This window comes from Aquipseudomonas alcaligenes NBRC 14159 (assembly GCF_000467105.1).
GTDB classification, from domain to species: domain Bacteria; phylum Pseudomonadota; class Gammaproteobacteria; order Pseudomonadales; family Pseudomonadaceae; genus Aquipseudomonas; species Aquipseudomonas alcaligenes.
Window position 1 is genome coordinate 112485 of record NZ_BATI01000003.1, and the last position, 55839, is coordinate 168323.

At 65.8% G+C, this 55839-nt stretch carries 54 protein-coding genes (2 of these 54 running past the window's edge); 20 read left to right on the plus strand and 34 right to left on the minus strand.

The window, feature by feature from the left end; translation table 11 throughout:
- A protein-coding gene (gene serA, locus PA6_RS01370; RefSeq protein WP_021699065.1) for a phosphoglycerate dehydrogenase crosses the window boundary here: on the minus strand, positions 1 to 8 show its start. Its footprint begins 1222 nt before the window's first position; the window shows 8 of its 1230 coding nt (coding positions 1-8); its start codon is at positions 6 to 8; its stop codon lies off the left edge, out of view.
- Positions 9 to 184: 176 nt separating this feature from the next.
- Here serA and PA6_RS01375 point away from each other — a divergent pair, with 176 nt between their 5' ends.
- The 3 genes from PA6_RS01375 to PA6_RS01385 all read left to right on the plus strand — a co-directional run bounded on the left by PA6_RS01375 (position 185) and on the right by PA6_RS01385 (position 3377).
- Complete coding sequence (locus PA6_RS01375) at positions 185 to 1579, plus strand: FAD-binding oxidoreductase (protein WP_021699066.1); 1395 nt, start codon at positions 185 to 187, stop codon at positions 1577 to 1579.
- A 138-nt stretch (positions 1580 to 1717) separates the two neighbouring features.
- A complete protein-coding gene (locus PA6_RS01380) occupies positions 1718 to 2383 on the plus strand; it encodes a fumarylacetoacetate hydrolase family protein (protein WP_021699067.1) in 666 nt (221 codons plus the stop codon).
- Positions 2384 to 2459: 76 nt separating this feature from the next.
- A complete protein-coding gene (locus PA6_RS01385) occupies positions 2460 to 3377 on the plus strand; it encodes an SdiA-regulated domain-containing protein (RefSeq protein ID WP_021699068.1) in 918 nt (305 codons plus the stop codon).
- Between the two features lie 147 nt (positions 3378 to 3524).
- Here the strand turns inward: PA6_RS01385 and PA6_RS01390 are convergent, their stop codons facing one another.
- From PA6_RS01390 to PA6_RS01420, 7 genes are all read right to left on the minus strand, one after another.
- On the minus strand, positions 3525 to 4559 hold the full coding sequence (locus PA6_RS01390) for a histone deacetylase family protein (RefSeq protein WP_021699069.1): 1035 nt from the start codon (positions 4557 to 4559) through the stop codon (positions 3525 to 3527).
- An 85-nt stretch (positions 4560 to 4644) separates the two neighbouring features.
- Positions 4645 to 5688, minus strand: a complete 1044-nt coding sequence (locus PA6_RS01395) for an ABC transporter substrate-binding protein (protein WP_021699070.1) — start codon at positions 5686 to 5688, stop codon at positions 4645 to 4647.
- A gap of 10 nt (positions 5689 to 5698) precedes the next feature.
- Entirely contained in the window at positions 5699 to 6487 is a 789-nt protein-coding gene (locus PA6_RS01400; protein ID WP_021699071.1) for an ABC transporter permease, read from the minus strand.
- Positions 6484 to 7392 carry an ABC transporter permease gene (locus PA6_RS01405; RefSeq protein ID WP_021699072.1) on the minus strand — a complete coding sequence of 303 codons (909 nt, stop codon included), beginning with the start codon at positions 7390 to 7392 and terminating at the stop codon, positions 6484 to 6486. Before PA6_RS01405 ends, PA6_RS01400 begins: the two co-directional genes overlap by 4 nt.
- Positions 7389 to 8441, minus strand: a complete 1053-nt coding sequence (locus PA6_RS01410; protein ID WP_021699073.1) for an ABC transporter ATP-binding protein — start codon at positions 8439 to 8441, stop codon at positions 7389 to 7391. The genes PA6_RS01405 and PA6_RS01410 overlap by 4 nt, the downstream gene beginning before the upstream one ends.
- Positions 8442 to 8727: 286 nt before the next feature.
- Positions 8728 to 9900: a 5-demethoxyubiquinol-8 5-hydroxylase UbiM gene (ubiM, locus tag PA6_RS01415; protein WP_021699074.1), complete on the minus strand. Its 1173-nt coding sequence runs from the start codon at positions 9898 to 9900 to the stop codon at positions 8728 to 8730.
- A gap of 76 nt (positions 9901 to 9976) precedes the next feature.
- A complete protein-coding gene (locus PA6_RS01420; RefSeq protein ID WP_043216125.1) occupies positions 9977 to 10987 on the minus strand; it encodes an AraC family transcriptional regulator in 1011 nt (336 codons plus the stop codon).
- Positions 10988 to 11107: 120 nt separating this feature from the next.
- Here PA6_RS01420 and PA6_RS01425 point away from each other — a divergent pair, with 120 nt between their 5' ends.
- Positions 11108 to 12031, plus strand: a complete 924-nt coding sequence (locus tag PA6_RS01425) for an SdiA-regulated domain-containing protein (protein ID WP_021699076.1) — start codon at positions 11108 to 11110, stop codon at positions 12029 to 12031.
- Positions 12032 to 12059: 28 nt separating this feature from the next.
- Here PA6_RS01425 and PA6_RS01430 read toward each other — a convergent pair whose 3' ends face one another.
- Complete coding sequence (locus PA6_RS01430; RefSeq protein ID WP_021699077.1) at positions 12060 to 12392, minus strand: YegP family protein; 333 nt, start codon at positions 12390 to 12392, stop codon at positions 12060 to 12062.
- Between the two features lie 120 nt (positions 12393 to 12512).
- The gene (gene rpiA / locus PA6_RS01435; protein WP_021699078.1) at positions 12513 to 13184 is read right to left on the minus strand and encodes a ribose-5-phosphate isomerase RpiA; all 672 of its coding nucleotides are present in this window, start codon (positions 13182 to 13184) and stop codon (positions 12513 to 12515) included.
- 141 nt (positions 13185 to 13325) lie between these two features.
- Between rpiA and ilvA the strand changes: the two genes are divergently transcribed.
- From ilvA to PA6_RS01455, 4 genes are read left to right on the plus strand one after another with little or no spacing between them, the layout of a single operon-like run.
- Positions 13326 to 14840 carry a threonine ammonia-lyase, biosynthetic gene (ilvA, locus tag PA6_RS01440; RefSeq protein ID WP_021699079.1) on the plus strand — a complete coding sequence of 505 codons (1515 nt, stop codon included), beginning with the start codon at positions 13326 to 13328 and terminating at the stop codon, positions 14838 to 14840.
- Positions 14841 to 14849: 9 nt separating this feature from the next.
- Entirely contained in the window at positions 14850 to 15293 is a 444-nt protein-coding gene (locus PA6_RS01445; protein WP_021699080.1) for a DUF2269 family protein, read from the plus strand.
- Positions 15294 to 15321: 28 nt separating this feature from the next.
- Positions 15322 to 15789 carry a DUF2269 family protein gene (locus PA6_RS01450; RefSeq protein WP_021699081.1) on the plus strand — a complete coding sequence of 156 codons (468 nt, stop codon included), beginning with the start codon at positions 15322 to 15324 and terminating at the stop codon, positions 15787 to 15789.
- Between the two features lie 38 nt (positions 15790 to 15827).
- Positions 15828 to 16478: a substrate-binding periplasmic protein gene (locus PA6_RS01455; protein ID WP_021699082.1), complete on the plus strand. Its 651-nt coding sequence runs from the start codon at positions 15828 to 15830 to the stop codon at positions 16476 to 16478.
- Between the two features lie 138 nt (positions 16479 to 16616).
- Here the strand turns inward: PA6_RS01455 and PA6_RS01460 are convergent, their stop codons facing one another.
- A complete protein-coding gene (locus tag PA6_RS01460; RefSeq protein ID WP_021699083.1) occupies positions 16617 to 17273 on the minus strand; it encodes a histidinol-phosphatase in 657 nt (218 codons plus the stop codon).
- A gap of 146 nt (positions 17274 to 17419) precedes the next feature.
- On the opposite strand from PA6_RS01460, the gene PA6_RS01465 reads away from it, so the two are divergent.
- From PA6_RS01465 to PA6_RS01475, 3 genes are read left to right on the plus strand one after another with little or no spacing between them, the layout of a single operon-like run.
- Positions 17420 to 17899 carry an RNA pyrophosphohydrolase gene (locus PA6_RS01465; RefSeq protein ID WP_021699084.1) on the plus strand — a complete coding sequence of 160 codons (480 nt, stop codon included), beginning with the start codon at positions 17420 to 17422 and terminating at the stop codon, positions 17897 to 17899.
- A gap of 19 nt (positions 17900 to 17918) precedes the next feature.
- Positions 17919 to 20198, plus strand: coding sequence for a phosphoenolpyruvate--protein phosphotransferase (gene ptsP / locus PA6_RS01470; RefSeq protein WP_043216127.1), 2280 nt, complete (start codon positions 17919 to 17921; stop codon positions 20196 to 20198).
- A gap of 28 nt (positions 20199 to 20226) precedes the next feature.
- Positions 20227 to 21633, plus strand: a complete 1407-nt coding sequence (locus PA6_RS01475; protein ID WP_021699086.1) for an FAD-binding oxidoreductase — start codon at positions 20227 to 20229, stop codon at positions 21631 to 21633.
- On the opposite strand, the gene PA6_RS01480 is transcribed toward PA6_RS01475, so the two are convergent.
- Entirely contained in the window at positions 21597 to 22634 is a 1038-nt protein-coding gene (locus PA6_RS01480; RefSeq protein WP_021699087.1) for an AraC family transcriptional regulator, read from the minus strand. The two genes, PA6_RS01475 and PA6_RS01480, sit on opposite strands and share 37 nt — an antisense overlap.
- Positions 22635 to 22738: 104 nt before the next feature.
- Between PA6_RS01480 and PA6_RS01485 the strand changes: the two genes are divergently transcribed.
- The gene (locus PA6_RS01485) at positions 22739 to 25117 is read left to right on the plus strand and encodes a penicillin acylase family protein (protein WP_021699088.1); all 2379 of its coding nucleotides are present in this window, start codon (positions 22739 to 22741) and stop codon (positions 25115 to 25117) included.
- An 81-nt stretch (positions 25118 to 25198) separates the two neighbouring features.
- Here PA6_RS01485 and PA6_RS22365 read toward each other — a convergent pair whose 3' ends face one another.
- The 9 genes from PA6_RS22365 to PA6_RS01530 all read right to left on the minus strand — a co-directional run bounded on the left by PA6_RS22365 (position 25199) and on the right by PA6_RS01530 (position 35329).
- A complete protein-coding gene (locus tag PA6_RS22365; RefSeq protein ID WP_021699089.1) occupies positions 25199 to 25990 on the minus strand; it encodes a hypothetical protein in 792 nt (263 codons plus the stop codon).
- Between the two features lie 163 nt (positions 25991 to 26153).
- Positions 26154 to 27032: an ABC transporter permease subunit gene (locus PA6_RS01495; protein WP_021699090.1), complete on the minus strand. Its 879-nt coding sequence runs from the start codon at positions 27030 to 27032 to the stop codon at positions 26154 to 26156.
- Entirely contained in the window at positions 27029 to 27937 is a 909-nt protein-coding gene (locus PA6_RS01500) for an ABC transporter permease subunit (RefSeq protein ID WP_021699091.1), read from the minus strand. The genes PA6_RS01495 and PA6_RS01500 overlap by 4 nt, the downstream gene beginning before the upstream one ends.
- The gene (gene potA / locus PA6_RS01505; protein ID WP_021699092.1) at positions 27934 to 29088 is read right to left on the minus strand and encodes a polyamine ABC transporter ATP-binding protein; all 1155 of its coding nucleotides are present in this window, start codon (positions 29086 to 29088) and stop codon (positions 27934 to 27936) included. The genes PA6_RS01500 and potA overlap by 4 nt, the downstream gene beginning before the upstream one ends.
- A gap of 56 nt (positions 29089 to 29144) precedes the next feature.
- Positions 29145 to 30239, minus strand: coding sequence for a polyamine ABC transporter substrate-binding protein (locus PA6_RS01510; RefSeq protein ID WP_021699093.1), 1095 nt, complete (start codon positions 30237 to 30239; stop codon positions 29145 to 29147).
- Positions 30240 to 30452: 213 nt separating this feature from the next.
- Entirely contained in the window at positions 30453 to 31553 is a 1101-nt protein-coding gene (locus PA6_RS01515) for a polyamine ABC transporter substrate-binding protein (RefSeq protein WP_021699094.1), read from the minus strand.
- Positions 31554 to 31672: 119 nt separating this feature from the next.
- On the minus strand, positions 31673 to 33046 hold the full coding sequence (locus PA6_RS01520; protein WP_021699095.1) for an aspartate aminotransferase family protein: 1374 nt from the start codon (positions 33044 to 33046) through the stop codon (positions 31673 to 31675).
- Positions 33047 to 33130: 84 nt separating this feature from the next.
- Complete coding sequence (locus tag PA6_RS01525) at positions 33131 to 34489, minus strand: glutamine synthetase family protein (protein ID WP_021699096.1); 1359 nt, start codon at positions 34487 to 34489, stop codon at positions 33131 to 33133.
- Positions 34490 to 34576: 87 nt separating this feature from the next.
- Entirely contained in the window at positions 34577 to 35329 is a 753-nt protein-coding gene (locus tag PA6_RS01530; protein WP_021699097.1) for a gamma-glutamyl-gamma-aminobutyrate hydrolase family protein, read from the minus strand.
- A gap of 276 nt (positions 35330 to 35605) precedes the next feature.
- Between PA6_RS01530 and PA6_RS01535 the strand changes: the two genes are divergently transcribed.
- The 5 genes from PA6_RS01535 (at position 35606) to aguA (ending at position 41365) form a co-directional block, all read left to right on the plus strand.
- The gene (locus PA6_RS01535) at positions 35606 to 36985 is read left to right on the plus strand and encodes a glutamine synthetase family protein (RefSeq protein ID WP_021699098.1); all 1380 of its coding nucleotides are present in this window, start codon (positions 35606 to 35608) and stop codon (positions 36983 to 36985) included.
- Positions 36986 to 37108: 123 nt separating this feature from the next.
- On the plus strand, positions 37109 to 38164 hold the full coding sequence (locus PA6_RS01540) for an extracellular solute-binding protein (RefSeq protein WP_021699099.1): 1056 nt from the start codon (positions 37109 to 37111) through the stop codon (positions 38162 to 38164).
- A gap of 164 nt (positions 38165 to 38328) precedes the next feature.
- Complete coding sequence (locus tag PA6_RS01545; RefSeq protein ID WP_021699100.1) at positions 38329 to 38970, plus strand: TetR/AcrR family transcriptional regulator; 642 nt, start codon at positions 38329 to 38331, stop codon at positions 38968 to 38970.
- 241 nt (positions 38971 to 39211) lie between these two features.
- Positions 39212 to 40090, plus strand: coding sequence for an N-carbamoylputrescine amidase (aguB, locus tag PA6_RS01550; protein WP_021699102.1), 879 nt, complete (start codon positions 39212 to 39214; stop codon positions 40088 to 40090).
- A 168-nt stretch (positions 40091 to 40258) separates the two neighbouring features.
- Positions 40259 to 41365, plus strand: coding sequence for an agmatine deiminase (gene aguA, locus PA6_RS01555; protein WP_021699103.1), 1107 nt, complete (start codon positions 40259 to 40261; stop codon positions 41363 to 41365).
- Between the two features lie 54 nt (positions 41366 to 41419).
- Here the strand turns inward: aguA and desA are convergent, their stop codons facing one another.
- Positions 41420 to 42604 (minus strand): delta-9 fatty acid desaturase DesA, encoded by a 1185-nt coding sequence (gene desA / locus PA6_RS01560; protein WP_021699104.1) that lies wholly within the window; start codon positions 42602 to 42604, stop codon positions 41420 to 41422.
- Between the two features lie 152 nt (positions 42605 to 42756).
- Here desA and dibA point away from each other — a divergent pair, with 152 nt between their 5' ends.
- Positions 42757 to 45045 (plus strand): phosphodiesterase DibA, encoded by a 2289-nt coding sequence (gene dibA, locus PA6_RS01565; protein WP_370453035.1) that lies wholly within the window; start codon positions 42757 to 42759, stop codon positions 45043 to 45045.
- Positions 45046 to 45057: 12 nt separating this feature from the next.
- On the opposite strand, the gene PA6_RS01570 is transcribed toward dibA, so the two are convergent.
- From PA6_RS01570 to PA6_RS01600, 7 genes are all read right to left on the minus strand, one after another.
- The gene (locus PA6_RS01570) at positions 45058 to 45273 is read right to left on the minus strand and encodes a TOBE domain-containing protein (protein WP_021699106.1); all 216 of its coding nucleotides are present in this window, start codon (positions 45271 to 45273) and stop codon (positions 45058 to 45060) included.
- Positions 45274 to 45376: 103 nt separating this feature from the next.
- Complete coding sequence (gene ssuB / locus PA6_RS01575; protein WP_021699107.1) at positions 45377 to 46177, minus strand: aliphatic sulfonates ABC transporter ATP-binding protein; 801 nt, start codon at positions 46175 to 46177, stop codon at positions 45377 to 45379.
- Positions 46174 to 46968 (minus strand): aliphatic sulfonate ABC transporter permease SsuC, encoded by a 795-nt coding sequence (gene ssuC, locus PA6_RS01580; protein ID WP_021699108.1) that lies wholly within the window; start codon positions 46966 to 46968, stop codon positions 46174 to 46176. Before ssuC ends, ssuB begins: the two co-directional genes overlap by 4 nt.
- A gap of 160 nt (positions 46969 to 47128) precedes the next feature.
- A complete protein-coding gene (gene ssuD, locus PA6_RS01585; RefSeq protein ID WP_021699109.1) occupies positions 47129 to 48277 on the minus strand; it encodes an FMNH2-dependent alkanesulfonate monooxygenase in 1149 nt (382 codons plus the stop codon).
- Between the two features lie 132 nt (positions 48278 to 48409).
- The gene (locus tag PA6_RS01590; RefSeq protein WP_021699110.1) at positions 48410 to 49390 is read right to left on the minus strand and encodes a sulfonate ABC transporter substrate-binding protein; all 981 of its coding nucleotides are present in this window, start codon (positions 49388 to 49390) and stop codon (positions 48410 to 48412) included.
- Between the two features lie 104 nt (positions 49391 to 49494).
- The gene (gene ssuE / locus PA6_RS01595; protein WP_021699111.1) at positions 49495 to 50088 is read right to left on the minus strand and encodes an NADPH-dependent FMN reductase; all 594 of its coding nucleotides are present in this window, start codon (positions 50086 to 50088) and stop codon (positions 49495 to 49497) included.
- Positions 50089 to 50097: 9 nt separating this feature from the next.
- Positions 50098 to 50736, minus strand: a complete 639-nt coding sequence (locus PA6_RS01600; RefSeq protein WP_021699112.1) for a peroxiredoxin — start codon at positions 50734 to 50736, stop codon at positions 50098 to 50100.
- A gap of 205 nt (positions 50737 to 50941) precedes the next feature.
- On the opposite strand from PA6_RS01600, the gene PA6_RS01605 reads away from it, so the two are divergent.
- Positions 50942 to 51937 (plus strand): sulfate ABC transporter substrate-binding protein, encoded by a 996-nt coding sequence (locus PA6_RS01605; RefSeq protein WP_021699113.1) that lies wholly within the window; start codon positions 50942 to 50944, stop codon positions 51935 to 51937.
- A 55-nt stretch (positions 51938 to 51992) separates the two neighbouring features.
- Here the strand turns inward: PA6_RS01605 and PA6_RS01610 are convergent, their stop codons facing one another.
- The gene (locus PA6_RS01610; RefSeq protein ID WP_021699114.1) at positions 51993 to 52193 is read right to left on the minus strand and encodes a hypothetical protein; all 201 of its coding nucleotides are present in this window, start codon (positions 52191 to 52193) and stop codon (positions 51993 to 51995) included.
- 33 nt (positions 52194 to 52226) lie between these two features.
- On the opposite strand from PA6_RS01610, the gene PA6_RS01615 reads away from it, so the two are divergent.
- Positions 52227 to 52847, plus strand: coding sequence for a LysE family transporter (locus PA6_RS01615; RefSeq protein ID WP_021699115.1), 621 nt, complete (start codon positions 52227 to 52229; stop codon positions 52845 to 52847).
- Between the two features lie 47 nt (positions 52848 to 52894).
- Here the strand turns inward: PA6_RS01615 and PA6_RS01620 are convergent, their stop codons facing one another.
- The 4 genes from PA6_RS01620 to PA6_RS01635 all read right to left on the minus strand — a co-directional run.
- On the minus strand, positions 52895 to 53614 hold the full coding sequence (locus PA6_RS01620) for an ABC transporter ATP-binding protein (protein WP_021699116.1): 720 nt from the start codon (positions 53612 to 53614) through the stop codon (positions 52895 to 52897).
- A gap of 1 nt (position 53615) precedes the next feature.
- Positions 53616 to 54446, minus strand: a complete 831-nt coding sequence (locus tag PA6_RS01625) for an ABC transporter permease (protein ID WP_021699117.1) — start codon at positions 54444 to 54446, stop codon at positions 53616 to 53618.
- Positions 54447 to 54452: 6 nt separating this feature from the next.
- Positions 54453 to 55442, minus strand: a complete 990-nt coding sequence (locus tag PA6_RS01630; RefSeq protein ID WP_021699118.1) for an aliphatic sulfonate ABC transporter substrate-binding protein — start codon at positions 55440 to 55442, stop codon at positions 54453 to 54455.
- A gap of 78 nt (positions 55443 to 55520) precedes the next feature.
- On the minus strand, positions 55521 to 55839 hold the 3' portion of the coding sequence (locus PA6_RS01635; RefSeq protein ID WP_021699119.1) for an OprD family porin. Its footprint extends 1007 nt past the window's final position; only the last 319 of its 1326 coding nucleotides appear in the window; the start codon falls outside the window, past its right edge; it ends in the stop codon at positions 55521 to 55523.

The following is a 55839-nucleotide window of genomic DNA, read 5'->3' on the forward strand; positions in this document are numbered from 1 at the left end:
TTGCTCATCGGAGTACCTGTGGTCCCACAAAAAGTGTCAGGAAATCGGCCATGGCCGACCCCGCGGATCGGCTCGGGGGCACGATTGACGGGGTGCGTATGCTACCATATGCACCCCGCGAAACGCCCACCCCTGACCGATGAAGCGTTCTCAGGGTGACCATGAATCGTTTGAGAGTTCCCAGATGACCAATCCTGCCCTGATCGACGAGCTGAAGACCCTGGTGGAGCCCGGCAAGGTGCTGACCGATGCCGATTCTCTCAACGCCTACGGCAAGGATTGGACCAAGCACTTCGCCCCGGCACCGACCGCCATCGTCTTCCCCAAGACCATCGAGCAGGTGCAGGCCATCGTGCGCTGGGCCAACCAGCACAAGATCGCCCTGGTGCCCTCCGGCGGCCGCACCGGCTTGTCCGCCGCTGCCGTGGCGGCCAACGGCGAGGTGGTGGTGGCCTTCGACTACATGAACCAGATCCTCGCCTTCAACGAGTACGACCGCACCGTGGTCTGCCAGCCGGGCGTGGTGACCAAGCAGCTGCAGCAATACGCCGAGGATCAGGGCCTGTACTACCCGGTGGACTTCGCCTCCTCGGGCTCCAGCCAGCTGGGCGGTAACATCGGCACCAATGCCGGCGGCATCAAGGTGATCCGCTACGGCATGACCCGCAACTGGGTGGCCGGCCTCAAGGTGGTCACCGGTACCGGCGAGCTACTGGAGCTGAACCGCGACCTGATCAAGAACGCCACCGGCTATGACATGCGCCAGCTGTTTATCGGCGCCGAAGGCACCCTGGGCTTCGTTGTGGAAGCCACCATGCGCCTGGAGCGCGCGCCGAAGAACCTCACCGCCATGGTCCTCGGCACCCCGGACTTCGACTCGATCATGCCGGTACTGCACGCCTTCCAGGGCAAGCTGGACCTGACCGCCTTCGAGTTCTTCTCCGACAAGGCCCTGGCCAAGATCCTGGCACGTGGCGACGTGCCGCCGGCCTTCGACACCGACTGCCCGTTCTACGCCCTGCTGGAGTTCGAGGCGAGCACCGAGGAAGTGGCCAACCAGGCCCTGGAGACCTTCGAGTACTGCGTCGAGCAGGGCTGGGTGCTGGACGGCGTGATGAGCCAGAGCCAGCAGCAGCTGGAGAACCTGTGGAAGCTGCGCGAGTACATCTCCGAGACCATCAGCCACTGGACCCCGTACAAGAACGACATCTCGGTCACCGTCGGCCAGGTGCCGGCCTTCCTGCATGACATCGACCGTATCGTCGGCGACAACTACCCGGACTTCGAGGTGATCTGGTTCGGCCATATCGGCGACGGCAACCTGCACTTGAACATCCTCAAGCCGGAGAACCTGTCCAAGGACGAGTTCTTCACCAAGTGCGCCATCGTCAATAAGTGGGTGTTCGAGACCGTGCAGAAGTACAACGGCTCGATCAGCGCCGAGCACGGCGTGGGCATGACCAAGCGCGACTACCTGCACTACAGCCGCTCAGAGGCCGAGATCGGCTACATGAAGGCAATCAAAGCGGTGTTCGACCCGAACGGCATCATGAATCCGGGCAAGATCTTCCCGCTCTGAGTCTTAGCTCCCCTCTCCCCTTGGGAGAGGGGCCGGGGTGAGGGATTCCCAGGCCATTCCGAGCCGCCTGCGGCACCCTCACCCCAACCCTCTCCCAGAGGGAGAGGGAGCCCGTATCCCATCCGAGGAGTGTGGCCCATGAGCTACCAGCACCAGTACATCGACGGCACGCCGATCCACTTCCCGCTGGGCAAGGTGGTCTGCGTCGGGCGCAACTATGCCGAGCACGCCGCCGAGCTGAACAACCCGATCCCGACCGAGCCGCTGCTGTTCATCAAGCCCGGCAGCTGCACCGTGCCGATGGATGATGGCTTCGTCATTCCGCAGGAACGCGGCGCCGTGCACTTCGAGGCAGAAATTGCCGTACTGATCGGCAAGCCGCTGTCGAAGAAGCCGAGCGAAGAGGAAGTGCGCGACGCCATCTCCGGCTACGCCCCGGCCCTGGACCTGACCCTGCGCGACGTGCAGGCCAAGCTCAAGGAGAAGGGCCTGCCCTGGGAACTGGCCAAGAGCTTCGACGGTGCCTATGTACTGGCCCCCTTCGTCGCCGCGGACGCGGTGGAAGACGTGCGCGACATCGGCATCCGCCTGAGCATCGACGGCCAGTTGCGCCAGGACGGCAACAGCCGCGACATGCTCAACCCGATCATCCCGCTGATCCAGCACATCGCCGGCCACTTCAGCCTGCAGCCGGGCGACGTGGTGTCCACCGGCACCCCGGCCGGAGTCGGCCCGCTGACCAGCGGCGAGCAGCTGGAAATCGAACTGGTCGGCCTCAGCCGCTTCAGCACTCGCGTGCTCTGAGCGCGCGGGCGCTCTTCACAGAACTTTCACTCGCCATCCGTAGTCTGAGAGGCTCGAATTCTCCGAGCGCTCTCAGATGTCCCTCGCCCGCCGCCGCAGCCTCACCCTCGCCCTGGTCATCACCGCCGCGTGCGTCACCGCCGTGGTGCGCTACATGCACTGGGACGACCGCACCCTGCTGTGGCTGAAGGAACAGAACCTGCCGCTGGCCGACCGCGCCGCCAGCATCTGGTTGCCGGGCTACCGCGCCAGCGTCGAGGGCAAACCGCTGGCCGGCCTGGAGGACGACGAAGCCTCGGACCTGGCCTACAACCCGCTCACTGGCACCCTGTTCACCGTTACCGGCAAGTTGCCGATGCTGGTCGAGCTGAGCCGCAGCGGCGAAGTGCTGCGGCGCATCGCCCTCAAGGGCTTCTCCAACCCCGAGGGCGTGGCCGTGCTGGAAAACGGCATGATCGCGCTGACCGACGAGCGCAAGCGCAACCTGTCGATCTTCGAGCTGGACTCGCAGACCCGCGAGCTCGACCTGGCCGACGCCAAGCCCTTCGACCTGGGCTTCCCGGACGCCGGCAACAAGGGTTTCGAGGGCATCGCCTGGGATCCGGCGCAGCAGCGTCTGCTGCTGGGCAAGGAGCGCGCGCCTACCGCCATGTTCAGCCTGGGCAGCGACGGCCAGCGCCTGCTCGACCAGGAGTTGCGCCCGCTGCCGAGCTACGGCCTGGGCATGCGCAACCTGTCGGCGCTCAGCGTCGACCCGCGAACCGGTCATATCCTCGCCCTCTCCGCCCAGTCGCGGCTGCTGCTGGAGCTGGACGAAAAGGGCGAGCCGGTCGGCTTCATCAGCCTGCTCGGCGGCCAGAGCGGCCTGGAAAGCCGCATCCCGCGCGCCGAAGGCGTGGCCATGGACGAGGAAGGCACCATCTATATGGTCAGCGAGCCGAACCTGTTCTACGTGTTCCGCAAGGATGAGCCCTTCACCGCACCGCAAGGCTGAGAACCTACTTATGCTTTGCTGCGCGTCGGCCAGGCTGTGTTGAAAGCCGGTTCGGAATGCTCATTTACCATTCGTAAACTCCGCTTCCTCACCGGCTTTCGCCTTGCCTGGCTCTAGCTCGCAAGAGCCTAAGCAGGTTCTAGGCGTTTAACGGGTAACGCTATCGAAGCCCTGCAGTACGTTGATCGCGTTGATACCGATCTCCTCCACCGCATAGCCACCTTCCATCACGAACAGGGTCTGCAGGCCCAGCGCGCCGATGACTTCGCCCATGCGCAGGTAGTCCGGGCTGTCCAGCTTGAACTGCGAGATCGGGTCTTCCTTGAAGGTGTCCACCCCCAGCGACACGATCAGCGCATCCGGCGCATAGGCGGCGATCTGCCGACAGGCGGCGGCCAGCGCCAGGCTCCAGGCCGACCAGTCGCTGCCGGCGGCCAGCGGGTAGTTGAAGTTGAAGCCGCGACCGACACCCTCGCCCTTCTCGTCGGCATAGCCGAGGAAGAACGGGTACTCGAAGCGCGGGTCGCCGTGAATCGAGGTGAACAGCACGTCGGCGCGGTCGTAGAAGATGTCCTGGGTGCCGTTGCCGTGGTGGTAGTCCACGTCGAGGATGGCCACGCGGCTGGCGCCCTGGTCGAGCATTGCCTGGGCGGCGATGGCGGCGTTGTTGAAGTAGCAGTAGCCGCCCATGTAGTCGGCCGCAGCATGGTGGCCCGGCGGCCGGCACAGCGAGAACACCCCGCGCGCGCCCTTGGCCAGCTCGGCCTGGCCGGTCAGCGCGACGTTCACCGAGCTGCTCACCGCCTGCCAGGTGCCGGCAGTGATGGGCACGCCGGCGTCGAAGCTGTAGTAGCCGAACTTGCCGTCGATGCAGTCCGGAATGGTCTGGCGCAGGCGACGGTTGGGCCAGGTGAACGGCAACATGTCGTAGTCGCGACCCATGGCCTGCCACTCGGTCCAGGCATCCTTGAGGAAATGCACGAAGCCCTCATCGTGCACCCGCAGGATCGGCGCCAGGCCGAACTCGCGCGGCGCCGCCACCTCACCCAGCTTCACCTTCTGCGCCCTTGCCAGGACCATGTCGGCGCGGCTGGGCTTCTCGAAGCAGGGCGTGAGCTGGCCGTCGATCAGCTCGTACTTGCCGTGGTGCAGGTGATGGTCGTCGCTGTAGATCGTCAGCATGAGAGGCTCCCCGGACTCGGGTCGGTCCGTGAAAGTTGCGAGTGGAATCCCCTCTCCCGTAAAACGGGAGAGGGGAGCCATGGGCTTACTTCTTGAGTTTCGTCCAGACCTTGGTGCGCAGCGCCAGGGCCTTGGGCGAGCAGAGCTTGAACGAGCGCAGGCGCTCGAGCTTGTCCTGCGGGGTGTTGATCGCCGGGTCCTCGAACAACGCCTTGTCCATGAACTGCTCGGCGCCGGCGATGGCGTTGTTGTACTTGGCAAAGTTGGAGGCGGCGGCGATGTTTTCCGGCTGCATCATCCAGTTGATGAACACGTGGGCTTCCTCGACGTTGCTCGCGCCTTTGGGAATCACGAAGTTGTCGATGAAGGTGGACACGCCCTCCTTCGGATACACATAGACCAGCGAGGCGCGCTGCTCCTTGGCGCGGTGGAAGGCGCCGTTCCACTGCTGGTGCATGGCCACCTCGCCGGCGGCCATGCGCTCGATGGTGCCGTCGCTGTTGTGCATGGCCAGCATGTCTTTCTGCTGGCTCAGCAGGTCCATGATCTTCTTCACGTCCTGCGGGTCCTCGGTGCAGCGGTCGATGCCGAGGTAGAAGGCCGCCGGCGGGAACAGGTCGTCCATCGAGTTGAGCGCCACCACCTTGCCCTTCAGCTCGGCGGGCGGGGCGAAGAACGGCCCCCAGCTCTCGTCGAGCTTGCCGCCCGGCACCTGGGCGCTGTCGTAGCTGTAGCCGGTGGTGCCCCACAGGTAGGGCACGCTGTAGTCGTGCGCCGGGTCGAAGTCGAGCTTCTGGAAGGTCGGCGCCAGGTTCTTCAGGTTCGGCAGCTTGCTCTTGTCGAACTTCTGCAGCAGGTCCTCCTGCACCATGATCTGGATGAAGCTGTCCGAGGGCACCACCACGTCGTAGTTGCCGCCACCGGCCTTGAGCTTGGCCAGCAGGGTCTCGTTGGAGTCGTAGGCATCCAGGGTGGCCTTGATGCCGGTGTCCTTCTCGAATTTCTGCAGCAGCTCCGGCGGGTAGTAATCCGACCAGTTGGCGAAGTTCAGCGTGCCGGCCGCCTGAACGGCGCCGGACAGGCCGAGGGCGAGAACAACGGAGAGCGCGAGCGGGGTACGACGGGTCATGGTCTGGCTCCTAGCGTTTGCGTTGGCCGAGGTAGTACGACAGGGTGACGAACAGAATCGAAAGAACGAGCATGATCGAGGAAATCGCGTTGATCTTCGGCGATATGCCCATACGGATGGAGCTGAAGATGTAGATCGGCAGGGTGGTCGAGCCGGCCCCGGCGACAAAGTAGGTGATGACGAAGTCGTCCATCGAAATGATGAAGGCCAGCATCGCCCCGGAGAGGATGCCCGGCAGCAGCAGCGGGAAGCTGATCCGCCAGAACACCCGCCAAGGCGAGGCATACAGGTCGGCAGCGGCCTCCAGCAGGCGCGGGTCCATGCCCTGCAGGCGCGCGCGGATCGGCAGGTAGGCGAACGGCGTGCAGAACACCACGTGCGCGATCAGGATGGTCAGCAGCGATAGCTTCAGGCCGATGAAGGCGAAGAACATCAGGATGGCCACGGCGCAGACGATGTCCGGCACCAGCAGCGGCAGGCCGAGCACGCCCTGCAATGCGCCCTGGCCACGGAAGCGCCGGCCGTGCATGCCGAGCGCCGCCAGGGTCGCCAGGGCGGTGGAAATCAGCGTCGCGCACACCGCGATGATCAGCGAGTTCTTCGCCGCGCGAAGGATCTCCGGGTCATTGGCCACCACCCCGTACCACTTGAAGCTGAAGCCCTGCCACAGGGTCGCCGACTGCCCGGCGTTGAAGCTCAGCGCCACCAGCACGATGATCGGGATATAGAGAAAGGCGAAGAACGCCCAGGCCACCGGGCGCACGCCGGTGAAACGCCACAGCGGGCCCTGCAGGTTCATCCGCGCACCTCCTGGCCACGCTGGCGCAGGCCATTGAACAGAAGGGCCAGCAGCACCAGGCTGAACAGCGAGAAAGCCAGCGCCGCGCCCAGCGGCCAGTTGTGCCCGGAGCCGAACTGCAGCTGGATCAGGTTGCCGATCATCAGCGCCTTACCGCCGCCCAGCAGCTCGGGGATGATGTAGTTGCCCAGCGCCGGGATGAACACCAGCGTGGCACCGGCCAGCATGCCCGGCAGCGCCAGCGGCAGGATCACTCTTTTCAGCGCCTGCCAGCGGTTGGCGCCGAGATCGAAGGCGGCCTCGACCAGGCGCCAGTCGAGCTTCTCCAGGCTGGTGTAGATCGGCAGCACCATGAACGGCAGAAAACTGTAGAGCAGGCCGATCATCACCGCCGTGTTGCTGTAGAGCAGGCCGAGGCTACCCTCGGGCACACCGAACACGCCCAGGCCGCTGTCCACCAGGCCGCCATTGCGCAGCAGCAGCATCCAGGCGTAGACCCGCACCAGCAGGTTGGTCCAGAACGGCACGGTGACCAGAAACAGCAGCAGGTTGCGCTTGCGCTCGCTCTGCAGCGCCAGGTACAGCGCAGTGGGAAAGCCGATCAGCAGGCAGCCGACGGTGGTCGTCACGGCCAGCCAGAAGGAGCGCTGGAAGATACCCAGGTAGTCGGTGTTGAACACCAGGCTGTCGTCGAAGTCGCGCTCGTAGAGGAAATTGACGTAAGCCTCGAGCGAGTACTGCCCCCACTTCACCCCGCCGTACTCGCCGGGCTGCAGGAAGGACACCAGCAGCATGATCGCCAGCGGCGCGACCAGGAACACCGCCAGCACCGCCATGCCCGGCGCAATCAGGCCCAGGCGGCGCAGCAGCTGGCGACGCTCGGCCAGTTGCCGAGGCGTGCTCATTCGCCCAGCACCCGAATGGCGGCGGCCGGCACGTCCAGGCGCACCTGCGCACCGCGCGGCAACGGCTGGCCGCTGCCAGCGCGATTCTGCTGGCGCACGCGGAAGCCCGACTGGCCGGCGACCTTGAGCAGGTAGAGGGTGTCGGTGCCGATGTACACCACCTCCTCCACCTCGCCGGCGAGGTTGCCGGCGTCAGTCAGGCTGACGCGCTCGGGCCGAATGGCCAGGGTGATGCGCCCGCTCTCCGGCATGCCGGCCAGGCTCAGCACCTGGCCATCGGCCAATCGTGCGCCACCGGCAAAGGGATCGGCCTCGAGGAAATTGGTCTCGCCGATAAAGTCGGCCACGGTGCGGTTCAGCGGGCGCTCGTAGATCTCGTTCGGCGTGCCGACCTGGAGGATGCGTCCCTTGCTCATCACCGCGATGCGGTCGCTCATGGTCAGCGCTTCTTCCTGGTCGTGGGTGACGAAGATGAAGGTGATGCCGGTTTCGGCCTGCAGGCGCTTGAGCTCGATCTGCATATCCTTGCGCAGCTTCATGTCCAGCGCCGACAGCGACTCGTCGAGCAGCAGCACCCGTGGCCGGCTGGCCAGCGCGCGGGCCAGAGCGATGCGCTGCTGCTGGCCGCCGGACAGCTGGTCGGCGCGGCGGTTGCCGACGTCCGGCAGCTTCACCAGCGCCAGCATCTTTTCCACCGTGGCGGCGATCTCGGTTTTCGGCTTGCCCTGCATCTCCAGACCAAAGCCGATGTTCTGCGCCACCGTCATGTGCGGGAACAGCGCATAGCTCTGGAACACAGTGTTGACCGGGCGGCGGAACGGCGGCAGGTCCTGCATCGGCTCGCCATAGAGGCGGATCACCCCGGCGCTGGGCTGCTCGAAACCGGCGATCAGCCGCAGCAGCGTGGTCTTGCCGCAGCCGGAGGGGCCCAGCAGGGTGAAGAATTCGTTGTCGCGGATCTCCAGGGAGACAGTGTCCAGCGCCAGGTGGCCGCTGCCGGCCGTCCCGTATTCCATGCTCAGGCTTTCGATCGAGATCGCGCTGCTCATCCGCAATTAGCTCCTAACCAATTGTTTTTATTGGCGATTAAGAGGCAGTAGAAGCCAAGGGCTCTGGCATCGATTCTAGGCAGCGCGGTGCTGGCGGCAGAACGATAGATGCGGTCAAAAGGGGATAGATGTGGCCAAGTTGACTCATCGCATGGATTGGCTCCCCGTCGTGAGGCTCAAGACCAGAGCACCAAACCGATGGCTGCACCTATCCAAATCTCCCGGTTTCGCCCTCCTGGGCGAAAACGACAGTAACGAAACGCTCGGAAATGGGCTTAGGAAAAACTCATCCCGGCGACGTCAGATGCCGCGCAATCCCCTTCTTCAAAGGCAGTAATCCCTGAGCCACCCGCAGCCCGGCCCCGCGTAGCAGCTTCAGCGGCAGACGATCATCGGTGTAAACATCCACCAGCAGATTGGTGGCCTGGTACAGCGGCCACGTGGCCAGGCGGTGCTGCCGCGCATAGCGAGCCAGCACCGCCGGCGCGGCGATATCCTCGCGCCGGGCCTTGGCTGCCAGTACGGCCGCACTGAGCCGCTGCACGCTGCCCAGGCCGAAGTTGAAGCCGTGGGCGGTGACCGGATGCATGCCGACGGCGGCATCGCCGATCAGCGCACAGCGCGGGCCGACCAGCTTCTCGGCGTAGGCGCCGACCAACGGGTAGGCATGGCGCTCGCTGGCGAGGCGCATGGCGCCCAGGCGGCGGTCGAAGCGACGCTCCATCTCGCGGGCGAAGGCATCTTCGTCCAGCGCGCGCAGGCGTTCGATCTCGCGCGGCGGCAGGGTCAGCACCACCGACGACTGCTCACCGTTGAGCGGCAGCAGCGCCAGGGTCTGGCCATAGCCGAACCACTCCCAGGCGGTCTGCCGATGGGGCTTCTCGTGGTCCATGCGGCACACCAGCATGGTCTTGCCAAAATCCTTGAGCCGCGCGCCGATGCCCAGCTGGCGACGGGTCTCGGAGAAACGGCTGTCGGCGGCGACCAGCAGGCGCGTGCGTAACAGTTCACCGCCGGCGAGCTCCAGCTCGACCTCGCGCTCACGGTGGCGGATGGCAGTCACTGCCACTTCGCAGCGCAACTGCACATCGACACAGGCCTGCACCGCCTCGTAGGCAGCGCGGCGGATGGCGCGATTGGCTACCAGATGACCGAGGCGTTCAGCGCCGGCCTGCTCGGCGCGAATCTGCAAGGCGAACAACGACGGACCATTGAGCACCTGGGCATCGCGCAACACGGCGACTTCCTCGGCCGGCAGGCGCTGCCACAGGCCGAGCTGCTCCAGCAGTGCCTGCGAGGCATGGGTCAGGGCGATCTCGCGACCATCGAAGGCGGGATCGGCCAACGCTGTCTCGGCCTGGCGCTCCAGCAGGACGATCGACAGCCCCTGCCCGGACAGGGCGCGGGCCAGGCACAGGCCGGCCGGGCCGGCACCGATGATGGCGACATCGTGGATCATGGCAGAGCGCTCCGCGCAAAAAGGACTGCGCACGAGTCTAGGGGCGGCTCCGCCGCCGACCCTTGTCCGAGGTCAATTAGCGGCGCAGTTCGCTCGGCGCCAGGCCGCTCCAGCGCTGGAAGGCATGGCGGAAACTGGCGGTCTCGCTGTAGCCGAGCTGCTCGGCGATCAGGTAGATCGGCAGATCGGTATTGAGCAGCAGCTGGCGCGCCTTGTCGTAGCGCACCTCGTCGAGCAGGTGCTGGAAGCTGGTATTGAGCTGCTGCAGGTGGCGGCGCAGGGTGCGCTCGGAACGGTGCAGGCGGGTGGCGACACGCTCCAGGCTGGAGCACTCGGCCAGGTCCACCGACAGCTGCTGGCGGATCAGGTCGCGCAGGTCATGGCGATTGTGCAGCTGCGCCTCCAGCTGCATGCACTGCTGCAGGCCATGCTGGTAACTGACCGGGTCGGCCAGCGGCAACGGGCGCTCCAGAAGGATCGGGTTGAAGCACAGGGCATTGCATTCGGCGTTGAACTCCACCGGGCAGCCGAGCTTCTCGCTGTAGCTGGCGGCATGCGCCGGTGCCGGATAGGCCAGCAGCAGGCGCCGCGGGCGCACGGACTCGCCGAGCAGGTCCTGCACCACGGTCAGCAGCGACGCCAGGCACAGCTCGGTATTGAACAGACTCAGCGCCGGGTCGTAGCGATAGCCGCTGGCGCTCAGCCGCACTTCGTCGACCACCGTCTGCAGCTCGAGACGGAAGTAGGTGCCGAGCAGGGCCGGATGGGCGATGGCCAGGCGCAGGGCCTCGCCCAGGTTGCGGCTGGCCAGCAGGGTGTAGCCGAGCATGCCGTAGGCCGACACGTGCATGCGTTTGCCCAGCAGCAGACCAAGGGCCGGATCGGCACTGGCCGCCAGGGCGTTGGCCAGCACGCGCAGCTCCTGGGCGTGGCTGATCAGGCGCGTCGGGCTCTCCAGCTCCGCAGCGGCAATGCCGCTGCCGACCAGCACGGCATCGGCCGCCACGCCCATGCGCTGAAGACTCTGCACGGCCAGGGCGACCGTGTGCAGGGTGGTCAATACTCGCTCTTCCGGTAACACTGACATGACTGCCGTTTCCACTGCGGTGGTGTTCGGTAACTCGGCCGGCGGCCCCGCTCAGCTTTCTTAAGCTTGAATTCAGCTGCAGCTGTTTTGATGCAGCCACCCAAATTCGGAACCTCGTCCATGCGCCGCCTGACCCATGCTCGCGTCCTGTTGCCCACCCTGGCACTGCTCATCCTCGTGGCCCTGTTGCTGGTTGCCCAGCAGTGGCGCCTGCTCGAACGCGGCTGGTTCATGGTGCAAGAATGGCGCCATGCCGCCGAATGGCGCGACAAGTCGATCTGGCTGCCGGAGTACCGCGCCACGCTGCAGGCGCTGCCGATCGAGGGGCTGAGCGACGATGTGTCGGCGCTGACCTACGATCCGGATCGCCGCAGCCTGTTTACCGTGACCAACAAGAACCCGGAGATCATCGAGCTGTCGCTCGACGGCAAGATCGTGCGCCGCGTGCCCCTGGTCGGCTTCGGCGACCCGGAGGCGATCGAATACATCAGCCCCGGCCTCTACGTGATCACCGACGAGCGCCAGCAGCGCCTGTTTCGCGTGCACCTGAGCGATGACACCCAGTTCGTCGATGCTGCCGAATCCGAGCAGCTGTCCCTGGGGATCGGCCTGAACGGCAACAAGGGTTTCGAGGGTCTGGCCTACGATGCCACCAACCATCGCCTGTTCGCCGCCAAGGAGCGCGACCCGGTGAGCATCTACGAGATCCACGGCTTCCCACACACCAACCCGGACAAGCCCTTCGCCGTGCATGTGGTGGAAGATCCCAAGCGTGATGCCCGCCTGTTCGTGCGCGACCTGTCGAGCCTGCAGTACGACGAAGGCAGCGGCCACCTGCTGGCGCTGTCGGACGAGTCACGCCTGGTGATCGAGCTCAACTCCGACGGCCGGCCGATCAGCACCCTGTCACTGCTGCGCGGCCAGCATGGCCTGGACAAGAGCGTGCCGCAGGCCGAGGGCGTGGCGATGGACAACCAGGGCCGCCTGTACCTGGTCAGCGAACCGAATCTGTTCTACCTGTTCGAGAAGCAGGCGGTGCAGTAGGCCAGGCGCCCTGCGCGAAGGCCGCGGGCTAGGCGTCGTCCTGCACGCTCGCGCCCGGCGCGCTGCTCTTCACCGAGTCGCAACCCGCCTTGGCGCCGGCCTCGCTGGCATACAGCTGGCTGGTGCCGATCACCTGGCCATTGCTGGCCTTGAGCACGAAGTGGTACTTGCCGCCGGAGGCCGCCTTGACCTCGAAAGCGCCCTCACGCTGGGCGTTCTTGCGCACCGACTCGATCCCGTCGAGAGCCGACTGCTTGGCCTTGTACTGCTCGCTGGAGAGGATGATCTCGCCATTGCCGGCGTGCAGGTTGAAGTGAAACTGCTCGTTGCTGGCTTTCTTCAGGTGGAACTTGCTGGCCATGGTCGGACTCCTGTCGTGTGGGCAGTCCGCTAAGCCTAGCCGTTGCGGGGCATTCGGCGAGCCATGCCGCGCAGCCACAAAAAACCCGGCCGCGGCCGGGTTTTCTGCAGGCGCCCGCACTCAGGCCTTGAGCGTCTTCACGCCTTCGGCGGTGCCGAGCAGCAGCAGGTCGGCCGGGCGGGCGGCGAACAGGCCGTTGGTGACCACGCCGACGATGGCGTTGATGTCGGCCTCCAGCTTCACCGGGTCGACAATGCTCATGTTGTGCACGTCGAGAATGATGTTGCCGTTATCAGTCACCACGCCCTCGCGGTACACCGGATCGCCGCCCAGCTTGACCAGCTGGCGCGCGACATGGCTGCGCGCCATGGGAATCACCTCTACCGGCAGCGGAAACGCTCCGAGCACCGGCACCAGCTTGCTGCCGTCGGCGATGCAGATGAAGGTCTTGGCCACCGCCGCGACGATCTTCTCGCGGGTCAGTGCCGCGCCGCCGCCCTTGATCAGGTTGAGGTGTTCGTCACTCTCGTCGGCGCCATCGACATAGAACTCCAGGCCATCCACGGCGTTCAGGTCATAGACCGGGATGCCATGCCCCTTGAGGCGCGCGGCGGTGGCCTCGGAGCTGGCCACGGCGCCGTCGAAGGCCATCTTGTGCTGGGCCAGGGCGTCGATGAAGCAGTTGGCGGTGGAGCCGGTACCGACGCCGATCACGCTCTTGCTGTCGAGGAAGGGAAGGATATGGTCGACGGCGGCCTGGGCCACGGCCTGCTTGAGCTGATCCTGGGTCATCGCGGGTTCTGCGCCTGGGAGGGAACGGGAGGCGCGAATTATAGCCGCATGCCGGGCAAAAACCCCGCACTCTCTGTGGTCGCACGGCGAAGCGCTGGGGTAGACTCCGAAGTCCCCGCAAAGCCCGCCAGTGAAGCCGTGATGCTCGAACAGTACGTCAAGAAGATCCTCACCTCGCGCGTCTACGACGTCGCGGTGGAAACCCCGCTGCAACCTGCCCGCCAGCTCACCGAGCGCCTGGGCAACCAGATTCTGCTCAAGCGCGAGGATCTGCAGCCGGTGTACTCGTTCAAGATTCGCGGTGCCTACAACAAGCTGGCCCAGCTGACACCCGAAGAGCTGGAACGCGGCGTGGTCACCGCCTCCGCCGGCAACCACGCCCAGGGCCTGGCCCTGGCCGCCAAGCACCTGGGCGTGAAGGCAACCATCGTCATGCCGCGCACCACCCCGGAGCTGAAGGTACAGGGCGTGCGCTCGCGCGGGGGCAAGGTGGTGCTGCACGGCGACGCCTTCCCCGAGGCCCTGGCCCATTCGCTCAAGCTGGTGGAGGAAAAGGGCTACACCTACATCCACCCCTACGACGACCCCCTGGTGATCGCCGGGCAGGGCACCGCGGCCATGGAAATCCTGCGCCAGCAGCCGGGCCAGCTGGACGCCATCTTCGTGCCGGTCGGCGGCGGCGGTCTGATCGCCGGCATCGCCGCCTACGTCAAGTATCTGCGCCCGGAGATCAAGGTCATCGGCGTCGAGCCGGACGACTCCAACTGCCTGCAGGCCGCCATGGCCGCTGGCGAGCGCGTGGTGCTGCCGCAGGTGGGGCTGTTCGCCGATGGCGTGGCGGTGGCGCAGATCGGCCAGCACACCTTCGACATCTGCAAGCACTATGTGGATGAGGTGATCACCGTCAGCACCGACGAGATCTGCGCGGCGATCAAGGACATCTACGACGACACCCGCTCGATCACCGAGCCGGCCGGCGCGCTGTCGGTCGCCGGGATCAAGAAGTACGTCGAGCGCGAAGGCCTGCAGGGCAAGGTGCTGGTGGGTATCGACTCGGGCGCCAACATCAACTTCGACCGCCTGCGCCACGTGGCCGAGCGCGCCGAACTGGGCGAGAAGCGCGAGGCGATCATCGCCGTGACCATCCCCGAGCGGCCAGGCAGCTTCAAGGCCTTCTGCGAGGCGATCGGCAAGCGCCAGATCACCGAGTTCAACTACCGCTACCACTCCGACCGCGAGGCGCACATCTTCGTCGGCGTGCAGACCCACCCGGAAAACGACCCGCGCCAGGCGCTGGTCGATGGCCTGCGCGAGCAGGGCTTCCCGGTGCTCGACCTGACCGACAACGAGCTGGCCAAGCTGCATATCCGCCACACCGTGGGCGGCCACTCGGCGGCGGTGGCCGACGAGGTGGTGTTCCGCTTCGAGTTCCCCGAGCGGCCCGGCGCGCTGTTCAACTTCCTCAACCGCCTGGGCGGACGCTGGAACATCACCATGTTCCACTACCGCAACCACGGCGCCGCCGACGGCCGTGTGCTGGCCGCCCTGCAGGTGCCGGCGGACGAGCGCAACCAGATTCCGGCGGCCTTCGACGCCATCGGCTATCCCTACTGGGACGAGACCGACAATCCGGCCTACAAGCTTTTCCTCGGTTAAGGAACGCTGATGGAACACTACCAACTGCTGAAATACGCCCACCTGATCCCCGCCGTGCTGCTGCTCGCCGGGGTTATCGCCCATGCCTTCATGCTGTGGAAAGCGCATCGCGCAGGCGATGCCGCCGTGATCACGCGCAAACTGCGCGTCACCCGCCTGTACAGCCTGCCGGCGCTCGGCGTGCTGGCGCTGTCGCTGCCGGTCAGTGGCTGGTGGCTGGTACACACGGTCGGCCTGCCGCTGGGCGCCAGCTGGCTGCTCTACAGCGCCAAGCTGTTCGGCGTGCTGATGCTGTTCGGCCTGCTGCTGCATAACCGCCTCGGCGCCTGGCAGCAGGCCGTCGCCGCGGGCGACGTGCCGGTCAAGCTGCTGCGCTTGGTGGTTGCCTATGCGGCCCTGGTGCTGGTCCTGCTGCTGGCCATCTTCGCCCTGATGGGGGCCAAGCCGGCCTGATGTTCCGCCCCTTGCGCGAGCGGCAGCGATGAGTCTCTACCTGCTGCTCAAGACCCTGCACATCCTCTCCGCCACCCTGCTGTTCGGTACCGGGCTGGGCTCGGCTTACTACGCCCTGCGCGCCTGGCGCAGTGGCCAGCTGCAGGTGATCGCCACCACCTTCCGCCACCTGGTCACCGCCGACTGGCTGTTCATCGCCACCACCGCGGTGTTCCAGCCATTCTCCGGCCTGGCCCTGGCCAAGCTGGCCGGCTGGCCTCTGAGCCAGGCGTGGCTGCTGTGGAGCGCCGGGCTGTTCGTCTTCGCCGGGCTGTGCTGGCTGCCGGTGCTGTGGCTGCAGATCCGCGTGCGCGATATGGCCTGCGAGGCGCTGGCCACTGGCGGCGAACTGCCCGAGCGGGCCAACCGCTATATGCGCATCTGGTTCGTGCTGGGCTGGCCGGCGTTCATCGCCTTCATCGTCATCTTCTGGCTGATGGTGGCCAAGCCGCTCTGACCCCTCGGCTATGCTGCTCTCTATGAGTGGCGGGGCCGATGAACAGACTCTGCTGCAGCGCACTGACCCTGAGCCTGAGCAGCGCCGCCCTGGCGGGCGAAGCGCCGGTGCAGATCTGCCTGGGTGAAGGCAACGAGTGGCCGCCCTACACCTACTGGGAACGGCAGGACGGCAAGATCGACCAGAGCCGCCTGACCGGCGCCGCCACGACCATGGTGCTGGATGCCCTGCAACAGCTCGGTCTGCAGCATCGCATTCAATACTTGCCTTGGGCACGGGTGCAGCAGGAACTGGCCGAGTTCGCCAGCAACAACCGCTGCGAGCTGACCTGGGATGCCAGCTACAAACCCGAACGGGCGGCCTACGCACACTACAGCGTGCCGCTCTACCAGACGCACCTGGGCCTGTTCTATTCCGCCCGCCGCTTCAACCAGCCGCCGAGCACGCCCGCCGCGCTGCCGGCCAAGCGCTTCTGCGGGGTCATCGGCTACAACTACGCGCCTTACGGCGTGGTCCAGGAACCGCAGCGCTTCCCCAGCATCCAGCAGGTGCTGGACATGCTGGAACGCCAGCGCTGCGAGTTCTTCCCCAGCGAGATCGAACCGCTGACCAGCGGCATCGCCCTGGGCATCTACCAGGGCCATGCGGAATTGCGCAGCCTGCGCCTGGACATCCGCAAGAACTTCTAACTGCTGGTCAGCAAGGGTTCGCCGCGGGGTGAGCAACTGGTCAACCAGCTCAACCAGATCTTCATCGCCAGCCAGGAAAGCGGCCAGCACGCCGAGCTACTGCAGCGCTTCATGCCCACGCCCTGATGGCGCGGCCGATCAGCCGCGCAGGCTGAGCACCGGCCAGCCGCGCTCGCCGGCGATGGCGCGCAGGGTGTCATCCGGATCGACCGCCACCGGATTGGCCACGGCTTCCAGCAGCGGCAGGTCGTTGCGCGAGTCGCTGTAGAAGTAGGCGCCGTCCAGACTCAGGCCCGTTTCGGCCAGCCACTCGTTCAGGCGCACGACCTTGCCCGCCTGGTAGCAGGGTATGCCCGCCACGTGGCCGGTGTAGCGGCCGTTATCCATGCCGCATTCGGTGGCCAGCAGGGTCTCGACGCCCAGGCGCGCGGCAATCGGCGCGGTGATGAAGCGGTTGGTGGCGGTGATGATCACCAGCTTGTCGCCGGCCTCGCGATGCTTGCGCAGCAGCGCCTCGCCCTTGGCCAGGATGATCGGTTCGATGACCTCGGCCATGAACTCGGCCTGCCAGCGCGCCAGCTCGGCAGCCTCGGTACGCGCCAGGATGGCCTGGGTGAAGCTCTGGTAGGCCACCACGTCGAGCTTGCCGGCGCAGTAGTCGGCGTAGAAGGCATCGTTGCGTGCACGGTATTCGACGGCATCGACGCGGCCGGTCTCGCAGAGGAATTCGCCCCAGCTGTGGTCGCTGTCGCCGGCCAGCAGGGTGTTGTCGAGATCGAAGAGGGCAAGGCGCACGTCTGGATACCTGGTTCATAGTGTCACGAAGGGGCGCCAGAATAGCCGCTTTCGACGCCTCTGCCCATTGCTGCGGGCCGCGCGTTTGCTGCGCCCGCGGCCTTTGTGGAACAATGCCGGAACATGCGTTTTCGAGGTGCTGCTCCGTGATCGATTCCGATGGTTTCCGCCCCAATGTCGGCATCATCCTGACCAATGATGTCGGCCAGGTCATGTGGGCACGACGGATCAACCAGGACGCCTGGCAGTTTCCCCAGGGCGGCATCAACCCCAATGAGTCGGCCGAACAGGCGCTGTACCGCGAACTGAACGAGGAAGTGGGGCTGGAAGAGCAGGATGTGAAGATTCTCGCCTGCACCCGTGGCTGGTTGCGTTATCGTCTGCCGCAGCGCCTGGTGCGCACCCACAGCCAGCCGCTGTGCATCGGGCAGAAGCAGAAATGGTTCCTCCTGCGCCTGACCGGCGACGAGAGCCGGGTGCGCATGGACCTGACCGGCAAGCCGGAGTTCGACGGCTGGCGCTGGGTCAGTTACTGGTACCCGCTGAACCAGGTAGTCACATTCAAGCGCGAGGTCTACCGTCGCGCCCTGAAGGAATTAGCCCCGCGCCTGCTGGCGCGCGACTGACGGAGTTCAAGTGCGAGCCATGCTCAACACCCTGCGCAAGATCGTTCAGGAAGTAAACGCCGCCAAGGACCTCAAGGCGGCGCTGACGATCATCGTGCAACGGGTGAAGGAAGCGATGGGCAGCCACGTCTGCTCGGTCTATCTGCTCGACCCGGACAGCAACCGCTTCGTGCTGATGGCCACCGACGGCCTCAACAAGCGCTCGATCGGCAAGGTCAGCATGGCGCCCAACGAAGGCCTGGTCGGCCTGGTGGGCACCCGCGAGGAGCCGCTCAACCTCGAGCACGCCTCCGAACACCCGCGCTACATGTACTTTCCCGAGACCGGCGAGGAACGCTACGCCTCCTTCCTCGGCGCGCCGATCATCCACCACCGCCGGGTGATGGGCGTACTGGTGGTGCAGCAGAAGGACCGCCGCCAGTTCGACGAGGGCGAGGAAGCCTTCCTGGTCACCATGAGCGCCCAGCTCGCCGGGGTAATCGCCCACGCCGAGGCCACCGGTTCGATCCGTGGCCTGGGCAAGCAGGGCAAGGGTATCCAGGAGGCCCGTTTCGTCGGCGTGCCCGGCTCTCCCGGCGCCGCCGTGGGTACCGCCGTGGTGGTACTGCCGCCGGCCGACCTCAACGTGGTGCCGGACAAGGCCATCGACGATATCCAGGCCGAGCTGGCGCTGTTCGGCAAGGCCCTGGAATGGGTCCGCGAGGACATGCAGGAGCTGTCCGCCAAGCTCGCCAGCCAGTTACGCAAGGAAGAGCTCGCGTTGTTCGAGGTCTACCTGATGATGCTCGACGACAACGCCCTGGGTAACGAGGTGCGCAAGGTCATCAAGACCGGCCAGTGGGCCCAGGGCGCCTTGCGCCAGGTGGTCACCGAGCACGTCTCGCGCTTCGAGCTGATGGACGACGCCTACCTGCGCGAGCGTGCCAGCGATGTGCGCGACCTCGGCCGGCGCCTGCTCGCCTACCTGCAGGAAGAACGCAAGCAGAGCCTGGTCTACCCGGACAACAGCATCCTGGTCAGCGAGGAGCTGTCGCCCGCCATGCTCGGCCAGGTGCCGGAGGGCAAGCTGGTTGGCCTGGTCTCGGTACAGGGCTCGGGCAACTCGCACGTGGCCATTCTCGCCCGCGCCATGGGCATTCCCACGGTCATGGGCGTAGTCGACCTGCCCTACTCCAAGGTCGACGGCATCCAGCTGATCGTCGACGGCTACCACGGCGAAGTCTTCACCAACCCCAGCGAGCTGCTGCGCAAGCAGTACGCCGAAGTGGTCGAGGAAGAACGCCAGCTGGCCCAGGGCCTCGATGCCCTGCGCGAACTACCGTGCGAGACGCTGGACGGCCAGCGCATGCCGCTGTGGGTCAACACCGGCCTGCTGGCCGATGTGAAACGCGCCCAGGAGCGCGGCGCCGAGGGCGTCGGCCTGTACCGCACGGAAGTGCCGTTCATGAACGGCGAACGCTTCCCCAGTGAAAAGGAACAGCTGGCCAACTACCGCGAGCAGCTGGCTGCCTTCCACCCGCTGCCGGTGACCATGCGCACCCTCGACATCGGCGGCGACAAGGCCCTGTCCTACTTCCCGATCAAGGAAGACAACCCGTTCCTCGGCTGGCGCGGCATCCGCATCACCCTCGACCACCCGGAAATCTTCCTGGTCCAGGTGCGCGCCATGCTCAAGGCCAGCGAAGGCCTGAACAACCTGCGCATCCTGCTGCCGATGATTTCCGGCATCCAGGAGATGGAAGAGGCGCTGCACCTGATCCACCGCGCCTGGGGCGAGGTGCGCGACGAAGGCGTGGACATTCCCATGCCGTCGGTGGGCGTGATGATCGAGATTCCCGCCGCCGTCTACCAGATCCGCGAGCTGGCCCGCCAGGTCGACTTCATCTCGGTCGGCTCGAATGACCTGACGCAATATCTATTGGCGGTGGACCGCAACAACCCGCGGGTCGCCGACCTCTACGACTTCCTCCACCCGGCCGTGCTGCATGCCCTCAAGCTGGTGGTCGAAGGCGCGCATGCCGAAGGCAAGCCGGTAAGCATCTGCGGCGAAATGGCCGGCGACCCGGCCGCCGCCGTACTGCTGCTGGCCATGGGCTTCGACAGCCTGTCGATGAACGCCACCAACTTGCCCAAGGTGAAGTGGCTGCTGCGCCAGATCAGCGCCAGCCGCGCCAGGGAGCTGCTCGGCCAGCTGATGACCATCGACAACCCGCAGGTCATCCACAGCACCCTGCACCTGGCCCTGCGCAACCTCGGCCTGGGCCGTGTGATCAACCCGGCGGCGACCATCCAGAGCTGATCCGCCGCGCCACGAACAAGGAAAGTTCATGCGCGCCCTGCTGCTTCTCCTGATCCTCCTGGGCCTGCCGGCGCTGGCCGCCGAGACGGTCAACGACGTCACCGGCCTCAACCCGATCCGGGTCGAGCGCGTTCTCGCCCCCACCGAACTGCAGCAGATAGTCGCCGCCGTGAAGAACCACCCCGGCCCGATCAGCATCGGCGGCGGGCGTTTCAGCATGGGCGGGCAGACCGCCACCGAGGGCGCCCTGCAGCTCGACATGCGCGACTTCGACCAGGTGCTGGCATTTTCCGCCGAGCGCCGCGAGATCCGCGTGCAGACCGGCATCACCTGGCGCGAGATTCTCGAGTACGTCGATCGCTACGACCTGTCGCCGCAGATCATGCAGTCCTATGCCAACTTCACGGTCGGCGGCTCGCTGTCGGTCAACGTGCATGGCCGCTACGTCGGCGAAGGCGCGCTGATCGGCTCGGTACGCAGCATCCGCCTGGTGCTGGCGGACGGCAGCCTGGTGGACGCCAGCCCGCAGCACAACAGCGAGCTGTTCCATGGTGCCATCGGCGGCTACGGCGGGCTCGGCGTGATAGTCGAGGCCACCCTGGGCCTGGCGGAGAACAGCCGCATCGCCCGCGAGTCGCAGGTGATGCCGCTGAGCCAGTACCGCGCCTGGTTCGACCGCGAGGTGCGCGGGCACAGCGACCTGGTGCTGCACAACGGCATCCTCTACCCGGACCGCTTCGACAAGGTGCGCGCCGTGTCCTACCGGCGCACCGATGCACCGCTAACCGAGACAGCCAGGCTGACGCCCGCCGACCGCAGCTACCACCTGCAAAAGGCCGGCATTCGCCTGACCAGCGCCTCGCGTACCGGGCGCATGCTGCGCGAGGCGGCGCTGGACCCGTTGCTGTTTCGCGGCACGCAGGTGCAGTGGCGCAACCACGAGGCCAGCCTCGATGTGCGCGAACTGGAGCCCATCGCGGGGCCGGATTTCAGCTTCGTGCTGCAGGAGTACTTCGTGCCGCCGGCGCAGCTGGAGCGCTTCGTCGGCGAACTGGCGCGGCTGACCGGCCAGCACCAGGCCAACCTGATCAACGTCTCCATCCGCCATGCCAAGGCCGACCCCGGCAGCCTGCTGGCCTGGGCCCCGCAGGAAGTCTTCGCCCTGGTGCTCTACTACCGCCAGGGCAGCTCAGTGGCGGAGCGCAAGCGCGCCGCGGCCTGGACCCGCGACCTGATCGACGCCGCACTGGCCTGCGGCGGGCGCTACTACCTGCCCTACCAGATCCACGCCAGCCGCGAGCAGTTCCTCGCCGCCTACCCGCGCGCGCCGGAGTTCTTCGCCCTCAAGCAGCGCGTGGACCCCACCTACAAGTTCCGCAACCGGCTGTGGGATACCTACTACCGGCCCTCCTCCAGCAACAACCTGGCCCGATAGGCATCCGGGGCAATGCCGTACCAGCGCTTGAATGCCCGGTAGAACGGCGACAGCTCGGCGAAGCCACAGGCACGGGCCACCTCGCGGATCGCCAGGCCACCCTGCAGCAGCTCATGGGCACGAGCCTGCTGGATCGCCTCGCGCACCTGGGTGAAATGGCTGCTCTGGGCGGCCAGGCCGCGCTGCAGCGCCGCCGCCGTCATGCCCAGCTCGTCGGCGCAGGCCCGCAGCGAACAGTCCGCCTGGCCCAGACGCACGCCGAGCAGGTAGCTCAGACGATTGAGCAGGTCGTTCTCCACCAGCTCGGCCAGCTGCGCCTGCGCATGCTGCCAGAGCAGCCGATGCAGGCCGGGATTGGCGTTACGCGACGGGCGCCTGAGCAATGCGGCGGGAAACCACAGAGCGTCGTGGGCGGCGGCGAAGTTCGGCAGCAGGCCGAACAAGCGGCGGTGCTCGCCGACCCGCGCCGGCCGGGCATGGCGGAAGTCGAGGCCAGTGATACGAAACTCGTCGTCGGTGACCAGGCGCAGCAGCTTGATGAACAGCAGCGCCAGGCACTCCATCTGCTGGCGCAGGGGGCCGAAGCCGCGATAGTTGAGATCCAGCACCAGGCAGGCACGCTCGCCCTCGACGCGTAGCTGGGCGACGAAGCCGCCGGCGAGGATGTGCTGGAAGCGCAGGAAGCTGTCCAGCGCCTGCTGCAGGTCGCAGCTGGCCAGCAGCAGGTAGCCGACCACATCGAGCAGGCGCGGCTTCATCACCTCGCCCAGGTGCAGGCCGATGTCGGGGTCGCCACACAGGGCGTCGGCGGCCTGCCAGAACAGGGGCGCCTCGTCATGGCTGAGACGGCCCTCGGTCGGTGGCGGCACCAGGCGGCGGTGCTGGTTGGCGCGTCGGTAGATACTCGCCGGATCATGGCCAAGCTCGGTCAGGGCCTCGTACAGCAGGCGCCGCAGGGTGGCGGAGTGGGTCAGCGGCGCGGTTCCGGCCAATGAGGACATGGGGCGCTCCTTGTTTGACCAGAGAATTCCAGCGAACGCATCTACGGTCAATGCCGCCGACCGCAGTGCTGCGCAGAATGGCCGCACAACAACAAGGAGGCGTCATGAAACGCAGTCTGACCATCCTCGCCGTGGTGGTTGCCACGACAGCCGCCGGCAGTGCCTGGTACATCGACAACAAACTGCCGGTGCGCGACGGCGCGCTACCCCTGGCCGGCCTGCAGGCGCCAGTGCAGGTGCGCTACGACGAGCGCGGCGTGCCGCATATCCAGGCCCAGAACGAGGCCGACCTGTACCGCGCGCTGGGCTTCGTCCACGCCCAGGACCGCCTGTTCCAGATGGAGCTGCTGCGCCGCCTGGCGCGTGGCGAGCTGGCCGAGGTGCTGGGGCCCAAGCTGGTCGATACCGACCGCCTGTTCCGCAGTCTGGGCATCCGCCAGCATGCCGACCGTTACGTACAGAACCTCGACCGCAACAGCCCCTCGGTGAAGGCGCTGCAGGCCTACCTGGACGGCATCAACCAGTTCCAGGCCAGCCGCCCGCTGCCGGTGGAGTTCGATCTGCTGGGCATCGAGAAACGCCCCTTCAGCCTCGAGGACACGGTGTCCGTGGCCGGCTACATGGCCTACAGCTTCGCCGCCGCCTTCCGCACCGAGCCGGTGCTGACCCAGGTACGCGACCAGCTCGGCGCGGACTACCTGAAGGTATTCGATCTCGACTGGCACCCTGGCGGCGCCGTTGCTCAGCGCCTTGGCCGCGACGACTGGCGAGCCCTCGACAGCCTGGCCCGCCTCAGCCTGCAGGCGCTGGAAGACGCCGGCCTGCCGCAATTCGAGGGCAGCAATGCCTGGGCGGTGGCCGGCAGCCGTACTGCCAGCGGCAAGCCGCTGCTGGCCGGCGATCCGCACATTCGTTTCGCCGCGCCGGCGGTGTGGTACGAGGCGCACCTGAGCTACCCCGGCTTCGAGCTGTACGGTCACCACCAGGCGCTCAACCCCTACGCCTCGCTCGGCCACAACCAGCAGTTCGCCTGGAGCCTGACCATGTTCCAGAACGACGATCTCGACCTGATCGCCGAGCAGGTCAATCCGGACAATCCCAACCAGGTGTCGATCAACGGTCAGTGGGTCGACCTGCAGAGCCGCGAGGAGACGATCAGGGTCAAGGGCGGCGAGGACGTCAGCATCACCCTGCGCCGCTCGCCGCACGGCCCGATCGTCAACGACGCCCTGGCCAATCCCGGCCAGACGCCCATCGCCATGTGGTGGGCCTTCCTCGAAACCGAGAACCCGATCCTCGACGCCTTCTACCAGCTCAACCGCGCCGACAGTCTGGCCAAGGCCCGCGCCGCCGTCGCGCAGATCCACGCTCCCGGCCTCAACGTGATCTATGCCAACGCCAGCGGCGACATCGGCTGGTGGGCCGCCGGCAAGCTGCCGCAGCGCCCGGCCGGGGTGAACCCGAGCTTCATCCTCGATGGCAGCAACGGCGAGGCGGACAAGCCCGGTTTCCTGCCGTTCGCCGCCAACCCGCAGGAGGAGAACCCGGCGCGCGGCTACATCGTCTCCGCCAACTACCAGCCCGACTCGCCGACCGGCGCGGCCATCCCCGGTTACTACAACCTGGCCGACCGTGGCGTGCGCCTGAACCAGCGCCTGGCCCAGGCGGACGTGAAGTGGGATACCCACAACAGCCAGGCGCTGCAGCTGGACGACGGCACCGGCTACGGCCCGCGCCTGCTGGCGCCGATCCTCGCCGACCTGCGCGCGGCGGCAGCCAGTGACGAGGAACGCGGCCTGGTCGAGCAGCTGGCGGCCTGGGACGGCGGCCATCCGCTGGAGTCCACCGCCGCCACCCTGTTTAACCAGCTCACCTACGAGCTGGCCAGGCAGGCCATGCATGACGAGCTGGGCGATGCCTTCTTCGACAGCCTGCTGCAGACCCGCGTGCTCGACACCGCCCTGCCCCGCCTGAGCGCCGATGCTGCCTCGCCCTGGTGGGACAGGCGCGGCAGCGAAGCCGTGGAGAGCCGCGCCGATACGGTCAAGGCCGCCTGGCAGGCCAGCCTCGCCCATCTGCGCCAGCGCTTCGGTACGGACAGCCGCCAGTGGGCCTGGGGCAAGGGCCATACGCTGACCCATGAACACCCGCTGGGCGCGCAGCAGCCGCTGCACCTGCTGTTCAACGTCGGCCCCTTCGCCGTGCCCGGCGGCCACGAAGTGCCGAACAACCTGTCGCATCGGGTCGGCCCGGCGCCCTGGTCAGTGGTCTACGGCCCCTCGACCCGGCGCCTGGTCGACCTGGCCGCCGCCGACCAGGCGCTGGGCATCAACCCGACAGGGCAAAGCGGTGTGCCGTTCGACGGACATTACGCGGACCAGGCCGAGGCTTATGTAGCCGGGCAGTACCTGCCGATGTATTTCGCCGAAGCGGATGTGCAGGCCCACACCCGCGGCACACTGGAACTGCACCCCGTCGACTGAGCGCCGCTGACGAAAAAGGCCGCCCGATGGCGGCCTTTTTCTTGGCGCAGCAACCGCCCCAGGCGGCCCGGGCCATTTCCCTTAGCGGTTACTGACGCATTGATACAGCTGGGCACGCGCGGCCAAGCCATCGGTCCAGTCGATATCTGCCACCGCATGCCCACCCATCTCGACGACGAAATGCTCAACGTCCAGCATGGTGTTCAGCGCCGCGTCGATGTTCGGCACGGTCAGGCCGAGCGCACCGGCGGGAATATTCGGTACCGAGAAATTCAACGCATTCACCGACTGCGGCTGATACTTCGACTGTTTGAGTGTCACGGCAACGGTTTGCGTCTCCGCAGGCCGGGGAATATCCGCACTCCAGAAGATCAGCATTCCGCCCTGATAGGCCTTGCCAGGGCCGACAATACTGACTGCGCCACCCGCCTTGCTCCACATGGCCACGCAATTGTCTCCGGGCGCCGAATCCTTCCTGCCCTGAAAGATTTTCCATTCACCCTGCTGGTAGCGCTGGTACTCCGGGTCCGCCTCCAGCTTCTGCAGTTTGGCTTCGGCTTCCTGCATCTGTTTCTGGAGTTCGGCGTTTCTGGCCGCCTGCTCGTTGATGGCAATGCTCATGGCGTCGTAACTGGGCGGTGCAGGGTCGGCAAAAATATTGCAGCCGTCACAGCGGTAGCCGGCATAGCCACCGCCGGAGCTGTCAGACCCGCCACCGGTGGCCACGCACAGCGGAACCGCGGCAACGCCATGGGTGCCACCGCCAACACCGATCTGCTGTTCTCCAGGCCCGGGGCCACCCGGGCACGGATAGTTCGCCAATGCCGGTTGCGCGATCAAGCCAAGCGCGGCCAGTAGAAGAAATCTCACCATGTTGTTCTGCTTCCATTCATTTTCAGGGGCTGCTGTGCAACAAGCTTATTGAATTGAAGCCCGGGCAACATGAATAACCCCGGCAGAAGGTGATAGCGCCCACATTTCGCAGCCATGAAAAAAGCCGCCCGAAGGCGGCCTTTTTCATGGCGCAGCAACCGCCTTACGCGGCCTGGGCCGGCTTCCAGTTGGAGCCGGACGCTTCCTGGGCCATGGCCTCCATGGCCTGCTGGATGGCGCGCTTGCGGCGCTCCTCGGCCTGGCGGGTGAAGTACCAGGCGAGGAAGGTGAACAGCGATACGCTCAGCAGGATCAGGCTGGCGATCGCGTTGATCTCCGGCTTCACGCCCAGGCGCACGGCGGAGAACACTTCCATCGGCAGGGTGGTCGAGCCCGGTCCGGAGACGAAGCTGGCCAGCACCAGGTCGTCCAGCGACAGGGCGAAGGACATCATGCCGCCAGCGGCCAGCGAAGGCGCGATCATCGGGATGGTGATCAGGAAGAACACCTTCCACGGCTTGGCGCCCAGGTCCATGGCCGCTTCCTCGATGGACAGGTCGAGCTCGCGCAGGCGCGCCGACACCACTACCGCCACGTAGGCCGAGCAGAAAGTGGTGTGGGCGATCCAGATGGTCACGATGCCACGCTCCTGCGGCCAGCCGATCAGCTGGGCCATGGCCACGAACAGCAGCAGCAGAGACAGACCGGTGATCACTTCCGGCATCACCAGCGGTGCGGTAACCAGGCCACCGAACAGGGTGCGGCCCTTGAAGCGGGTGACCCGGGTCAGCACGAAGGCGGCCAGGGTACCCAGTGCCACGGCCGCCACGGCGGTGTACAGGGCGATCTCCAGGGAACGCCCCACCGAGCCCATCAGCTGGCTGTTGTCGAGCAGGCCGGCGTACCACTTGATCGACCAGCCACCCCACACGGTCACCAGCTTGGAGGCGTTGAAGGAGTAGATCACCATGATCAGCATGGGCAGGTAGATGAAGGCCAGGCCTACCCAGAGCATGACGTTGGAGAAGCTGAGCTTTTTCATGCGCGACCCTCCATCTCTTTAGCTTGGTTGCGGTTGAACCAGATGATCGGGCCCATGAGGATCGCCAGCATGATCACCGCCAGGGCGGACGCCACCGGCCAGTCGCGGTTGTTGAAGAACTCCTGCCACAGCACCTTGCCGATCATCAGGGTCTCCGGGCCGCCGAGCAGTTCGGGAATCACGAACTCACCCACCGCCGGGATGAACACCAGCATGGAGCCGGCGATGATGCCGTTCTTCGACAGCGGCACGGTGATCTTCCAGAAGTTGTTGATGTTGCTCGAACCCAGGTCCGATGCCGCTTCCAGCAGGCTCATGTCGTGCTTCACCAGGTTGGCGTAGAGCGGCAGGATCATGAACGGCAGGTACGAGTAGACGATGCCGATGTACACCGCCAGGTTGGTGTTGAGGATCTGCAGCGGCTGGTCGATCAGCCCGATGCCCTGCAGGAAGCCGTTGAGCAGGCCGTTGTTGCTGAGGATGCCCATCCAGGCGTAGACGCGGATCAGGATCGCGGTCCAGGTCGGCATCATGATCAGCAGCAGCAGCACGGTCTGTGCTTCCTTGCTGGCGCGGGCAATGGCGTAGGCCATCGGGTAGCCGAGCAGCAGGCACAGCAGGGTGCTGATGAAGGCCATCTTCAGCGAGCCGAGGTAGGCCGAGATGTACAGCTCGTCCTCGCCCAGCAGCACGTAGTTGCCCAGGTTGAGCAGGATCGACAGCTGATTGTCGGCCCAGCTGTAGATTTCCGTGTACGGCGGAATGGCCACGTCGGCTTCGGCGAAGCTGATCTTCAGGACGATGAAGAACGGCAGCAGGAAGAACAGGAACAGCCAGAAGAAGGGCACACCGATCACGGCATGCCGCCCGGTGGGCAGGTAGCGTTTCAGTTTGCCGATCTTCATGATTGCAGTACCACGCCGCTGTCGTCTTCCCAGTAAACCACCACCGCGTCGTCCCAGGTCGGACGCTTGCCGCGGCGCTCGGCGTTGGCGATGAAGCACTGCACGATCTGCCCGGAGCTGAGCTTGACGTAGTACACCGAATGGCCACCGAGGTAGGCGATGTCGTGCACGGTGCCATTGCACCAGTTGTAGTTCGGATGCTCGTGATCGGCCGGCAGCTGCGTGGCCATCAGCAGCTTCTCCGGACGCAGGGCGTAGCTGACCGACTTGTTCTCGGCGCGGGTACTGACGCCGTGGCCGATGTAGATCGGCTTGTCCAGCTGCGGGCAGCTGATGATGGCGTGGTCGGCCTCGTCGGTGGTGATCACCCCGTCGAACAGGTTGACGCTGCCGATGAACTCGCAGACCAGGCGGCTGGCCGGGGTCTCGTAGATGTCGATCGGGCTGCCGGTCTGGGCAATCCAGCCGAGGTGCATGATGGCGATGCGCTGGGCCATGGTCATGGCCTCTTCCTGGTCATGGGTCACCATCACGCAGGTCACGCCGACGCGTTCGATGATCTCGACAAGCTCAAGCTGCATCTGCGAACGCAGCTTCTTGTCCAGAGCACCCATGGGCTCGTCGAGCAGCAGCAGCTTCGGACGCTTGGCCAACGAACGGGCCAGGGCCACACGCTGACGCTGGCCGCCGGACAGCTGGTGCGGCTTGCGCTTGGCGTACTGGGTCATGTGCACCAGCTTGAGCATCTCGGCCACGCGCTCGTCGATCTCGGCCTGCGGCAGCTTGTCCTGCTTGAGGCCGAAGGCGATGTTCTGCGCCACGGTCATGTGCGGGAACAGTGCGTAGGACTGGAACATCATGTTGATCGGCCGCTCGTAGGGCGGCATGTCGGTGATGTCCACGCCGTCGAGCAGGATGCGCCCGGAGGTGGGGCGCTCGAAGCCGGCGAGCATGCGCAGCAGGGTCGACTTGCCCGAACCGGAGCCACCGAGCAGGGCGAAGATCTCGCCCTTGTTGATGGTCAGCGAGACGTCATCGACCGCCACGGTCTCGTCGAATTTCTTGGTCACGCGGTCGATCTTGACCAGCACCTCTTTGGGTTGCTGGTTGCCCTCAAGGGCTTTCTTGTAGGCGCTGGAGGCAACGGCCATTTCCAAAACTCCCGGAAAGATAAATCGTGCCCGGCCGGCGAGGCCGGGCAGTGAACTCATTTACCCGACTTGACCTTGGTCCAGCTGCGGGTCATCAGACGCTGAATCTTCGGTGGCAACTCGGCCGAAACGTACAGTTTGTCCAATACGGCCTGGGATGGGTAGACCGAAGGATCGTTGCGCACTTCCTGGTCCATCAGCTCGCCTGCCTTGAGGTTGGGGTTGGCGTAGCCGACATAGTCGCTGACCTTGGCGATCACCGCCGGGTCGAGCAGGTAGTTGATGAAGGCATGGGCTTCCTTGGCATTCTTCGCGTCGGCCGGGATGGCCAGCATGTCGAACCACAGGTTGGCGCCTTCCTTGGGAATGCTGTAGGCGATCTGGATGCCTTTGCCCGCCTCTTCGGCACGGGCGGCGGCCTGGAATACGTCACCCGAGTAGCCGAAGGCCACGCAGATGTCACCGTTGGCCAGGTCAGAGACGTACTTCGAGCTGTGGAAGTAGGTCACGTGGGGACGCACCGCCAGCAGCTTCTCCTCGGCCTTCTTGTAGTCGTCCGGGTTGGTGCTGCGCGGGTCGAGGCCCAGGTAGTTGAGCACGGCGGGGAACATCTCGTCCGGCGAGTCCATGAAGGCGACACCGCAGCTGGCGAGCTTCTGCAGGTTCTGCGGCTCGAACAGCACGGCCCAGGAGTCGATGCTGTCGACGCCCAGCGCGGCCTTGACCTTCTCGACGTTGTAGCCGATGCCGTTGGTGCCCCACAGGTAGGGGACGGAGTACTCGTTGCCCGGGTCGTTCACGTCGAGCTGCTTGAGCAGCGCCGGGTCGATGTTCTGCCAGTTGGGCAGCAGGCTCTTGTCCAGCTTCTGGAAGGCGCCGGCCTTGATCTGCTTGCCGAGGAAATGGTTGGAGGGCACGACCACGTCGTAGCCGGAATGGCCGGCGAGCAGTTTGCCTTCGAGGGTCTCGTTGGAGTCGAACACATCGTAGACCGGCTTGATGCCGGTGGCCTTCTGGAAGTCATCCAGGGTGGTCTCGCCGATGTAGTCGGTCCAGTTGTAGATATGCACGCTGGGCGCAGCCTGCGCGACAGTGGTCAGCCCCAGGGCCACAGCGGCCGCAGTCAGGGTTTTGCGGAAGGAAATTCGCAAACGTCGGTCCTCTTTCTTGTTGATCTTGCAGGCCGCAGAGCGACCCGGACTGTTGGAAATTCGGTCTGTCCTATCCCTGACGTCCATGCCCGTCGCCCAGCCGCCCGCGCACGGAGCTGTGTGGGGCTCGTGTGTAACGGTAGTCGAAGGGGTCATGGAACCTCCTGCGGGGCTCCGGCGGGAGCACCCGCCGGAGGGTGTCGCTGCTGTCTGTTACTTGCCGGACTTGATGGTGGTCCAGCTGCGAGTCATGGTGCGCTGCACCTTGGCCGGCAGATCCGGGAAGGCATACAGCTTGGCCATGGTTTCCTGGCTCGGGTAGATGCCCGGGTCTTTGCGGATGGCTTCGTCAACCAGTGCGGTCGCGGCGGCGTTGCCGTTCGGGAACTGCACGAAGTTGGTGATCTCGGCCATCACTTCCGGCTTCATCAGGAAGTTCATGAAGGCGTAGGCCGCTTCCGGGTTGGCGGCATCTTTCGGCATGGCGATCATGTCGAAGAAGGTACCGGCGCCTTCCTTGGGAATGTTGTAGGCAACGGTCACGCCGCCCTTGGCCTCTTCGGCGCGGGACTTGGCCTGATAGATGTCACCCGAGTAGCCGACGGCCACGCAGAGGTTGCCGTTGGCCAGGTCGGAGATGTACTTGGAGCTGTGGAAGTAGGTCACCGACGGGCGAATCTTGAGGAACAGCGCTTCGGCTTCCTTGAGTTCCTTGGCGTCCTGGCTGACCGGGCTGTGGCCCAGGTAGTGCAGGGCGATCGGCAGAATCTCGGTCGGCGAATCGAGGAAGGACACGCCGCAGGACTTCAGCTTCTCGATGTTCTCCGGCTTGAACAGCAGGTCCCAGGAATCCACCGGGGCGTTCTCGCCCAGCACGGCCTTGACCTTCTCCGGGTTGTAGCCGATGCCGATGGAACCCCACATGTAGGGGAAGGCGTACTGGTTGCCCGGGTCGGAAACCTCGATGGTCTTCATCAGGTTGGCGTCGAGGTTCTTCCAGTTCGGCAGCTTGGACTTGTCCAGCGGCTGGTAGACGCCGGCCTTGATCTGCTTGGCCAGGAAGTTGTTGGACGGCACCACGATGTCGTAACCGGACTTGCCGGCCAGGAGCTTGGCTTCCAGGGTCTCGTTGGAGTCGAAGACGTCGTAGACGACCTTGATGCCGGTTTCCTTGGTGAACTTCTCGACGGTATCCGGGGCGATGTAGTCCGACCAGTTGTAGACGTGCAGTACCTTGTCTTCAGCCTGCGCCATGCCGGCCACGGTGCCCGCCAGGGTCACGGCGAGCAGTGTTTTACCGAAGGTCTTGATCATGCGGGTTAGCTCCATTGTCATTTGAAGTATCCGGGGCTGCGTCGCCTCAGCGACGCACCCTCCGGTGAGCCTGGCCAACGCTCGTGCAGTCTGGCAAGGTCGAGCCCGAGGCTCAAGCCTTATACCAGCACCGCGCGGGCGGTCAGATCGAGGCACTTGCGCGCCTTTTCCACCAGTTCATCGATTTCGTCTTTGCTGATCACCAGGGGCGGGGCAATGATCATGGTGTCGCCCACGGCGCGCATGATCAGGCCGCTCTCGAAGCAGTGGCCGCGGCAGATCATGCCGACGCCCATCTCGCTCGGGAAACGCTCGCGGGTCTGCTTGTTCTTCGCCAGTTCGATGGCGCCGAGCATGCCCACACCGCGGACCTCACCCACCAGCGGATGATCCGCCAGCTCACGCAAACGCTTCTGCAAATACGGTGCCGTTTCTTCGCGAACCTTCTCGAGGATCTTTTCTTCCTTGAGGATGCGCAGGTTGGCCAGGCCGACGGCGGCCGCCACCGGGTGCCCGGAGTAGGTGAAGCCGTGGTTGAAATCACCGCCGGCGTTGATCACCTGAAACACCTTGTCACTCACGATCAGGCCGCCCATGGGCACATAGCCCGAGGTCAGGCCCTTGGCGATGGTCATCAGGTCCGGCTTGTTACCGTAGAAATCGCTACCGAACCACTCGCCGGTACGACCGAAGCCGCAGATGACTTCGTCGGCGACGAACAGAATGTCGTACTTGGCGAGGATCTCGCGGATGCGCGGCCAGTAGGTTTCCGGCGGGATGATCACGCCACCGGCGCCCTGGATCGGCTCGGCGATGAAGGCGGCGACGTTGTCTTCACCCACTTCGAGAATCTTCTTCTCCAGCTGGTCGGCGGCCCACACACCGAATTCCTCGGGGCTCATGTCGCCGCCCTCGCCGAACCAGTACGGCTGCGGGATGTGCACGATGCCCGGGATCGGCAGGTCGCCCTGTTCGTGCATGTACTTCATGCCGCCCAGGCTGGCGCCGGCCACGGTGGAGCCGTGATAGCCGTTGTGTCGGCTGATGATCACCTTCTTGTTCGGCTGGCCCTTGCACGCCCAGTAGTGGCGGACCATGCGCAGCATGGTGTCGTTGCCTTCCGAGCCGGAGCCGGTGAAGAACACATGGTTCATGCCCTGCGGCGCCACTTCGGCGATCGCCTTGGCCAGTTCCAGCGCCGGTGGGTGGGCGGTCTGGAAGAAGGTGTTGTAGAACGGCAGTTCGCGCATCTGCGCCGCGGCGGCCTCGACCAGCTCTTCACGGCCGTAGCCGACGGCGACGCACCAGAGGCCGGCCATGCCGTCGAGGATCTTGTGGCCTTCGCTATCCCAGAGATAGACGCCGTCGGCTTTGGTGATGATGCGCGGGCCCTTTTCGTGCAGCTGCTGGTAGTCGCTGAACGGCGCGAGGTGGTGCTCACGGCTCATGGCCTGCCACTCGCGGGTTTTCGGGTTGGTCACTGCATTGGTCATAACAACACCTTTCTATACGCGAGCCGCCGGCGGCGACCCGATGAAATCCGTGGCAACGGGCGCGGCCTGCCGCGCCCGCCCCAATCACACCGACAGCAGCAGGAACTCACGCTCCCAGGAGCTGATCACGCGCTTGAAGTTCTCGTGCTCGGCGCGCTTGACCGCGACGTAGCCACGTACGAACTTCTCGCCCAGGTACTTCTCGGCGTCCTTGCAGGCTTCCATACGCTCCAGTGCGCTCTCGATGGTCACCGGCAGGCGCAGGTTGCGGCGCTCGTAGCCGCGCCCCTTGACCGGCGCGCTCGGCTTGAGGCCCTCGACCATGCCGATGTAGCCGCACAGCAAGGAGGCCGCCAGCACCAGGTAGGGGTTGGCGTCGGCACCGGCCAGGCGGTTTTCCACGCGGCGGTTCTGCGGCGACGCTTCCGGCACGCGCAGGCCCACGGTGCGGTTCTCCTCGCCCCACTCGACGTTCACCGGTGCCGAGGTATCCGGCAGGAAGCGGCGGAACGAGTTGACGTTCGGCGCGAACAGCGGCAGCACCTCGGGGATGTACTTCTGCAGGCCGCCGATGTGGTGCATGAACAGTTCGCTCATGGTGCCGTCGGCATTGGAGAACAGGTTCTTGCCGGTCTTGATGTCCACCACGCTCTGGTGAATGTGCATGGCGCTGCCCGGCTGATCGGTGATCGGCTTGGCCATAAAGGTGGCAGCGACATCGTGTTTCAGCGCGGCCTCGCGCATGGTGCGCTTGAACACGGTGATCTGGTCGGCCAGGTGCAGCGCGTCGCCGTGACGGAAGTTGATTTCCATCTGCGCCGGACCGTCTTCGTGAATCAGCGTGTCGAGGTCCAGGTCCTGCAGCTCGCACCAGTCGTAGACGTCCTCGAACAGCGGGTCGAATTCGTTGGCCGCGTCGATGGAGAAGGACTGACGACCGACTTCCGGGCGGCCGGAGCGGCCCATCGGCGCGACCAGCGGGAAGTCCGGGTCGCTGTTGCGCTTGGTCAGGTAGAACTCCATCTCCGGCGCGACGATCGGCTTCCAGCCCTTGTCGGCGTAGAGTTTGAGAATCTTCTTGAGCACGTTGCGCGGCGACAGCTCGATCGGGTTGCCCTGCTTGTCGAAGGTGTCGTGGATCACCATCGCAGTGGGCTCGATGGCCCAGGGCACGAGGAACACGGCGTTCTCGTCGGGGCGGCAGAACATGTCGATGTCCGCCTCGTCGAGCAGCTCGTAATAGATGTCGTCCTCGACATAGTCGCCGGTCACGGTCTGCAGCAGCACACTCTCGGGGAGGCGCATGCCCTTCTCGTCGAGAAACTTGTTGGTCGGCGAAATCTTGCCGCGCGCAATGCCGGTAAGATCGCTGATCAAGCATTCAACTTCGGTGATTTTGCGTTCTTTCAGCCAGCTGGTGAGCTGGTCTAGCTTGGTACTCATAGAGACCTCAGGGTTGTAGAGCGGCTACTGCGGACCGGTTAAAGCCTAGCGAAACCTCCGAGCTTCGCCGACCGGTTGCTCACCTACTCAGCGTTGCCCCGCCCTCTTCCTGCATGCCTCACCAAAGGCCTGGAAGATGGCGAGATAATTCGGGTTCGATCGCACCTGCCACTCCGGGTGCCACTGCACCCCGAGCGCGAAACTTGGCGCACCTTCGACGGAGAAGGCTTCGATCAACCCGTCAGGCGCCAGTGCTTCTACGCGAAGGCCCGGCGCCAGACGCTGAACGCCCTGGCCATGAATGGAATTGACTTGAATCTCGTCCGGCAAGCCGAGGCCGGCGAGCACCCCACCCGCCTGTACACGCACGGTGTGGCGGGGGGCATATTGCACTTCAACCGGCTGATCGGCCGGCTCGCGGTGGTCCATCATGCCGGCCACTTCCTGCACACGCTGGTGCAGGCTGCCGCCGAAGGCCACGTTCATTTCCTGGAAGCCGCGACAGATGCCCAGCACCGGAATCCCGGCGTCGATGGCCTTGCGGATCAGCGGCAGGGTGGTGGCGTCGCGGAAGATATCGTGATGTGTGCCGGGCATGCTGGCCGGGCCACTATAATGATGAGGTTCGACATTGGACGGCGAACCGGTGAACAGCAGGCCGTCGACGCTGGCCAGCAGGGTGTCGTGATCGATCAGCTCGCCCAGCGCCGGAATCACCAGGGGCAGCGCTTCGGCCCCCACCGCCACGGCGCGTACGTATTTGTCGCCGACTATGTGGTTGGGATGCAGACCGACCTGCTTGGTGCAGGCCGTGACGCCGATGATCGGCAGGCGCAACATGGGACACCCGTTCTTATGCTGTTGTCAGGTGAGGCCGAGATTAGCCTTGTTCAATTTATTACACAATAGGGCTGTAAAAAATCGAACACAGGCGGCTGAGCAGCAGGCTGCACAAGGCTGACCAGCGGGTCTGAAAACCTTGTAATGCCCCAAAACTGGCCATCGAGCCCCGTTTCAGGGCAAAATGGGACGCTATTGACAGCCCAGGGTGTTTGAGATTGACTCAGGGCTGCTTAAGCGAATGATTGAAATTTTTAACAATAAAGGTGTTGCATCATGTCGGTACCCCCGCGTGCCGTTCAGCTCAACGAGGCGAACGCGTTCCTTAAGGAACATCCGGAAGTCCAGTTCGTTGACCTTCTGATTGCTGATATGAATGGGGTGGTGCGCGGTAAGCGCATCGAACGTAACAGCCTGCACAAGGTGTACGAAAAAGGCATCAACCTGCCCGCCTCGCTGTTCGCCCTCGACATCAACGGCTCTACTGTAGAAAGCACCGGCCTCGGCCTGGACATCGGCGATGCTGATCGCATCTGCTTCCCCATTCCCAATACCCTGTGCAACGAGCCCTGGCAGAAGCGCCCCACCGCGCAGCTGCTGATGACCATGCACGAGCTGGACGGCCAACCCTTCTTCGCCGACCCGCGCGAAGTGTTGCGCCAGGTAGTGGCCAAGTTCGACGAGATGAACCTGCGCATCTGCGCAGCCTTCGAGTTGGAGTTCTACCTGATCGACCAGGAGAACGTGAACGGCCGTCCGCAGCCGCCGCGCTCGCCGCTGTCCGGCAAGCGTCCGATTTCCACCCAGGTGTATCTGATCGACGACCTCGACGAGTACGTCGACTGCCTGCAGGACATGCTGGAAGCGGCCAAGGAACAGGGCATCCCGGCCGACGCCATCGTCAAGGAAAGTGCCCCGGCGCAGTTCGAGGTGAACCTGCACCACACCGAGGACGCGATCAAGGCCTGCGACTACGCCCTGCTGCTCAAGCGCCTGATCAAGAACATCGCCTACGACCATGAGATGGACACCACCTTCATGGCCAAGCCCTACCCGGGCCAGGCGGGCAACGGCCTGCACGTGCACATCTCGCTGCTCGACAAGACCACCGGCAAGAACATCTTCACCAGCGATGATCCCCAGGAGAACGCCGCACTGCGCCACGCGATCGGCGGTGTCCTGGAGACCATGCCGGCGTCCATGGCCTTCCTCTGCCCCAACGTCAACTCGTACCGCCGCTTCGGCGCGCAGTTCTACGTGCCCAACGCGCCGAGCTGGGGCCTGGACAACCGCACCGTGGCCGTGCGCGTGCCGACCGGCAGTGCCGATGCCGTGCGCATCGAACACCGCGTGGCCGGGGCCGATGCCAACCCCTACCTGATGATGGCGGCGATCCTCGCCGGCATTCACCACGGTCTGACCAACCAGATCGATCCGGGCGAGCCGATCGAAGGCAACTCCTACGAGCAGCTGGAACAAAGCCTGCCGAACAACCTGCGCGATGCTCTGCGCGAGCTGGACGACAGCGAAGTGCTGAACAAGTACATCAGCCCGGACTACATCGACATCTTCGTCGCGTGCAAGGAAGCCGAACTGCAGGAGTTCGAGACCACCATCTCCGATCTCGAATACAACTGGTACCTGCATACCGTTTGATGCAACACCCCAACGCCGGCCGCAGTGCCGGCGTTGTTTTATCTGCCGCCAGCGCTTTGCCGACCGTCACCCCGGGTGCGCGGTGCGGCAAAGCCTTGCCCGACAATCACCGAGGAGGTCGTCATGTTTCGCATTCTTGCTCCGCTGCTGCTGACCCTCGCCCCGGGGCTCGCGGCTGCCGCCGACAGCATCCGGGTCTACAACTGGAACGACTACATCGCCCCGCAGGTGCTGGCGGACTTCACCAAGGCCACCGGCATCGCCGTGGAGTACCACACCTACGCCTCGGCCGAGGAGCTCGACAAGATCCTCGCCAGCGGCGAGAGCATCGACATCGCCGTGCCCTCGCAGAACGACCTGCCGCCGCTGATCAAGGCCGGGCTGGTACAGCCGCTGGACATGAGCCGCCTGCCCAACCGCAAGCACCTGGACAAGCAGCTGCTGAGCAAGCTGGCCGCCGTGGACCCGCAGAACCGCTATGCCGTGCCCTACCTGTGGGGCGCCGTGGGCCTGGCGATCAACACGCCGCAGGCCGAAGCGGCCTACGGCGGACCGCTGCCCTCCAGCTGGAGCCTGCTGTTCGATCCAGCGCAGAGCAGCAAGCTGGCCTCCTGCGGCGTCAGCGTGCTGGATGCCCCGGACGAGATGTTCTACAACCTGCTCAGCTACCAGGGCCGCAGCCTCACCAACAGCTCGCCAGGGCGCCTGCGTAAGGCCGGCGAAGCCCTGATGGGCCTGCGTCCGAACCTGCGCTATGTGGACAGCGAGCGCTACATCGACGACCTCAACCAGGGCCGGCTGTGCGTGGCCGTGGCCTGGGTCGGCGACGCCCTGGGCGCCAGCGATACCGGGCAGCCGGTGCAGTTCGTGGTACCGGAGGAAGGCTCCACGCTGTTCATCGACAACCTGGTGATCCCGTCCAGCGCGCGGCGTGCCGACCTGGCCCACCAGTTCATCGACTACCTGATGCAGCCGCAGGTGGCCGCACAGATCAGCAGCGAGACGCTCTACCCGAGCGCCAACCTCGGCGCGCAGCAGTTCCTCGAACCCAAGCTGCGCGAGCAGCTGGGGCGCAATCTGGACAGCGCCAAGAATCGCCTGTTCGCCCTGATGCCGCTGTCGGACAAGCTGAAGAGCGCACGCGACGAAACCTGGACCCGTTTCCGCGACGGCAGCTGAACCTCGAGGCGCTGGAGCACCTGCGCCACGACAAGCGGCAGGTGCGCCGCCACCAGCCGTGACCCGTCCGTACCAGGCCGGTAGACCCACCCCCTCCCGACGAACGGCTTGCCACCCCTGCCCGTCTGGCGTCCAATAGCGCCTCGCACGGACAGGAGATGAGCATGCCCCGCCCCGCCACCGCCCGCAAACCCCGCGCCAGCAGCCAGGCGCGCATCGAGCTGATCCTGGCGGCGGCGCGCGAACTGCTCAGCAGCCAGGGCTTCGCCGGCCTGACCATCTATGCGGTGGCCGAGCGCGCCGAGATTCCACCGTCCTCGGTGTACCACTTCTTCGCCAGCGTGCCGGCGCTGCTCGAAGCGCTCACCGCCGATATCCACGCCGCCTTCCGCGACTGCCTGCTGCAACCGGTGGAACATGCCGAACTGCGCAGCTGGCGCGATCTGTCGCGGGTCATCGAACAACGCATGCTGGCGATCTACGCCGGTGACAGCGCCGCACGCCAGCTGATCCTGGCCCAGCACGGGCTGTCCGAAGTGACCCAGGCCGACCGCCAGCACGACCTGGAACTGGGTCGCCTGATGCAGGCGCTGTTCGACCGGCACTTCCCGCTGCCACAGCTGCCGGCCGATATCGACGTGTTCACCCTGGCCATGGAACTGGGTGACCGGGTCTATGCCCGCTCGGTGCAGCTGCACGGCGAAATCACCCCGCGCCTGGCCGAGGAAGGCATGCGCGTGTTCGATGCCTACCTCGGCCTGTACCTGCCCGCCGCCCTGCCCAGGCGCGAACAGCCGCTGAGCTGACCGATTTCTATCGGCGCCCATCGCCTCGGCAGGACCTCCTCGCCGAGGCCCTGCCACGCCAGGACGCCTCAGCAACAAAGCCCATAAAATAGATAATTATCAAGCATCGCGTACGCGAGAAGCCTAATCCGATAAAAATCAGCTTTTAAAGCCGATATTTATCGGATATAAATCGAGCATTCGCCGCTCCAGCGGCACCGCCAAGGGTCCGATGACCTGCCCTGCTCCTGCGAGGTGTTCCATGTCGCGTATCGTTACCGTCGCCGCCACCCAGATGGCCTGCTCCTGGGATAGCGCCGCCAATATCGCCAAGGCCGAGAAGCTGGTGCGCGCCGCGGCCGCCCAGGGCGCGCAGATCATCCTGATCCAGGAGCTGTTCGAGACCCCCTACTTCTGCCAGAAGCCCAACCCGGACTACCTGCAGCTGGCCACCCCGACCGCCGAGAACCCGGCCATCGCGCACTTCCAGAAAGTCGCCCGCGAACTGCAGGTGGTGCTGCCGATCAGCTTCTACGAGCGTGCCGGCCGTGCCCGCTTCAACAGCATCGCCATCCTCGACGCCGACGGCAGCAACCTCGGCGTGTACCGCAAAAGCCATATACCGGACGGCCCCGGCTACCACGAGAAGTACTACTTCAACCCGGGCGATACCGGCTTCAAGGTCTGGGATACCCGCTACGCGAAGATCGGCGTGGGCATCTGCTGGGACCAGTGGTTCCCCGAGGCCGCGCGCAGCATGGCGCTGCTCGGTGCCGAGCTGCTGTTCTACCCGACCGCCATCGGCAGCGAGCCGCACGACCCGAGCATCAGCTCGCGCGACCACTGGCAGCGCGTGCAGCAGGGCCACGCTGGCGCCAACCTGATGCCGCTGATCGCCGCCAACCGCATCGGTCGCGAGGAACAGGACGGCTACGCCATCACCTTCTACGGCTCCTCCTTCATCGCCGATCCATTCGGCCAGAAGGTCGCGGAACTGAATGAGACTGAAGAAGGCGTGCTGGTACACAGCTTCGACCTCGACCGCCTCGAGCAGGTGCGTAGCGCCTGGGGCGTGTTCCGCGACCGCCGGCCGAACCTGTACGATCCGCTGAAGACCCTGGACGGCTCGCTGGAATCCTGATGGCTCCCCTCTCCCACATGTGGGAGAGGGGCTGGGGGAGAGGGCAAGGCAACCACCCTCTCCCTAACCCTCTCCCGTAAACGGGAGAGGGGACGCCATACCGAACACCGAATGGCCATCCGAGCCTGCGTAGCACCTGACAACCCTTGTAAAGGACAGGAACACGACATGACCACCCTCAACAGCACCCCGCGCGCCGACGGCTTCCGCATGCCCGCCGAATGGGAACCGCACAGCCAGACCTGGATGGTCTGGCCCGAGCGCCCGGACAACTGGCGCCTGGGCGGCAAGCCGGCGCAGGCGGCGTTCACCGCCGTGGCCAAGGCGATAGCCGAGTTCGAGCCGGTGACGATCTGCGTCTCCGCCGGGCAGTACGAAAACGCCCGCGCGCGCCTCGACGGCAGCAACATCCGCCTGGTGGAAATCAGCACCGACGACGCCTGGGTGCGTGACACCGGTCCGACCTTCGTCACCAACGCCAGCGGCGAGGTGCGCGGCGTGGACTGGACCTTCAATGCCTGGGGCGGCTTCGATGGCGGTCTGTACTGGCCGTGGCACCGCGACGACCAGGTAGCCAGCAAGATCCTCGAGATCGAGCGCTGCGACCGCTACCGCACCGAGGGCTTCGTGCTGGAAGGCGGCTCCATCCATGTCGATGGCGAAGGCACCCTGATCACCACCGAGGAATGCCTGCTCAACAAAAACCGCAATCCGCACCTAAGCCGCGAGCAGATCGAGGCGATGCTGCGCGAACACCTAGCCATCGATACCGTGATCTGGCTGCCGGACGGCCTGTTCAACGACGAGACCGACGGCCACGTCGACAACTTCTGCTGCTACGTGCGCCCGGGCGAGGTGCTGCTGGCCTGGACCGACGACGTCAATGACCCCAACTACCCACGCTGCCAGGCGGCCATGCGCGTGTTGGAGAGCGCCCGCGACGCCAAGGGCCGCCAGTTGGTGGTGCACAAGATGCCGATCCCCGGCCCGATCCATGCCAGCGAGGAAGAATGCGCCGGCGTCGATGCCGCCGAAGGCACGCAGGAACGCGACCCGTCGATCCGTCTGGCCGGCTCCTACGTCAACTTCCTGATCGTCAACGGCGGCATCGTCGCGCCGAGCTTCGACGACGCCAAGGACGAAGAAGCCCGCGTCATCCTCCAGCGCGTATTCCCCGAGCACCGCGTGGTGATGGTGCCTGGCCGCGAGATCCTCCTCGGCGGCGGCAATATCCACTGCATCACCCAGCAGCAGCCGGCACCGCAGCACGGCTGATGGTCGTCCATAAAAAAGCCCGCCAGGTGGCGGGCTTTTTCACAGCACGGCGACTCAGGCCGTGGCCGGGCGCAGCGAGTAGGTCTTGAGCTGCTCGGCGAAGTCACGCAGCGACTGGATGCCACTGGCCTCGGCCTCGTGCACCCACTGCTTGATCGCTTCGAGCATGTCGTGGCCGTTGCTGCTGGTCTTGACCCAGATCTGCTGCAGGGCGATGCGCTTCTCGTAGATCACCTTGAGCGCCTGGCTCTGCTCCAGCATGGCGGCGATGCGCGCCTGGTGGCGCTCGTCGAGCAGGCTGGTCTCGCGCGACAGCAGGCGCTTGGCGCGGTGGAACAGGTGGCGGGCCGAAGCATCGGCCTTGGCCAGCTCCTGCTGCACCAGCGGCTTGATCACCAGCTTGCGGTACTGCGCCATGATCTGGAAACGGTTGTTGAGAATGGCCATGGCGGTGTCCATGTCCAGGCTGCGCTTGCCCTCGACGCGGTGGGCAATCGGTGCCACGCGCTGCACCTTGGCCATGCCGAGGAAGCTGAACAACTGAATCCAGGCCCAGCCCAGGTCGAACTCCCACTTCTTCACCGACAGCTTGGCGCTGTTCGGGTAGGTGTGGTGGTTGTTGTGCAGCTCCTCGCCGCCGATCAGGATGCCCCAGGGCACCAGGTTGGTGGCGGCGTCGCGGCACTCGAAGTTGCGGTAGCCGATGGCATGGCCGAGACCGTTGATCACGCCCGCCGCCCACACCGGGATCCACATCATCTGGATCGCCCACACGGTCATGCCGAGCACGCCGAACAGGGCCAGGTCGATGATCGCCATCAGGGTCACGCCGCCGATCGGGAAACGGCTGTAGAGGTTGCGCTCGATCCAGTCATCCGGGCAGTTCTTGCCGTAGATGCGCAGGGTTTCTTCGTTGCGCGCCTCTTCCTGGTACAGCTCGGCGCCCTTGCGCAGCACGGTACTCAGGCCCTTGATCACCGGGCTGTGCGGGTCATCGACGGTTTCGCACTTGGCGTGGTGCTTGCGGTGGATGGCGGTCCACTCGCGGGTGTTCTGGCCGGTGGTCAGCCACAGCCAGAAGCGGAAGAAGTGTTTGAGTGCCGGATGCAGCTCCAGCGCGCGGTGCGCGGAGTAGCGGTGCAGGTAGACGGTGACGCTGACGATGGTGATATGGGTCATCACCAGGGTGACTGCCACCAGTTGCCAGGGCGACAGATCGAGAAAACCGTTGTACCACATGTAGGGTGTAGCCTCGCGGGGAAGAGAACGACTGTAAACTCAGTCTCTCGGCATTATGCTCAAGCTGCGGGAGAAAGCCAGTGCGCCGTTAGACGAGAATGCACTGGATGCCGTCTTATCTATAATGTGCGGCAGTGCACACTCCCGATGCCATGGCTGACCCCTCTCTGATGATCTTTCGGCGCAACCCACTGCAGCTGACTCTGCTCTATTTGTCCATCGCATCCCTGTGGATTCTCTTCAGCGACGCGCTGTTGCTCGCCCTGGGCCTGGACCGTGACGCGCTGGCTCACTATCAGTCGCTCAAGGGCTTCCTCTTCGTCCTGGTCAGCGGCCTGGCCCTGTACTGCGCGCTGGCCCAGCACTGGCGCGAGCAGCACCTGGCGCGCGCAGCGCTGAAGGGCAGCGAGGAGCGCCTGGCCCTGGCCCTCGACTCGGCCCAGGAGGGCATGTGGGACTGGGACATGAAGAGCAACCGGGTGTTCTACTCGCGCCGTTACTGCGAGATGCTCGGCTACAGCCCAGAAGACTTCGGCACCGACCGCGAAGCCTGGCTATCGCGCCTGCACCCGGAAGACCGCCACCTCGCCGAAGAGCGCCTGCGCGCCCTGGTGGATGATCGCCCGCCCTACTACGAGGGCATCTTCCGCCTGCGCCATCGCAACGGCGACTACCGCTGGCTGTACGCCCGCGGCCAGTTGCTGCTGGACGAGGACGGCGAGCCGAGCCGCTTCATCGGCACCTCCAGCGACATCACCCAGCGCCGTGCCGACGAGGAGAGCCTGCGCCAGGCCGCCGTGGTGTTCGACAGCACCCTGGAAGGCGTGCTGGTCACCGACCGCGAGCTGAAGATCGTCCACGTAAACCCGGCCTTCAGCCGCATCACCGGCTATTCCAGCGACGAAGTGCTGGGCAAGGCGCCGAACATGTTCAAGTCCGGCCACCATGACCCGGACTTCTACCGCAGCCTGTGGCACGCCCTGGAGCAGCGCGGCTCCTGGAGCGGGGAAATCTGGAACCGGCGCAAGGGCGGCGACGTGTTCCCCATCTGGCAGTGCATCCGCAGCATCCATGACGAGAACGGCAACCTCAGCCATTACGTCGCGGTGTTTTCCGACATCAGCGCGATCAAGCACTCGCAGCAGGAGCTGGACTACCTGGCCCACCACGACCCGCTGACCAGCCTGCCCAACCGCCTGCTGTTCGGCGAACGCATCGACCAGGCGCTGCAGCGCGCGCGCCAGGACGGCCGGCGCGGCGCCCTGCTGCTGGTCGACCTGGACCACTTCAAGATCGTCAACGAGAGCCTCGGCCACAACACCGGCGACCAGTTGCTCAAGCTGATCGGCGAGCGCCTGCACAACGCTCTCGGCCAGGGCGTGACCCTGGCCCGCCTGGGCGGCGACGAATTCGGCCTGCTCAGCGGCGACTGTGCCCAGGCCGAACACGCTTCGCTGCTGGCGCAGCGCCTGCTCGACTGCCTCGAGCAGCCGTTCAGCATCGGAGACGAGACCCTGTTCGTCGGCGCCAGCATCGGCATCAGCCTGTTCCCCGACGACGGCGACAGCGTCGAGAAGCTGCTGCGCAATGCCGACTCGGCGCTGTTCCGCGCCAAGAGCAGCGGGCGCCAGACCTTCAGCTTCTACAGCCAGGAGATGACCGCCCAGGCACGTCAGCGCATCAAGCTGGAGGCCGAGCTGCGCGTGGCCCTGGAGCAGGAGCAGCTGCGCGTGCACTACCAGCCGATCCACCGCCTGGACGACGGCGCGATGCTCGGCGTCGAGGCGCTGGTGCGCTGGCAGCATCCGGAGCGCGGCCTGGTAGCGCCGGGCGAGTTCATCCCGGTGGCCGAAGACAGCGGCCTGATTGGCGCCATCGACGCCTGGGTGCTGGAACAGGCCTGCGCGCAGATGGTGCGCTGGCTGGCCGAAGGCCGTGCCCTGGAGTTCGTCGCGGTGAACGTCTCCAGCCGTCTGTTCGGACGCGGCGAGCTGGATCGCCGGGTCGAGCGCGTGCTGCGCCAGACCGGGCTGGCCGCCACTCACCTGGAGCTGGAAGTGACCGAAAGCGCGGTGATGGACAACCCCGAGCGCGCCCAGGAGCTGCTCGGCCATCTGCAAGGCCTGGGCGTGCGCCTGGCCATCGACGACTTCGGCACCGGCTATTCCTCGCTGGCCCGCCTCAAGCGCCTGCCGGTGCACAAGCTCAAGCTCGACCAGAGCTTCGTGCGCGGCCTGCCGCAGGACAGCGAGGATGCCGCGATTGCCCGCGCCGTGGTCAGCCTTGGCCAGAGCCTGGGCCTGCGCGTGCTGGCCGAAGGCATCGAGACCGCCGAGCAGGCGGCCTACCTGCGCGAGGCCGGCTGCAACCTCGGCCAGGGCTACTGGTTCGGCAGGCCACAACCGGCCGAGCAGCTGCTGGCGGTATCGGCGCCCGCCTGAGGGGCGCCGGCCTCAGAGCTTGGCGATCGACACCTCGGTGGATTTGACGAAAGCGATCACCTCGCTGCCCACCCGCAGCTCCAGCTCGCGCACGGAGCGGGTGGTGATCACCGAGGTGACGATGCCGGCGGCGGTCTGCACGTCGATCTCCGACAGCACGTCGCCGATCACGATCTCCTTGATGGTGCCCTTGAACTGGTTGCGTACGTTGATGGCTTTGATGGTCATGGTGTTGCTCCTTCATCTCTCAAGTAGCCCGGATGCAATCCGGGAATAGTGGGTACCGCTCCCGGATTGCATCCGGGTTATGGACTTGCTGCTCTTTTGCTGCTTACAGGGCCCAGCGCAATTGCGTGGGCAGGGGTGAAACGGGTTCGGGCTGCGGCGGCAGTTCGGGCAGCGCCAGCACCCGGTTGAGCACTTCGGCCTCCAGCGCGGCCAGGCGCGCCGAGCCGCGCTGACGCGGGCGTGGCAGGTCGACGGCCAGGTCGAGACCGATCTCGCCCTCCTCGATCAGGATCACCCGGTCGGCGACCGCCACCGCCTCGGCCACGTCGTGGGTCACCAGCAATACGGTGAAGCCGTGCTGCTGCCACAGGCGCTCGATCAGCTGCTGCATCTCGATGCGGGTCAGCGCATCCAGCGCGCCCAGCGGCTCGTCGAGCAGCAGCAGGCGCGGCTGATGGATCAGCGCGCGGGCCAGCGCCACGCGCTGCTTCTGCCCACCGGACAAGGCCGCCGGCCATTCCTGGGCGCGGTCGGCCAGGCCGACGGCGGCCAGTGCCTCGCGGGCTTTGGGCTGCCAGTCACCGGACAAGCCGAGGCCGACGTTGTCGATCACCCGCTTCCACGGCAGCAGGCGGGCGTCCTGGAACATCAGCCGGGTATCCTCGCGGGCGGAGGCCAGCGGGCCGTTGCCGGCCAGCAACTGGCCGACGCTGGGCTGATCGAGGCCCGCCAGCAGGCGCAGCAGGGTGCTCTTGCCGCAACCGCTGCGACCGACCACGGCGACGAACTGGCCGGCCGGGATGTGCAGATCGATGCCCTGCAGTACCTCGCGCTCACCGAACGCCTTGCGGATGCCTTCCACCGCCAGGGGAATGCCCTGGCGGATGCTGTGCAGGGCGGTCATCGCGCACCTGCCTTGGCCTGGTAGGCCGGGTGCCAGCGCAGCCAGGTGCGCTCGAGCAGACGGGCGGCCAGATCGGCCAGTTTGCCCAGCACCGCATAGAGCAGGATGGCCAGCACCACCACGTCGGTCTGCAGGAACTCGCGGGCGTTCATCGCCAGGTAGCCGATGCCGGCGCTGGCGGAAATGGTCTCGGCGACGATCAGGGTCAGCCACATGAAACCGAGGGCGAAGCGCACGCCGACCAGGATCGACGGCAGCGCGCCGGGCAGGATCACCTGCCAGAACAGGGCGAAGCCTTTCAGGCCGTAGCTGCGCGCCATTTCCACCAGCGCCGGATCGACGTTGCGGATGCCGTGGTAGGTGTTGAGGTAGATGGGGAACAGGGTGCCGAGGGCGACCAGGAAGATCTTCGCCGCCTCGTCGATACCGAACCACAGGATCACCAGCGGGATCAGCGCCAGGTGCGGCACGTTGCGGATCATCTGCACCGAGCTGTCGAGGAAACGCTCGCCCCAGTTGGACAGGCCGGTGATAAAGCCGAGCAGCAGGCCCAGGCCGCCGCCGATGGCGAAACCGATGGCGGCGCGCTGACCACTGATGGCCAGGTGGGTCCAGATCTCGCCGCTTTCCAGCAACGCCCAGCCGGCCGCGATGACCGCACTCGGCGCCGGCAGGATGCGGGTGGACAGCCAGCCGGCCACCACCGCGCCCTGCCAGATCGCCAGCAGGGCCACGGGCAGCGCCCAGGGCGCCAGGCGGCGGCCGATGTTGTGTAGCTTGTGCGTCGACATGCTCAACGCTCCTTAACTATGAGTGTGGACAACCACCCTCTCCCCCAGCCCCTCTCCCGCGAGCGGGAGAGGGGAGCCAAGCCAGTGCCGGCGAACTGGCGGGCAGCGCAGATATGCTCCCTCTCCCATTTATGGGAGAGGGCTGGGGAGAGGGTGCCTTTCAACTCGCCGCAGCCGCCTTGGGCAGAATGTCGCTGGAGATCATTTCGCCGAACGGGCTGACGTAGCCGCGCGACGCCGGGCGTTCCGGCTGGGCGATGTCCAGGTGCGGGAACAGCAGCTCGGCGACCCGATACGACTCCTCCAGGTGCGGGTAGCCGGAGAAGATGAAGGTGTCGATGCCAAGGTCGGCGTACTCCTTCACCCGCGCGGCCACGGTCGGGCCGTCGCCGACCAGCGCGGTGCCGGCGCCGCCACGCACCAGGCCGACTCCGGCCCAGAGGTTGGGGCTGACTTCCAGGTTGTCCTTCTTGCCGCCGTGCAGGGCGGCCATGCGCTGCTGGCCCACCGAGTCGAAACGCGCCAGGGAAGCCTGGGCACGGTCGATGGTGTCCTGATCCAGGTGACTGATCAGACGGTCGGCGGCGGCCCAGGCTTCCTCGTTGGTTTCGCGCACGATCACGTGCAGGCGGATGCCGAAGCGCACCTCGCGGCCCTGGGCCGCGGCTTTCGCGCGGACCTGGGCGATCTTCTCGGCCACCGCGGCCGGCGGCTCGCCCCAGGTCAGGTACAGCTCGACCTGCTCGGCGGCGAGGTCTTGGGCGGCCTCGGAGGAGCCACCGAAGTACAGCGGCGGGCGCGGCTGCTGGAGCGGCGGGTAGAGCAGCTTGGCGCCCTGCACCTGGATGTGCTTGCCGGCGTAGTCGACCGTCTCGCCCTCCAGCACGCGGTGCCAGATGCGGGTGAACTCGACGGAGGCCTCGTAGCGCTCCTCGTGGGACAGGTGCAGACCATCGCCGGCCAGCTCGTCCGGGTCGCCGCCGGTGACCAGGTTGAACAACGCGCGGCCGCCCGACAGACGATCCAGGGTCGCCGCCTGGCGCGCGGCCACGGTGGGCGAGATGATCCCAGGGCGCAGGGCGACCAGGAACTTCAGGTTCTGCGTCACCGGGATCAGCGAGGCGGCCACCAGCCAGGAGTCCTCGCAGGAACGCCCGGTGGGGATCAGCACGCCACCGAAGCCGAGGCGGTCGGCGGCCTGGGCGATCTGGGTGAGGTAGCCGTGGTCGACGGCGCGCGCGCCTTCGGCGGTGCCGAGGTACTTGCCGTCGCCGTGGGTGGGGAGGAACCAGAAAATATTCAGGCTCATGGAGTGGTCTCCTTGGTTTACTCCCCTCTCCCATTGGGAGAGGGGCGGGGGTGAGGGGAGAGAGCGCAGCGGTATGCCGACACCCTCATCCGGCGCTGCGCGCCACCTTCTCCCGAGGGGAGAAGGAAAAACCTACTGCTGGGCCACCTTGGCCGAGGCCGGCGGTCCATCTGGCCGAGTCCAGATCACGTCCTTGATGGTCAGGCGCTTGGGAATCAGCTTGAGGTCGCTGAAGGTGTCGGCGATCTGCTGCTGCGCCTCGACCACATCCGGGCTGATGAACTGCGCACCGTAGGCCTGGCGCTCGACCGCCGTGCGGGTGATTTCCGGGACCAGGCCCAGCAGCGGCGCGACCTGCTGGGTCGCCTCGGCGCTGTTCTGGCGAATCCAGCCACCGACCGAGCGAATCTCCTCGACCAGCACGCTGACCACTTCCGGGTGCTTCTCGGCGTAGGGCCTGGCGGCCAGGTAGAACTGGTGGTTGGCCACCAGGCCTTCGCCGTTGCGCAGGGTACGCGCCTGCAGCTGATGCTCGGCGGCGGCCTGGAAGGGGTCCCAGATCACCCAGGCATCAACGCTGCCACGCTCGAAGGCGGCGCGCGCATCGGCCGGCGGCAGGTACACGGGCTGGATGTCGCTGTACTTCAGGCCGGCGTCTTCCAGAGCGCGCACCAGCAGGTAATGCACGTTGGAGCCCTTGTTCAGGGCGATCTTCTTGCCCTTCAGCTCGCTCACCGACTTCAGCGACGAGTCCTTGGGCACCAGAATCGCCTCGCTGGTCGGCGCCGGCGGCTCATGCGCCACGTACAGCAGGTCGGCACCGGCGGCCTGGGCGAAGATCGGCGGCGCTTCGCCGGTGGTGCCGAAGTCGATCGAGCCGACGTTCAGCCCCTCGAGCAGCTGCGGGCCGCCGGGAAATTCGGTCCACTGCACCTCGATGCCCTGCTCGGCCAGGCGCTTCTCCAGCGAGCCCTTGGCCTTGAGCAGCACCAGGGTGCCGTACTTCTGATAGCCGATCCGCAGGGTCTCGGCCTGAGCTTGAGTTATGGCGCCGAAAGAAATGGCCGCGGCAAACAGGGCGACCAGGCTCCGACGCAAAGTGATAGTGCGCATGGCGCTCTCCTTTGCAATTCGTGATTTGGGTGTCGACCTGCTCGCCCGTTGGCGGGTGAGTAAGGAAGGGCGTTGCGTGTTTCGCGGGTTTCACCCGCGTCGGTTCAGATACTCCAGCGGGCGTTCACCAGCCGGTCGTTCAACAGCTGCGGGTCGATCGGCCGGGGCCGCCGCGCCAGGGCGGCGAGCAGCTGGTCCAGCGACTCGTCGAGACGCTCGCGCAGTTCGTCGTCGATGCGCGCGGGGAGGTCCCCTTCCGCATAGGCGATCTGCTTGTCCACGGCGAACAGGCCGGGGAGCATTTCCTGCGCCTTGAGCGCGGCCAGCACTGGCTTCAGCGCGTAGTCCACGGCCAGCAGGTGGGCCGGGCTGCCGCCGCTGGCCAGCGGCAACACCGCCTTGTGCGCCAGGGCGCGCTCCGGCAGCAGGTCGAGCAGTACCTTCAGCGCACCGGTGAACGACGCCTTGTACACCGGCGTCGCCACCACCAGGCCGTCGGCGCTGGCCACCGCTGCCTGCAGCTGCTGCACGGCGGGGCTGGCGAAGTCGGCGTGCAGCAGGGCCTCGGCCGGGAAATCACGCACGCGCAGCAGGCTGACCTCCAGACCGTGACCTTGCAGGTGCTGGCGGGCGTACTCCAGCAGCAGCTCGGTGCGCGAGCGCGCCGAGGGGCTGCCGGACAACAGAACCACGTGCATGGCGGCTCCTCAGCGGTTCGGCTGCGGGGTCAGACGCAGGTAAGGCTTCACCGCGCGATAGCCCCTGGGGAAACGCTGGGCGATTTCCGCCTCATCCTTCAGCGACGGCACGATCACCACCTCGTCGCCGTCCTGCCAGTTGGCCGGGGTGGCGACCTTGTGCTGGTCGGTCAGCTGCAGCGAGTCGATGACGCGCAGGATCTCGTGGAAGTTGCGCCCGGTGCTGGCCGGGTAGGTGATGATCAGGCGCACCTTCTTGTGCGGGTCGATGATGAACAGCGAGCGCACGGTCAGGGTGTCGTTGGCGTTGGGGTGGATCAGGTCGTACAGGCCGGAGACCTTGCGGTCGGCGTCGGCGATGATCGGGAAGTTGACCCGGGTTTTCTGCGTCTCGTTGATGTCGTCGATCCACTTCAGGTGCGAGTCCACCGGGTCCACGGAGAGGGCGATGACCTTGACGCCGCGCTGGGCGAAGTCGTCCTTCAGCTTGGCGGTGAAACCCAGCTCGGTGGTGCACACCGGGGTGAAATCGGCCGGGTGGGAGAACAGCACGCCCCAGCTGTCGCCCAGCCAGTCGTGGAAACGGATGCGGCCTTCGCTGGAGTCCTGCTCGAAATCGGGGGCGATGTCGCCCAGACGGATGCTCATGGTGTTGCTCCTTGGCGGTTCGTTGCGTGGGGCTCACTATGCTCAGGAACGAAATGGAATAAAAAGAATAAATAACGATTTATTTATTCCATAAAGAGATATGAGAATTCCAGCCAAAAGGCATAAGCATCTAATCAATTATTCTTTCAAAGAATAAAAATCCGCTTCTATAGTCGGCGTCGTTATCCGAATCCAAGGACGTCCGATGAAACGCCTACTGCCCCTCTCCCTGCTGGCCGCCGGCTTCGCCCTGGCCACTTCCGCCCAGGCGGCGACCCTGCTCAACGTCTCCTACGACGTGATGCGCGACTTCTACAAGGACTACAACGCCGCCTTCCAGAAGCACTGGCAGGCCGAAGGCGGCCAACCGCTGCAGATCCAGATGTCCCACGGCGGTTCGAGCAAGCAGGCACGGGCGGTGATCGACGGCCTGGCCGCCGATGTGATCACCATGAACATGGCCACCGACATCAACGCCCTCGCCGACCACGGTGGCCTGGTGCCGCAGGACTGGGCCGCGCGCCTGCCGGACAACAGCGCGCCCTTCACCTCCGCCACCGTGTTCATCGTGCGCAAGGGCAACCCCAAGGGCCTGCAGGACTGGCCGGACCTGCTCAAGGACGGCGTGCAGGTGGTGGTTCCCAACCCCAAGACCTCGGGCAACGGTCGCTACACCTACCTCTCCGCCTGGGGCTACGTGCTGCAGAACGGCGGTGACGAGGGCAAGGCCCGCGACTTCGTCGGCAAGCTGTTCAAGCAGGCGCCGGTGCTGGACACCGGCGGCCGCGCCGCCACCACCACCTTCATCCAGAACCAGATCGGCGACGTGCTGGTGACCTTCGAGAACGAGGCCGAGATGATCGCCCGCGAGTTCGGCCGCGGCAGCTTCGAAGTGATCTATCCGACTGTTTCCGCCGAAGCCGAGCCGCCGGTGGCAGTGGTCGACAGGGTGGTGGACAAGAAGGGCACCCGCGCCGAGGCCGAGGCCTACCTGAAGTATCTGTGGTCGGAGGAAGGCCAGCGCATCGCCGCCAACAACTACCTGCGGCCGCGCAACGAGAAGGTCCTCGCCGAATTCGCCGACCGCTTCCCCAAGGTCACCTTCTTCAACGTGAACCAGACCTTCGGCGACTGGCCGAGCATCCAGAAGACCCACTTCAACGATGGCGGCGTGTTCGACCAGATCTACACCGCGCAATGACCGCGCCCCCCTCTCCCAGGGGGAGAGGGGACTCTCACCCCGTCCGCCGCTGCATTCATGCCACCACCGGCTCGGAGCGTTTCAGGCCCATCAGCTCCAGCTCGATGAACAGCAGCACCAGCAGCGCCTGGCCGATGACGAAGATGTGGCCGAGCTGGCGCTGGAGACCTTCTTCCCGGCCGACGAGGCCAGCGCCGCGTATCTGCGCCAGCTGGCGCAGGGCTGACGGCTTGCAGGATGGCGAATCTGCCCCCATCTTGAGCAGCCCATCAGGAAAACGGACTGCACCATGCTCGAACTCGTCTCGGTCATCACCATCACCCTGCTCGCGGTGATCAGCCCCGGCGCCGACTTCGCCATGGTCAGCCGCAACAGCATGTTCCTCTCGCGCCGCGCCGGCCTGCTCACGGCGCTGGGCATCAGCCTCGGCGTGCTGGTGCACGTGACCTACTCGATGCTCGGCATCGGCCTGCTGATCTCGCAGTCGATCCTGCTGTTCAACCTGGTCAAGTTCGCCGGCGCCGCCTACCTGATCTGGCTCGGCATCGGCATGCTGCGCAGCCGCAAGCTCGATCCGCAGCAGGTAGTCGCCGCACCGCAATTGAGTGACTGGCAGGCGCTGCGCGTGGGCTTCCTGACCAACGCGCTGAACCCCAAGACCACGCTGTTCGTGGTCGCTCTGTTCACCCAGGTGATCAGCCCGGACACCGCCACCCTGACCCAGCTCGGCTACGGCCTGTTCATGTCCGCCGCCCACCTGTTCTGGTTCGCTCTGGTGGCCTACGGCCTGTCCTCGGAAGCGGCACGCGGCTTCGTCGCCCGCAGCCGGCACCTGATCGAGCGCGCCATCGGCGGTGTGCTGGTCGCCCTGGGGTTGGGCCTGGCAGCCTCGTCGTTGCAGCGCAGCTAAAAAAACCGGGCCATAGGGCCCGGAAATGCTTCCACCTTGAGGATCGTTTACAGCGTCAGCTCGGTCAGTGCCTCGCCGCGCAGGTAGGCCAGCTCCACCGCGCGGCGGTCGCGCGGGTGGGGCAGCGGCACGGCCAGTTCACGCTGGATGCGACTGGGGCTGCCGCCGAGGATCAACACCCGGTCGCTGAGATAGAAGGCCTCGTCGAGATCGTGGGTGACCAGCAGCAGGGCGATGCCATAGCGGTCCGCCAGGCCCACCACCAGGTCCTGCAGCTTCATGCGGGTGAAGGCGTCCACCGCACTGAACGGCTCATCCAGCAACAGCACCTGCGGACGCTGGTACAGGCCACGGGCGATGGCCACGCGCTGGGCCATGCCGCCGGAGAGCTGCTTGGGCAGCTTGCCGCCCTGGCCGGCCAGGCCGACATCCTCCAGCAGTTGCTCGATCCACTCGGCGTCGGCGCCACGGCCATCGGCGAAGCCGACGTTCTGCGCCACGTTCAGCCAGGGCATCAGCCGTGGCTCCTGAAACACCACGCCGATACCCGTGCCACCACCGAAATCCAGCAACGGGTTATGCGCCAGACCGCCCGTGAAATCCTGGTCGAGGCCAGCGGCGATGCGCAGCAGGGTACTCTTGCCGCAGCCGCTGGGGCCGAGCAGGCTGACGATCTCGCCCGGCGCCAGGCTCAGGTCGACGTCTTCCAGCACGCGCTGGCCGGCGAAGGCCTTGCGGATGCCGCGCAGTTCCAACAGTGCACTCATCTCAGCCCTCCCCGCCGACGAAGCTGTCGCGCCAGTGCAGCGCGCGGGTTTCCAGCCGTTTGAGCAGGCCGTCGCTGAGCTTGCCGAGCACGGCCAGCAGGAGGATGGCGGCGATCACCAGGTCCGGTCGCGAAGTCTCGCGGCCGTCGCTGAGCAGGTAGCCAAGGCCCTGGGTGGCGGCGATCAGTTCGGCGGCGACGAGGAACATCCAGCTCAGGCTGAGTGCCCCGCGCAGGCCGGTGAACAGGCTTGGCAGCGCCGCCGGCAGGAGGATGCGCCGGGTCAGCTCGACGCCGGACAGGCGATGCAGGCGGCCGACCTCGACCAGCTTGCGGTCGACATTGCGGATGCCGGCGAGCAGCGCCAGGTACACCGGGAAGAAGGCACCGAGGGCGATCAGCACCACCTTGGGCGTTTCGTCGATGCCCAGCCAGAGCAACAGCAGGGGCACCCAGGCCAGGCTGGGGATGGCGCGCAGGGCCTGGAAGGTCGGCTCCAGGTAGCTCTCGGCGCGGCGGCTGAGACCGACCCAGGCACCGATCAGCACGGCCAGCGCCGCGCCGATGGCGAAGCCGGCCGTGACCCGCGCCAGGCTGACGCCGATATGCCCCCACAGCTCACCGCCGGCGGCCAGCCACCAGAGGGTCTGGCCGACCTGGCTGGGTGCCGGCAGCTGGTGCGCTGGTATCCAGTCCAGGCGTACCAGCGCCTCCAGCAGCACCAGCACGGCCAGCGGCAGCACCAGTCCGCGCCAGTGGCCCAGCCATGGGCGCCGGACGATCAGCGCGGCGTCGCTGCCGACGCGCGCGCCGAGCAGGCTACTCGCGGGCATGGCTCACTACTCCGTCTTGGCCAGCGGCTGGCCGATCACGCCGGCGGCCAGTTGCGGACTGATCAGCTGGTCGACCACCGCGGCCACGTCGGTACCTGGGCGCACCAGCTGCTCGTCGAGCAGGATCGGCGCGGCGGCCTTCAGCGCGGCGACGTGCTCGGCACCCGGCTGCGGGTTGCTGAAGTCGGTGCGCGACAGCTGCAGCTTGGCCACTTCCAGCGGCAGCTTGGCTTCCCTGGCCAGCAGTTCGGCGGTCTGCTGCGGGTGGGCGAGGGTCCACTGGCGCGCCTCTTCATAGGCGGCGATGACCTTGCCGATCAGCTGCGGCTGCTCCTTGAGGAAGCTGTCGCTGACGTTGAGCACGCCGTAGCTGTTGAACTCGACGTTGCGGTAGAGCAGGCGCGAGCCGGCCTGCAGCTGGCTGGCGGCCAGGTGCGGATCGAGGCCGGACCAGGCGTCCACGTCGCCGCGCTCCAGGGCCACGCGGCCGTCCGGGTGCTGCAGGTGGACGATCTCCACGTCGCCCTTGCCCAGGCCGGCCGTGTTCAGGCTGCGCAGGAGGAACAGGTAGGGATCGGTGCCCTTGGTGGCGGCGATCTTCTTGCCCTTGAGGTCGGCCAGGCTCTTGATCGGCGAGTCCTTGGGCACGGCCAGGGCGGTCCATTCCGGACGGCTGGCGATGTACACGGTCTTCACCGGGCTGCCGTTGGCGCGACTGAGCACGGCGGCCAGGCCGGCGGTGGAGGCGAAGTCGATGCTGCCGCCGTTGAGGTATTCGAGAGAGCGGTTGCTGCCCTGGCTGAACACCCACTTCACGGCGATGCCATCGGCGGCCAGGCGTTTTTCCAGGATGCCCTGGTCTTTCAGCACCAGGCTGGTCGGCGCGTAGTAGGCGTAGTCGAGGCGGACTTCCTGGGGCGCGGCGGCCTGCGTGCCCAGCGGCAGGGTGGCGGCCAGCAGCGCGGCGAGCAGATAGCGGAGTTTGAAGCTTTTCATGGGGAATCTCCCTGGACTCTGGGTGAGACCTTCCCGGCCGATGGCGGCCGGGTCAGGAGAAAGGTGAAGCCTGGCCGGTCAGAGGATCGGCAGGCTGTAGCTGAGGATCAGACGGTTCTCGTCCTGGTCCGCCGCGCTGGTATTGCCGCGCAGCGTGGCGTTGCGCCAGGAGACGCCGAGCCCCTTGAGTGCGCCTTCCTGCAGCACGTAGTCGAGGCGGAAGTCGCGCTCCCATTCCTTCTGTTCGCCGGTGGCCGAGTCGATGTTGTCGCCGGACAGGTAGGTGATGGTGGCCTTCAGACCCGGCACGCCGACCTTGCTGAAGTCGTAGGCGTATTCGGCCAGCCAGGTGCGCTCGCCGGCGGAGAGGAACTTGCCGATCTGGCGGTCGGTAATC

Bases quoted from the DNA above. Each gene is read 5' to 3' on its own strand.
- aguA (WP_021699103.1), top strand. From the start codon at position 40,259: ATGACCACCCTCAACAGCACCCCGCGCGCCGACGGCTTCCGCATGCCC.
- desA (WP_021699104.1), bottom strand. From the start codon at position 42,604: ATGTGGTACAACGGTTTTCTCGATCTGTCGCCCTGGCAACTGGTGGCA.
- ubiM (WP_021699074.1), bottom strand. From the start codon at position 9,900: ATGATCCACGATGTCGCCATCATCGGTGCCGGCCCGGCCGGCCTGTGC.
- PA6_RS01400 (WP_021699071.1), bottom strand. From the start codon at position 6,487: ATGAACCTGCAGGGCCCGCTGTGGCGTTTCACCGGCGTGCGCCCGGTG.
- PA6_RS01545 (WP_021699100.1), top strand. From the start codon at position 38,329: ATGCCCCGCCCCGCCACCGCCCGCAAACCCCGCGCCAGCAGCCAGGCG.
- PA6_RS01630 (WP_021699118.1), bottom strand. From the start codon at position 55,442: ATGAAAAGCTTCAAACTCCGCTATCTGCTCGCCGCGCTGCTGGCCGCC.
- potA (WP_021699092.1), bottom strand. From the start codon at position 29,088: ATGGCCGTTGCCTCCAGCGCCTACAAGAAAGCCCTTGAGGGCAACCAG.
- PA6_RS01610 (WP_021699114.1), bottom strand. From the start codon at position 52,193: ATGGGGGCAGATTCGCCATCCTGCAAGCCGTCAGCCCTGCGCCAGCTG.
- PA6_RS01500 (WP_021699091.1), bottom strand. From the start codon at position 27,937: ATGAAGATCGGCAAACTGAAACGCTACCTGCCCACCGGGCGGCATGCC.
- PA6_RS01380 (WP_021699067.1), top strand. From the start codon at position 1,718: ATGAGCTACCAGCACCAGTACATCGACGGCACGCCGATCCACTTCCCG.
- PA6_RS01375 (WP_021699066.1), top strand. From the start codon at position 185: ATGACCAATCCTGCCCTGATCGACGAGCTGAAGACCCTGGTGGAGCCC.
- PA6_RS22365 (WP_021699089.1), bottom strand. From the start codon at position 25,990: ATGGTGAGATTTCTTCTACTGGCCGCGCTTGGCTTGATCGCGCAACCG.
- PA6_RS01450 (WP_021699081.1), top strand. From the start codon at position 15,322: ATGAGTCTCTACCTGCTGCTCAAGACCCTGCACATCCTCTCCGCCACC.
- PA6_RS01405 (WP_021699072.1), bottom strand. From the start codon at position 7,392: ATGAGCACGCCTCGGCAACTGGCCGAGCGTCGCCAGCTGCTGCGCCGC.
- PA6_RS01600 (WP_021699112.1), bottom strand. From the start codon at position 50,736: ATGAGCATCCGTCTGGGCGACATCGCCCCCGATTTCGAGCAGGACTCC.
- PA6_RS01430 (WP_021699077.1), bottom strand. From the start codon at position 12,392: ATGGCCAGCAAGTTCCACCTGAAGAAAGCCAGCAACGAGCAGTTTCAC.
- ssuD (WP_021699109.1), bottom strand. From the start codon at position 48,277: ATGAGCCTGAATATTTTCTGGTTCCTCCCCACCCACGGCGACGGCAAG.
- PA6_RS01480 (WP_021699087.1), bottom strand. From the start codon at position 22,634: ATGTCCTCATTGGCCGGAACCGCGCCGCTGACCCACTCCGCCACCCTG.
- PA6_RS01535 (WP_021699098.1), top strand. From the start codon at position 35,606: ATGTCGGTACCCCCGCGTGCCGTTCAGCTCAACGAGGCGAACGCGTTC.
- PA6_RS01615 (WP_021699115.1), top strand. From the start codon at position 52,227: ATGCTCGAACTCGTCTCGGTCATCACCATCACCCTGCTCGCGGTGATC.
- PA6_RS01605 (WP_021699113.1), top strand. From the start codon at position 50,942: ATGAAACGCCTACTGCCCCTCTCCCTGCTGGCCGCCGGCTTCGCCCTG.
- PA6_RS01515 (WP_021699094.1), bottom strand. From the start codon at position 31,553: ATGATCAAGACCTTCGGTAAAACACTGCTCGCCGTGACCCTGGCGGGC.
- PA6_RS01425 (WP_021699076.1), top strand. From the start codon at position 11,108: ATGCGCCGCCTGACCCATGCTCGCGTCCTGTTGCCCACCCTGGCACTG.
- aguB (WP_021699102.1), top strand. From the start codon at position 39,212: ATGTCGCGTATCGTTACCGTCGCCGCCACCCAGATGGCCTGCTCCTGG.
- PA6_RS01445 (WP_021699080.1), top strand. From the start codon at position 14,850: ATGGAACACTACCAACTGCTGAAATACGCCCACCTGATCCCCGCCGTG.
- PA6_RS01620 (WP_021699116.1), bottom strand. From the start codon at position 53,614: ATGAGTGCACTGTTGGAACTGCGCGGCATCCGCAAGGCCTTCGCCGGC.
- PA6_RS01475 (WP_021699086.1), top strand. From the start codon at position 20,227: ATGCGCGCCCTGCTGCTTCTCCTGATCCTCCTGGGCCTGCCGGCGCTG.
- PA6_RS01520 (WP_021699095.1), bottom strand. From the start codon at position 33,046: ATGACCAATGCAGTGACCAACCCGAAAACCCGCGAGTGGCAGGCCATG.
- ssuE (WP_021699111.1), bottom strand. From the start codon at position 50,088: ATGCACGTGGTTCTGTTGTCCGGCAGCCCCTCGGCGCGCTCGCGCACC.
- ssuC (WP_021699108.1), bottom strand. From the start codon at position 46,968: ATGTCGACGCACAAGCTACACAACATCGGCCGCCGCCTGGCGCCCTGG.
- PA6_RS01590 (WP_021699110.1), bottom strand. From the start codon at position 49,390: ATGCGCACTATCACTTTGCGTCGGAGCCTGGTCGCCCTGTTTGCCGCG.
- rpiA (WP_021699078.1), bottom strand. From the start codon at position 13,184: ATGACCCAGGATCAGCTCAAGCAGGCCGTGGCCCAGGCCGCCGTCGAC.
- ssuB (WP_021699107.1), bottom strand. From the start codon at position 46,177: ATGACCGCCCTGCACAGCATCCGCCAGGGCATTCCCCTGGCGGTGGAA.
- PA6_RS01530 (WP_021699097.1), bottom strand. From the start codon at position 35,329: ATGTTGCGCCTGCCGATCATCGGCGTCACGGCCTGCACCAAGCAGGTC.
- PA6_RS01385 (WP_021699068.1), top strand. From the start codon at position 2,460: ATGTCCCTCGCCCGCCGCCGCAGCCTCACCCTCGCCCTGGTCATCACC.
- PA6_RS01540 (WP_021699099.1), top strand. From the start codon at position 37,109: ATGTTTCGCATTCTTGCTCCGCTGCTGCTGACCCTCGCCCCGGGGCTC.
- PA6_RS01395 (WP_021699070.1), bottom strand. From the start codon at position 5,688: ATGACCCGTCGTACCCCGCTCGCGCTCTCCGTTGTTCTCGCCCTCGGC.
- PA6_RS01525 (WP_021699096.1), bottom strand. From the start codon at position 34,489: ATGAGTACCAAGCTAGACCAGCTCACCAGCTGGCTGAAAGAACGCAAA.
- dibA (WP_370453035.1), top strand. From the start codon at position 42,757: ATGGCTGACCCCTCTCTGATGATCTTTCGGCGCAACCCACTGCAGCTG.
- PA6_RS01495 (WP_021699090.1), bottom strand. From the start codon at position 27,032: ATGAAAAAGCTCAGCTTCTCCAACGTCATGCTCTGGGTAGGCCTGGCC.
- PA6_RS01420 (WP_043216125.1), bottom strand. From the start codon at position 10,987: ATGTCAGTGTTACCGGAAGAGCGAGTATTGACCACCCTGCACACGGTC.
- PA6_RS01390 (WP_021699069.1), bottom strand. From the start codon at position 4,559: ATGCTGACGATCTACAGCGACGACCATCACCTGCACCACGGCAAGTAC.
- PA6_RS01410 (WP_021699073.1), bottom strand. From the start codon at position 8,441: ATGAGCAGCGCGATCTCGATCGAAAGCCTGAGCATGGAATACGGGACG.
- PA6_RS01625 (WP_021699117.1), bottom strand. From the start codon at position 54,446: ATGCCCGCGAGTAGCCTGCTCGGCGCGCGCGTCGGCAGCGACGCCGCG.
- PA6_RS01485 (WP_021699088.1), top strand. From the start codon at position 22,739: ATGAAACGCAGTCTGACCATCCTCGCCGTGGTGGTTGCCACGACAGCC.
- PA6_RS01455 (WP_021699082.1), top strand. From the start codon at position 15,828: ATGAACAGACTCTGCTGCAGCGCACTGACCCTGAGCCTGAGCAGCGCC.
- PA6_RS01570 (WP_021699106.1), bottom strand. From the start codon at position 45,273: ATGACCATCAAAGCCATCAACGTACGCAACCAGTTCAAGGGCACCATC.
- ptsP (WP_043216127.1), top strand. From the start codon at position 17,919: ATGCTCAACACCCTGCGCAAGATCGTTCAGGAAGTAAACGCCGCCAAG.
- ilvA (WP_021699079.1), top strand. From the start codon at position 13,326: ATGCTCGAACAGTACGTCAAGAAGATCCTCACCTCGCGCGTCTACGAC.